46 protein-coding genes, 1 pseudogene and 1 riboswitch (1 of these 48 running past the window's edge) are annotated in these 57,671 nt (G+C 61.9%); of the genes and pseudogenes, 28 read left to right on the top strand and 19 right to left on the bottom strand.

What is annotated here, in order from left to right:
• From ACQ4WN_RS16510 to ACQ4WN_RS16530, 5 genes and pseudogenes are all read right to left on the bottom strand, one after another.
• Positions 1-210 (bottom strand): annotated as a pseudogene (locus ACQ4WN_RS16510) (IS1595 family transposase); the annotation flags it as partial.
• Positions 211-342: 132 nt separating this feature from the next.
• Positions 343-1,482: an OmpA family protein gene (locus ACQ4WN_RS16515; RefSeq protein ID WP_436552525.1), complete on the bottom strand. Its 1,140-nt coding sequence runs from the start codon at positions 1,480-1,482 to the stop codon at positions 343-345.
• Between the two features lie 13 nt (positions 1,483-1,495).
• Complete coding sequence (locus ACQ4WN_RS16520) at positions 1,496-3,013, bottom strand: ice-binding family protein (protein ID WP_436552526.1); 1,518 nt, start codon at positions 3,011-3,013, stop codon at positions 1,496-1,498.
• Between the two features lie 275 nt (positions 3,014-3,288).
• A complete protein-coding gene (locus ACQ4WN_RS16525) occupies positions 3,289-3,756 on the bottom strand; it encodes a DUF2147 domain-containing protein (RefSeq protein ID WP_436552527.1) in 468 nt (155 codons plus the stop codon).
• Positions 3,757-3,870: 114 nt separating this feature from the next.
• On the bottom strand, positions 3,871-6,690 hold the full coding sequence (locus ACQ4WN_RS16530; RefSeq protein ID WP_436552528.1) for a valine--tRNA ligase: 2,820 nt from the start codon (positions 6,688-6,690) through the stop codon (positions 3,871-3,873).
• Between the two features lie 490 nt (positions 6,691-7,180).
• Between ACQ4WN_RS16530 and ACQ4WN_RS16535 the strand changes: the two genes are divergently transcribed.
• Positions 7,181-8,236 (top strand): porin, encoded by a 1,056-nt coding sequence (locus ACQ4WN_RS16535; protein WP_436552529.1) that lies wholly within the window; start codon positions 7,181-7,183, stop codon positions 8,234-8,236.
• On the opposite strand, the gene ACQ4WN_RS16540 is transcribed toward ACQ4WN_RS16535, so the two are convergent.
• Positions 8,233-10,317, bottom strand: a complete 2,085-nt coding sequence (locus ACQ4WN_RS16540) for a putative bifunctional diguanylate cyclase/phosphodiesterase (RefSeq protein ID WP_436552530.1) — start codon at positions 10,315-10,317, stop codon at positions 8,233-8,235. The two genes, ACQ4WN_RS16535 and ACQ4WN_RS16540, sit on opposite strands and share 4 nt — an antisense overlap.
• A 238-nt stretch (positions 10,318-10,555) precedes the next feature.
• Between ACQ4WN_RS16540 and ACQ4WN_RS16545 the strand changes: the two genes are divergently transcribed.
• The 13 genes from ACQ4WN_RS16545 (at position 10,556) to ACQ4WN_RS16605 (ending at position 25,335) form a co-directional block, all read left to right on the top strand.
• A complete protein-coding gene (locus ACQ4WN_RS16545) occupies positions 10,556-11,296 on the top strand; it encodes a Crp/Fnr family transcriptional regulator (RefSeq protein WP_436552531.1) in 741 nt (246 codons plus the stop codon).
• 45 nt (positions 11,297-11,341) lie between these two features.
• Positions 11,342-13,585: a PAS domain S-box protein gene (locus ACQ4WN_RS16550; protein ID WP_436552532.1), complete on the top strand. Its 2,244-nt coding sequence runs from the start codon at positions 11,342-11,344 to the stop codon at positions 13,583-13,585.
• A 28-nt stretch (positions 13,586-13,613) separates the two neighbouring features.
• On the top strand, positions 13,614-14,420 hold the full coding sequence (locus ACQ4WN_RS16555) for a response regulator (RefSeq protein ID WP_096233817.1): 807 nt from the start codon (positions 13,614-13,616) through the stop codon (positions 14,418-14,420).
• Between the two features lie 38 nt (positions 14,421-14,458).
• Positions 14,459-14,713: a hypothetical protein gene (locus tag ACQ4WN_RS16560; RefSeq protein WP_436552533.1), complete on the top strand. Its 255-nt coding sequence runs from the start codon at positions 14,459-14,461 to the stop codon at positions 14,711-14,713.
• 84 nt (positions 14,714-14,797) lie between these two features.
• A riboswitch (TPP riboswitch) is annotated at positions 14,798-14,913 on the top strand.
• Between the two features lie 79 nt (positions 14,914-14,992).
• Positions 14,993-16,906 (top strand): phosphomethylpyrimidine synthase ThiC, encoded by a 1,914-nt coding sequence (thiC, locus tag ACQ4WN_RS16565; protein ID WP_436552534.1) that lies wholly within the window; start codon positions 14,993-14,995, stop codon positions 16,904-16,906.
• Positions 16,907-16,926: 20 nt separating this feature from the next.
• The gene (gene thiS, locus ACQ4WN_RS16570) at positions 16,927-17,130 is read left to right on the top strand and encodes a sulfur carrier protein ThiS (RefSeq protein ID WP_096238285.1); all 204 of its coding nucleotides are present in this window, start codon (positions 16,927-16,929) and stop codon (positions 17,128-17,130) included.
• Between the two features lie 143 nt (positions 17,131-17,273).
• Positions 17,274-18,068 (top strand): thiazole synthase, encoded by a 795-nt coding sequence (locus ACQ4WN_RS16575; RefSeq protein ID WP_436552535.1) that lies wholly within the window; start codon positions 17,274-17,276, stop codon positions 18,066-18,068.
• Between the two features lie 2 nt (positions 18,069-18,070).
• Positions 18,071-18,835: a bifunctional hydroxymethylpyrimidine kinase/phosphomethylpyrimidine kinase gene (gene thiD / locus ACQ4WN_RS16580; RefSeq protein WP_436552536.1), complete on the top strand. Its 765-nt coding sequence runs from the start codon at positions 18,071-18,073 to the stop codon at positions 18,833-18,835.
• 10 nt (positions 18,836-18,845) lie between these two features.
• The gene (gene thiE, locus ACQ4WN_RS16585; protein WP_436552537.1) at positions 18,846-19,457 is read left to right on the top strand and encodes a thiamine phosphate synthase; all 612 of its coding nucleotides are present in this window, start codon (positions 18,846-18,848) and stop codon (positions 19,455-19,457) included.
• A 1,229-nt stretch (positions 19,458-20,686) separates the two neighbouring features.
• The gene (gene ltrA, locus ACQ4WN_RS16590; protein WP_436552538.1) at positions 20,687-22,390 is read left to right on the top strand and encodes a group II intron reverse transcriptase/maturase; all 1,704 of its coding nucleotides are present in this window, start codon (positions 20,687-20,689) and stop codon (positions 22,388-22,390) included.
• Between the two features lie 116 nt (positions 22,391-22,506).
• Positions 22,507-23,139 carry an ANTAR domain-containing response regulator gene (locus tag ACQ4WN_RS16595; RefSeq protein ID WP_436552539.1) on the top strand — a complete coding sequence of 211 codons (633 nt, stop codon included), beginning with the start codon at positions 22,507-22,509 and terminating at the stop codon, positions 23,137-23,139.
• Positions 23,140-23,165: 26 nt separating this feature from the next.
• Positions 23,166-24,272, top strand: a complete 1,107-nt coding sequence (locus ACQ4WN_RS16600) for an S-(hydroxymethyl)glutathione dehydrogenase/class III alcohol dehydrogenase (RefSeq protein ID WP_034749160.1) — start codon at positions 23,166-23,168, stop codon at positions 24,270-24,272.
• A gap of 187 nt (positions 24,273-24,459) precedes the next feature.
• Entirely contained in the window at positions 24,460-25,335 is an 876-nt protein-coding gene (locus ACQ4WN_RS16605; protein ID WP_436552540.1) for a hypothetical protein, read from the top strand.
• On the opposite strand, the gene ACQ4WN_RS16610 is transcribed toward ACQ4WN_RS16605, so the two are convergent.
• A complete protein-coding gene (locus ACQ4WN_RS16610) occupies positions 25,332-25,607 on the bottom strand; it encodes a hypothetical protein (RefSeq protein WP_436552541.1) in 276 nt (91 codons plus the stop codon). The genes ACQ4WN_RS16605 and ACQ4WN_RS16610 overlap by 4 nt on opposite strands.
• A 109-nt stretch (positions 25,608-25,716) precedes the next feature.
• Between ACQ4WN_RS16610 and ACQ4WN_RS16615 the strand changes: the two genes are divergently transcribed.
• The gene (locus ACQ4WN_RS16615; protein WP_436552542.1) at positions 25,717-28,026 is read left to right on the top strand and encodes a UvrD-helicase domain-containing protein; all 2,310 of its coding nucleotides are present in this window, start codon (positions 25,717-25,719) and stop codon (positions 28,024-28,026) included.
• A 73-nt stretch (positions 28,027-28,099) separates the two neighbouring features.
• Here the strand turns inward: ACQ4WN_RS16615 and ACQ4WN_RS16620 are convergent, their stop codons facing one another.
• From ACQ4WN_RS16620 to ACQ4WN_RS16630, 3 genes are all read right to left on the bottom strand, one after another.
• The gene (locus tag ACQ4WN_RS16620; RefSeq protein ID WP_436552543.1) at positions 28,100-28,885 is read right to left on the bottom strand and encodes a BPSS1780 family membrane protein; all 786 of its coding nucleotides are present in this window, start codon (positions 28,883-28,885) and stop codon (positions 28,100-28,102) included.
• A gap of 2 nt (positions 28,886-28,887) precedes the next feature.
• Positions 28,888-29,844 carry a homoserine kinase gene (locus ACQ4WN_RS16625; RefSeq protein WP_436552544.1) on the bottom strand — a complete coding sequence of 319 codons (957 nt, stop codon included), beginning with the start codon at positions 29,842-29,844 and terminating at the stop codon, positions 28,888-28,890.
• Positions 29,845-29,927: 83 nt separating this feature from the next.
• Positions 29,928-30,323 carry a hypothetical protein gene (locus ACQ4WN_RS16630; RefSeq protein ID WP_436552545.1) on the bottom strand — a complete coding sequence of 132 codons (396 nt, stop codon included), beginning with the start codon at positions 30,321-30,323 and terminating at the stop codon, positions 29,928-29,930.
• Between the two features lie 303 nt (positions 30,324-30,626).
• On the opposite strand from ACQ4WN_RS16630, the gene polA reads away from it, so the two are divergent.
• The 4 genes from polA to ACQ4WN_RS16650 all read left to right on the top strand — a co-directional run bounded on the left by polA (position 30,627) and on the right by ACQ4WN_RS16650 (position 37,298).
• Positions 30,627-33,377, top strand: a complete 2,751-nt coding sequence (gene polA, locus ACQ4WN_RS16635; RefSeq protein WP_436552546.1) for a DNA polymerase I — start codon at positions 30,627-30,629, stop codon at positions 33,375-33,377.
• Between the two features lie 30 nt (positions 33,378-33,407).
• Positions 33,408-34,292, top strand: a complete 885-nt coding sequence (locus ACQ4WN_RS16640) for a dienelactone hydrolase family protein (RefSeq protein ID WP_436552547.1) — start codon at positions 33,408-33,410, stop codon at positions 34,290-34,292.
• 247 nt (positions 34,293-34,539) lie between these two features.
• Positions 34,540-35,298, top strand: a complete 759-nt coding sequence (locus ACQ4WN_RS16645) for a ZIP family metal transporter (RefSeq protein WP_071079461.1) — start codon at positions 34,540-34,542, stop codon at positions 35,296-35,298.
• 263 nt (positions 35,299-35,561) lie between these two features.
• Positions 35,562-37,298, top strand: coding sequence for an ABC-F family ATP-binding cassette domain-containing protein (locus tag ACQ4WN_RS16650; protein WP_436552548.1), 1,737 nt, complete (start codon positions 35,562-35,564; stop codon positions 37,296-37,298).
• Between the two features lie 40 nt (positions 37,299-37,338).
• Here ACQ4WN_RS16650 and ACQ4WN_RS16655 read toward each other — a convergent pair whose 3' ends face one another.
• Genes ACQ4WN_RS16655 through ACQ4WN_RS16665 form a run of 3 tightly spaced genes read right to left on the bottom strand, consistent with a single transcriptional unit; the run spans position 37,339 to position 40,283 of the window.
• Entirely contained in the window at positions 37,339-38,190 is an 852-nt protein-coding gene (locus ACQ4WN_RS16655) for a sulfurtransferase (RefSeq protein ID WP_436552549.1), read from the bottom strand.
• 13 nt (positions 38,191-38,203) lie between these two features.
• Positions 38,204-39,127: a DMT family transporter gene (locus ACQ4WN_RS16660; RefSeq protein WP_436552550.1), complete on the bottom strand. Its 924-nt coding sequence runs from the start codon at positions 39,125-39,127 to the stop codon at positions 38,204-38,206.
• 55 nt (positions 39,128-39,182) lie between these two features.
• Positions 39,183-40,283 carry an aromatic ring-hydroxylating oxygenase subunit alpha gene (locus ACQ4WN_RS16665; protein ID WP_436552551.1) on the bottom strand — a complete coding sequence of 367 codons (1,101 nt, stop codon included), beginning with the start codon at positions 40,281-40,283 and terminating at the stop codon, positions 39,183-39,185.
• A 405-nt stretch (positions 40,284-40,688) separates the two neighbouring features.
• On the opposite strand from ACQ4WN_RS16665, the gene ACQ4WN_RS16670 reads away from it, so the two are divergent.
• From ACQ4WN_RS16670 to ACQ4WN_RS16685, 4 genes are all read left to right on the top strand, one after another.
• Positions 40,689-40,940 carry an exodeoxyribonuclease VII small subunit gene (locus ACQ4WN_RS16670; RefSeq protein WP_010394784.1) on the top strand — a complete coding sequence of 84 codons (252 nt, stop codon included), beginning with the start codon at positions 40,689-40,691 and terminating at the stop codon, positions 40,938-40,940.
• Positions 40,937-41,848, top strand: coding sequence for a polyprenyl synthetase family protein (locus tag ACQ4WN_RS16675; protein WP_436552552.1), 912 nt, complete (start codon positions 40,937-40,939; stop codon positions 41,846-41,848). The genes ACQ4WN_RS16670 and ACQ4WN_RS16675 overlap by 4 nt, the downstream gene beginning before the upstream one ends.
• Positions 41,849-43,717, top strand: a complete 1,869-nt coding sequence (gene dxs, locus ACQ4WN_RS16680) for a 1-deoxy-D-xylulose-5-phosphate synthase (RefSeq protein ID WP_436552553.1) — start codon at positions 41,849-41,851, stop codon at positions 43,715-43,717.
• A 156-nt stretch (positions 43,718-43,873) separates the two neighbouring features.
• Positions 43,874-45,994: an FUSC family protein gene (locus tag ACQ4WN_RS16685; protein WP_436552554.1), complete on the top strand. Its 2,121-nt coding sequence runs from the start codon at positions 43,874-43,876 to the stop codon at positions 45,992-45,994.
• Positions 45,995-46,129: 135 nt separating this feature from the next.
• Here ACQ4WN_RS16685 and ACQ4WN_RS16690 read toward each other — a convergent pair whose 3' ends face one another.
• Entirely contained in the window at positions 46,130-46,684 is a 555-nt protein-coding gene (locus ACQ4WN_RS16690; protein ID WP_436552555.1) for a cob(I)yrinic acid a,c-diamide adenosyltransferase, read from the bottom strand.
• Positions 46,685-46,835: 151 nt separating this feature from the next.
• Here ACQ4WN_RS16690 and ACQ4WN_RS16695 point away from each other — a divergent pair, with 151 nt between their 5' ends.
• The 3 genes from ACQ4WN_RS16695 to glcF are packed head-to-tail and all read left to right on the top strand — an operon-like array spanning position 46,836 to position 50,648.
• Positions 46,836-48,326, top strand: a complete 1,491-nt coding sequence (locus ACQ4WN_RS16695) for an FAD-linked oxidase C-terminal domain-containing protein (protein ID WP_436552556.1) — start codon at positions 46,836-46,838, stop codon at positions 48,324-48,326.
• Positions 48,327-48,341: 15 nt separating this feature from the next.
• Positions 48,342-49,412, top strand: a complete 1,071-nt coding sequence (gene glcE / locus ACQ4WN_RS16700) for a glycolate oxidase subunit GlcE (RefSeq protein WP_436552557.1) — start codon at positions 48,342-48,344, stop codon at positions 49,410-49,412.
• Positions 49,413-49,418: 6 nt separating this feature from the next.
• Complete coding sequence (glcF, locus tag ACQ4WN_RS16705) at positions 49,419-50,648, top strand: glycolate oxidase subunit GlcF (RefSeq protein ID WP_436552558.1); 1,230 nt, start codon at positions 49,419-49,421, stop codon at positions 50,646-50,648.
• Here the strand turns inward: glcF and ACQ4WN_RS16710 are convergent.
• The 4 genes from ACQ4WN_RS16710 to ACQ4WN_RS16725 form a co-directional block, all read right to left on the bottom strand.
• Complete coding sequence (locus ACQ4WN_RS16710; RefSeq protein ID WP_436552559.1) at positions 50,641-52,740, bottom strand: putative bifunctional diguanylate cyclase/phosphodiesterase; 2,100 nt, start codon at positions 52,738-52,740, stop codon at positions 50,641-50,643. The two genes, glcF and ACQ4WN_RS16710, sit on opposite strands and share 8 nt — an antisense overlap.
• A 185-nt stretch (positions 52,741-52,925) precedes the next feature.
• A complete protein-coding gene (locus tag ACQ4WN_RS16715; protein ID WP_436552560.1) occupies positions 52,926-53,411 on the bottom strand; it encodes a glutathione peroxidase in 486 nt (161 codons plus the stop codon).
• Position 53,412: 1 nt separating this feature from the next.
• Positions 53,413-54,549 carry a PilT/PilU family type 4a pilus ATPase gene (locus ACQ4WN_RS16720; protein WP_436552561.1) on the bottom strand — a complete coding sequence of 379 codons (1,137 nt, stop codon included), beginning with the start codon at positions 54,547-54,549 and terminating at the stop codon, positions 53,413-53,415.
• Between the two features lie 4 nt (positions 54,550-54,553).
• A complete protein-coding gene (locus tag ACQ4WN_RS16725; protein ID WP_436552562.1) occupies positions 54,554-55,597 on the bottom strand; it encodes a type IV pilus twitching motility protein PilT in 1,044 nt (347 codons plus the stop codon).
• Between the two features lie 70 nt (positions 55,598-55,667).
• Between ACQ4WN_RS16725 and ACQ4WN_RS16730 the strand changes: the two genes are divergently transcribed.
• Positions 55,668-56,369, top strand: a complete 702-nt coding sequence (locus ACQ4WN_RS16730) for a YggS family pyridoxal phosphate-dependent enzyme (protein WP_436552563.1) — start codon at positions 55,668-55,670, stop codon at positions 56,367-56,369.
• A 29-nt stretch (positions 56,370-56,398) separates the two neighbouring features.
• The gene (gene proC / locus ACQ4WN_RS16735) at positions 56,399-57,229 is read left to right on the top strand and encodes a pyrroline-5-carboxylate reductase (RefSeq protein WP_436552564.1); all 831 of its coding nucleotides are present in this window, start codon (positions 56,399-56,401) and stop codon (positions 57,227-57,229) included.
• A 24-nt stretch (positions 57,230-57,253) separates the two neighbouring features.
• Here the strand turns inward: proC and ACQ4WN_RS16740 are convergent, their stop codons facing one another.
• Positions 57,254-57,671, bottom strand: the 3' portion of a protein-coding gene (locus ACQ4WN_RS16740; protein ID WP_436552565.1) for an anti-sigma factor. The gene runs 299 nt beyond the window's last position; only the last 418 of its 717 coding nucleotides appear in the window; its start codon lies off the right edge, out of view — the gene reads right to left on this strand; it ends in the stop codon at positions 57,254-57,256.

Consider the following 57,671-nt stretch of genomic DNA (forward strand, 5'->3'; position numbering starts at 1 on the left):
GCGCTGCAGTCCGTGCGCGTGGCCATGCCGGTGAGCATGGCTGCTGTTGCAGGCAGGACAGTGCAAGCGCTGCCGGGCCACGCTTTCGACGAGTGCCACGGCGGCGTCCTGCGGCGCGGCCCCGCGCAGCAGGGCGATGCTCGCCAGGCGCTGACGCTGGCTCAGTGCGGTGAACTGGGCGATGAAGGTTTTCCACTGGGCTGGCTGCATGGAAGACTCCCGTTTGTCTAATATCTACAGTCAGACAGCAGGGCCCCAGGAAAATTCTCGCAATTCCCCTACTTATCGGGGACAGAGCCTAAAAAAACCGGCGCAAGCCGGTTTTTTACGTGCGCATGCAACTTAGCGCATGACTTTTCTCGTGCCCACCACTTCCACCGTCACCCGGCGGTTCTTGGCGCGGCCGGCGGCACTCGTGTTGTCGGCCACGGGCTGCGTTTCTCCCTTGCCTTCCGTGTAGACGCGGCTCGTTTCCACGCCTTGCGCCACCAGGTAAGCCTTGACGGCTTCGGCGCGGCGCTGCGAGAGTTTCTGGTTGTAGGCGTTGGAACCGACGGCATCCGTATGACCGACCGTGACGATGACTTCCAGATCCATGCCCTTCAACTGGCCCAGCAATTGGTCCAGCGCTGCCTTGCCTTGCGGCTTGAGCGTGGATTGATCGAAATCAAACAGCGCTTCCGACGCAAACGATACTTTTTCCGCCACGGGTGCCGGTGCCGGGGCGGCCACGACGACGGGTGCCGGCATGGCGACGACAGGAGCGACTTCGGGCGCCGGTTGGTAGGCGGGCGTGGCGCTGGCCGGGCGGCCCAGCTTGTACACGAGGCTGACGGAATACAGGTCCGCATCGCCGCGGTTGCCGACGGCGTCGTTCAGGCGATAACGCTCGACTTCGCCGCGCAGGGCCAGCGCTTCGCTGAACTTGTATTCCAGGCCCAGGCCCAGCTTGGCGTTGAGCTTGCGCTCGCTGGCATGCGTATTCGTTGAGCCCAGCAGGCGGTTGCCGCTGAATTCCGTGTTGGTCTTGGTGTAATGCATGCCGACCCGGCCCAGCAAGGATAAACGTTGCGACAGCGGCAGCTGGCCCAGCAAGTCCAGGTTCACGCCGCGAAAACCCGCTTCGCCGTTGAGCACGCCATTGCCGCTGGTGGTGGAGCGGAAATCGAACTTGCCCAGGTCAAAGTAGCCGCCTTCCACCGCCAGGTATTGGTTAAGTTGCCGGCCGACAAACAATTTATAGCCGGTGTCGCGCTGGTCCTTGGTAAAACCGGTGACGCTTTCTCCGTTCGCGGACAGGCTGGCGCGCAGGCGCGGCTCGTCGATGGTGGCGCGCGACTGGCCCACGCCCGCACCGAGGTACCAGGCGCTGTTGGCCCAGTCCGGGTTGATGAAGGTGTTGTCCTGCGCCTGCGCCGCTTGCGCCGCCAGCATGGCGCCGGCCATCACGCTCAGGGCGCCCAGTGTGTGTGCAATAGTCATGGTCATGTCCCGATTATTTGGTGATCTGGTTGTTGCGCAGGGTCACGGCGGCAGCCGTCAGCACGCGGCCATTGAGCAGGGTCGTGTTGTCGCCCACCGTGATGGCAGCCGACTGGCCCAGGATATTGCCCTTGAAGACGCTGTTGGCGGCCAGGGTGGTGGGGCCGACAGGCAGCCAGCTGACGTTGTCGGCCGTGGCGCCATTGTTCAGGGCAACGATGGAGTTGACGGTCGAATCCAGGGTCAATGCCGTGCGGAAGATGTACACGCCGGGACCGTTCAGTGTCAGGGTGCCCGTGATGCTGATGGCGCCCGCATAGCAATACACGCCGGGGCCGAAGGTCTGGCCACCGAGGTCGATGCCGCCGGCAAAGCTGACATCGCAGGTCCGGCTATTGCCATCCGTGATCGCCGCTTGTAAATCTGTCATGGCGCCGGCCAGGATGGCGCCCGACTTGTAGTTGGTAAAGCCGGCCGCCTGGGTCGGATCCGTGGTTTGCGAAGGCGCACCGACGTCGCCCGTGATCAGGGTCGTGCCACCCGAATTATTCGTGATCGAGGTGCCTGCCAGCACGCCGAACGGTGCCGCGCGACCCAGAATGATCGGGTTCAGGACGGACGGGATGGCTACTGCCGTGACGGTCAACAGCGCGCTGCCCGACTGGCCGCCGGCCATGGCGGTGATGTTGCTGGTGCCGGTGGCGATGCCGGTGGCGACGCCTCTGCTCAGCACGCTGGCGTTGGCAACGGTGCCCGAGGTCCAGGTGGCGCCGCCCGTGATGATGGCGTTCGAGTTGTCCGAATACGTTGCGGTGGCAATGAATTGTTGCTGGGCACCGACAGCGATGCTGGCGGTGGCCGGCGTGACGGCGATGCTGATGATGGTGGCGGCAGGCACGGTGACGGTGGTGCTGGCCGTCTTGCCGTTGAAGCTGGCATTCATGACGCTGCTACCAAAGGCAGCGCCGGTGACCAGGCCGCCGCTGGCGACGGTGGCCGAGGCTGGCGTGGCGGAAACGAAGCTGCTGCCGCTCGTGACGTCGACTTTGCTGCCATCTGAAAACGTGGCAATGACGGCCAACTGGCGCGTCGCGGCGAGGGGCACGATGGGGTTTTGCGGCGTGAGGGCGATCGACAGCACGCTCGCTGGCATGACCGTCAGCATGGTGCTGGCGCTCTTGCCGCCGAATGCGGCAGTGATATTTGCGGTGCCGAGAGCAATGCCGGTACTCAAGCCCGTGGCGGCATTGACCGTGGCGCTGGCCGGCGTAGCGGTAGTCCAGCTTGCCTTGGCACTGACGTCTTGCGCGGAACCGTCACTATACGTGGCGATGGCCGTGAATTGCTGGCTGGCACCGATGGCGACCGTGGCCGAGGCGGGTGTAACAGCCAGGCTGGACAAGGTGGCAGCCGGCAAGCCGAGGATGGGATCGCGTCCCTGGTCGCCGCCGCCGCAACCGGCCAGAGCGGCCATGGCCAGCAAACCTGCCGCGACGAGCAGCGGGTTCAGATATCGTTTGAAGAGGTTCATGTGTTTCCTTTGTGCATGGCAGTCACTGCCGGGCATCCGCGGATGAGGTCATCCGGCAGAGCCATGCCGCCCGTCGCTACAGGGCGATGGCGTCACTGGCATGCACTATTTCATTTAGGAAACGGGAGGTATGTGCGCTGGCGCGCTTAGCTTCCCCGCATAGGGAAATACCTTGAAAGGAGAGGAATTCGGCCTGGAAAACAACAGTTATGGCGCAGGTGGACGTAAAAAAAGCCGGCGCAGGGCCGGCTTCGGTCGGGCAGGGCGTGCTCTGCTTATTCTTCGCGCACCCACGTCTGCGAGCGGCCAAACATCGGCACGCCGATATAGCCGCGCACTTGCAGCTTGGCGCCGCCTTCCGTCAGTTCGGCCTTGCTCTTGTAGGTCTTGCCATTGGCCGGGTCCGTGATTTCGCCGCCCGTCCATTCCTTGCCGTCATATTTCAAGCCGGACAGGATCACCAGGCCGATGATGGGCTGGTCCTTGTTGGCGCCCGTGCACTTGTCGCACTTGGGGTTTTGATCTTCATTCTGGGCGCGGAACAGCTTGTCGATCTTGCCTTGCAAGACGCCGTTGTTTTCCGTGATGACGACGAGCGATTTCGGCTTGCCGGTGGCGTCGTCGATGGTTTTCCACGTGCCCACGGGCGTGTGGTTATCGTCGCGCGCGGTAGCGCTGCCGGCGATGGCCAGGGCGGCCACCATGATGCTTGCTGTGACGCTTGCTTTGAATATGGTATGCATTGCTAGTCTCCAATGGTTTTTTTGATCGGGTCACGAACAGTTTATATACCAAGGCAAGACCAGCGGTACTGCGCGGCGTCACTGGGACGGCCGCGCAATCCTGCCAAACTTGCCTTATGCGCTGGCTAGTTTAGCAAACTGTTCGCGCAATTTTTCAATTGTGGCCGAAAAACTGAGCAAACGCTCGTTTTCTTGCGCAACGATGGCGGCCGGGGCGCGCGCGACAAAGCTTTCATTGCCTAATTTGCTATTCACTTTGGCAATTTCAGCTTCGATGCGGGCAATTTCCTTGCCCAGGCGCTCGCGTTCGGCTGCCACGTCGATTTCCACTTTCAGCATCAGCTTGGTGGTGCCGACGATGGCGACGGCTGCGGGCGAGTCCGGCAGCGCATCGACGATCTGCACTTCGGCCAGCTTGCCCAGCGACTGGATGTACGGCGCGTACGAGGCCAGTGCTGCTTTCTCGCTGGCATTGCCCGCTTCAACGATCAGCGGCACGCGCACGGAAGGCGAGATCTGCATTTCGCCGCGCAGGTTGCGCGTCGCGTCCGTCAAGGCTTTCAGCTGCTGCATCCATGCTTCCGCGCTTTCATCGATCTTGTCGGTGTTGGCGATCGGGTACGGCTGCATCATGATCGACGCGCCCTTGGGCTCGCCCTCGGCCTTCGGCAGCTTGCCGGCCAGCGGCGCAACGCTCTGCCACAGGGCTTCCGTAACGAACGGGATGATCGGATGGGCCAGGCGCAGCACCACTTCCAGCACGCGCAGCAAGGTGTGGCGGGTGGCGCGTTGCTGGCCTTCCGTGCCCTGTTGCACTTGGACTTTCGCCACTTCCAGGTACCAGTCGCAATACTCGTCCCAGACGAATTTGTAAATGGTGGCGGCGATGTTGTCGAAACGGAAGTCTTCGAAGCCCTTGGCCACGTCCAGTTCCGCCTTTTGCAACAGGGAAATAATCCACTTGTCCGCCTGCGACAAGTCGGCGTCATTCGGTGTGCAGTCTTTGCCTTCCGTATTCATCATGACGAAACGGGTGGCATTCCACATCTTGTTGCAGAAGTTGCGGTAGCCTTCGCAGCGGCCCAGGTCGAAATTGATGTTGCGGCCCAGGGACGCATAGCTGGCCATGGTGAAGCGCACGGCGTCCGTGCCGTAGGCCGAAATGCCTTCCGGGAATTCCTTGCGCGTTGCCTTGGTAATTTTTTCTGCGTCGCGCGGATTCATCAGGCCCGTGGTGCGCTTGACGATCAAGCCTTCCAGGTCGATGCCGTCGATCAGGTCGATCGGGTCCAGCGTGTTGCCCTTCGACTTGGACATTTTCTGTCCCGTCGAATCGCGCACCAGGCCGTGCACGTAGACGGTTTCAAACGGCACCTTGCCCGTGAAGTGCGCCGTCATCATGACCATGCGCGCGACCCAGAAGAAGATGATGTCGAAACCCGTCACCAGCACGGACGACGGCAGGAACGCCTTCATGTCCGGCGTTTCTTCAGGCCAACCCATGGTCGAAAACGGCACGAGAGCCGACGAGAACCACGTGTCGAGCACGTCGTCGTCGCGTTTCAACGGCCCCGTGCTGCCGGCGGCCAATGCCTTGGCTTGCGCCTCGGCTTCCGTCTTGGCAACGAAGATATTGCCCTTGTCGTCATACCAGGCGGGGATTTGATGGCCCCACCACAGCTGGCGCGAAATGCACCAATCCTGGATGTTGTTGAGCCACTGGTTGTAGGTGGTACTCCAGTTTTCCGGCACGAACTTGATTTCGCCATTGGCGACCTTGTCCAGTGCCGTTTCCGCGATCGACTTGCCTGGGAAGAAAGTGCCTTCCGGGGCCGGCTTGCTCATGGCGACAAACCATTGGTCCGTCAGCATCGGCTCGATGACGACGCCCGTGCGGTCGCCGCGCGGCACCATCAGTTTGTGCGGCTTGACTTGCTCGAGCAAGCCTTGCGCATCGAGGTCGGCGACGATCTGCTTGCGCGCGGCGAAGCGGTCCATGCCGCGGTAGGCTTCCGGTGCATCGTCGGTGATCTTCGCGTCCAGGGTCAAAATGACGATTTGCGCCAGTTTGTGGCGCTGGCCCACGGCGTAATCGTTCATGTCATGCGCTGGGGTAATCTTGACGCAGCCCGTGCCGAATTCCTTGTCGACGTATTCGTCGGCGATGATGGGGATTTCACGGTCGCTCAAAGGCAGTTTCAGCATCTTGCCCACCAGTGGCAGGTAGCGCTCGTCCGTCGGATCGACGGCCACGGCCACGTCGCCCAGCATGGTTTCAGGACGGGTGGTGGCTACCGTCAGGAAACCGCTGCCGTCGGCCAGCGGGTACTTGATGTACCACATGGAGCCGTCTTCTTCCTCGGACACCACTTCCAGGTCGGACACAGCCGTGCCCAGCACGGGGTCCCAGTTGACCAGACGCTTGCCGCGGTAGATCAGGCCTTGCTCGAACAGGCGCACGAAGACGTCGGTGACGACTTTCGAGCGTGGCTCGTCCATCGTGAAGTATTCGCGCTGCCAGTCGGCCGAAGCGCCCAGGCGGCGCATTTGCCCGGTGATGATGGAACCGGATTTTTCTTTCCATTCCCACACTTTTTCCACGAATTTCTCGCGGCCCAGGTCATGGCGCGAAATCTTTTGCGCGTCCAGCTGGCGTTGCACGACGATTTGCGTGGCGATGCCCGCGTGGTCGGTGCCGGGAATCCAGGCCGTGTTGTGGCCCAGCATGCGGTGGTAGCGCGTCAGGCCATCCATGATGGTCTGGTTGAACGCATGGCCCATGTGCAGGGTGCCGGTGACGTTCGGCGGCGGCAACTGGATGCTGAAGGAAGGTTTTCCCGCATCGAGGGTGGCGGTAAAGTAACCGCGCTGTTCCCACTCGGTGCGCCAGAATTGTTCAATGTCGGCGGGCTCGAAAGACTTGGCTAATTCCATGATTTGGCGTGTGATTGGCAAAAGGAACCATTATAGATGACGCGGCATCGCCCGCAGCGTGGCAACTGGCCTTTTTCAGTGTTTTGGCGGCTTTGCGGGCCGTTTTCCCGCAACAGAGCGGGGATAAACGCGCTGCAGATGTTATAATGCCGGCCTCGGCGCCTCCTGCCCCATCTTTGCGGACGGCGCCTGCAGACGCAGTTTTATCCGACTCCCGTCCGCGCCACAAGGCCAGCGCATCAGCGATGCCAGCCATTTCAGAGCGTCCCCTTCGGGCCGGGCGCCTGAGCCACGCGCACCGCCAGCGGTGCACCATTCACGGCGGAATCAAAGCGGCGCGTCCATTGCACGCCGCTGCCGTCACAGCTTAGCCAGGATATTTTGTCCGGCGCGTCGTCTTTTGATACGGCATCCCCCGCATGGCGCCTTGCCGCTTGTGGCCTTGCCGTGGCCGCCGCTTTCCTGGTTTCGCTTTTACAAGGAAATCATCATGAAAAAAATCGCCATCTTTGCCGGCCTTGCCACCACCCTGGGCGCCTTGCCTGCCGCTCACGCCCAGTCGTCCGTCACCCCGTCTTCCGTCACCCTGTATGGTTTGATGGATGCGGGCCTGGTGCAGGAAGGCGGCGTCAGCAAGCTCACCAGCGGTATCTCGGCCGGTTCGCGCCTGGGCTTGCGCGGCACGGAATCGCTGGGCAATGGCTGGCAAGCCGTGTTCACCCTGGAAGCCGGTGTCCTGAGCGACACGGGCCGCTCCGACCAGGCGGGCCAATTGTTCGGCCGCCAGGCTTTTGTCGGCATCGACAGCCCGCTGGGCATGCTGACCATGGGCCGCCAGTACACCCTGCAAAGCCAGGCGCTGACGGACGTGGCCGATCCGTTCGAGGGCGGCTTTGCCGGCGCGGCGACCAACCTGGCCGGCTATTCGGCCACGCGCATCGACAATACCGTACGCTACACCTCGCCCGAACTGCGCGGCGTCACCGCCACCGTCATGTATGGTTTTGGCGAACATACGGGTGTTGTGGCCGATCAACGTTCGCTGGGTCTGGCCCTCGGTTATGTCAACGGCCCCCTGACCCTGCGCCTGGCGCGCCAGAGCCGTGCCGGCGAGCCGGGCAAGGCCGACGTGAACAACACCATTTTGGCCGGTAACTACAACTTCGGCGTGGCCACCGCGTTTGCCGGCTATGGCCGCAACACGGGCGACGGCAGCACCATGTTCTTTGCGGAAAATCCGTATGGTGCGGCGCAGGCGCCAACCCGCTCAAGCGACAGCCGCGACGCCATCGTCGGCGTGTCCGTGCCGCTCGGCGCGACCACCTTGCTGGCCTCGTATGTGCGCAAGGATGACCGCGATGTGGCCAACCGCGATGCGCAGCAGGTGGCCATCGGCGCCACGTATGCCTTGTCCAAACGCAGCAAGGTGTATCTTGCCTACGCACACATCCGCAACCGCAACGACGCCGCCTACATGGTGGGCAATGCGACGGAAGTGGGTAGCGGCAACCGCGCCTTCAACGTCGGCCTGCGCCACGCGTTTTAAGCGGGCAGCATTTTTCTCTGCTGTAACAGTTCTTCGAAGGCGGGCGCGGCCAGCGGGCGGCTGAACAGGTAGCCCTGCATCTGGTCGCAGCCGTGCTGGCGCAGAAAGGCCAGTTGCTGGGCCGTTTCCACGCCTTCCGCGATCACTTTCAGGCGCAGGCTGTGCGCCAGCGAGATGATGGCGCGCACGATGGCCGCATCGTCGTCGCTGTGCGTGATGTCGCTGACGAAGGTTTGGTCGATTTTCAATACGTCGATGGGGAAGTGGCGCAGGTAGGCCAGGCTGGAATAGCCGGTGCCGAAGTCGTCGATGGACAGTTGCACGCCCAGCGCCTTCAGCTTGCTCATGATGGCCGTGGCTTGCTCCACGTTATGCATGACCATGCTTTCCGTCAATTCCAGTTCCAGATGGGCGGCGGCGAGGCCCGTCTCGGCCAGTGCCTGCGCCACCGCGTGCAGCAGATTTCTTTGCTTGAATTGCCGCGCCGACAGATTGACGGCGAGGCGCAGCGAACCGTGGCCGGCCAGTTGCCAGGCGCGCGTCTGGGCGCACGCCGTGTGCAGCACCCAGTCGCCGATGGCGATGATCAAGCCCATTTCCTCGGCCAGGCCGATGAAGCTGGCAGGCGGAATGCGCCCCAGTTGCGGATGTTGCCAGCGCAGCAGCGCTTCCATGCCCACCACCGTGCCGCTGGCCAAGTCCAGCTGGGGCTGGTATTCGAGGTGGAACTGCCCCCGCTCCAGGGCGTGGCGCAACTCGCTTTCCAGTCCCAGCCGCTCCAGAGTACCGGCATTCATGCTCGATGCATAGAATTGCCAGTGGCCCCGTCCCTGTTCCTTGGCGCGATACATGGCGATGTCGGCGTGCTTGATCAGTGTGTCGGCATTCTGGCCATCGTCGGGATACACGGCCACGCCCATGCAGCAGCTGAGAAAAAATTCATATTCACCCAGTTGCAGCGGCTGCGCCACGGCGTCCTGGATGCGCTGCAGGATGGCGGTGCCCGGTTCGCCACTGCCATGCTGGGGCAGCAGCAGCACGAATTCGTCGCCGCCCAGGCGCGCTACCGTGTCGACTTCGCGCGTGGCGTCGCGCAGGCGCTCGGCCACGTTTTTCAGCACAGTGTCGCCCGCATCGTGGCCCAGGGTATCGTTGACGAATTTAAAGCGGTCGAGGTCGATGAACACCACCCACAGGGGCAGGCCGCTGCGGCGCGTCACGGCCATCGCCAGTTCCAGCCGCTCGCGCAGCAGCAGGCGGTTGGCCAGGCCCGTCAGAATATCGTGCCGCGACTGGAATTCCAGCTCCTGTTCGAAGCGCATGACGGTGCTGATGTCGTATTGCGCTACGACAAAGTGGCTGACGGGGCCATCGCCATCTTCGCGCACGGGCGCGACGAACAGCTCGCTCCAGTAGCAGCTGCCATCCTTGCGGAAATTGCGCACGATGGCCTTGCCTTCGCGCTGTTCGCGCAGGGCCGCTGTAATCTCATGCGTGTCTTGGCGCCCTTGCTCGGGACCCTGCAAGTCTTCCAGGCGCTGGCCAATGACTTCGCCAGCCGCATAGCCGGTGATGCGCTCGAAGGCGGGATTGACGTATTCGATCAGGTAGCCCGGCGCGTCGGCGCTGCACAGGATGACGGCATTGGCCGACACTTCGATGATGCGTTCGCGCAAACGCAGCGACTTCTCAGTGTGCATGCGCGCAGCGATGTCTTCGGACAGGCGCAAATTGGCAAACTGCAGCGCCGCCGTGCGTTCGCCCGTGATGCGGGCAATCACCGAATTGCGCGACACGAGCTGAAACACATACGCCGTTGCCAGCAGGCTCGACAGCAGTCCGCCCAGCAGCACATACAGGGAGCCGCGATGGTTGGCGTCCAGGCGCATGCCGTTGGCAGGCAGCAGCGCGGCGCGCAGCGTGTGAGCGCTGGCGTGGTACTGCAGCAGCAGCCGGGTGCTTTCCGACTCGATCTGGCGCGCCGAGGCGTAGCACAGGGCCGTCAGGCACAGCCCGACCGCCAGCGTGATCAGGGCCGAGGTGGAAACGGAAATGGAGATGCGTCTGAAGAATGATTGCATGATGGCGTCCGGTAAGCAGCGCCGGCGCCGATCCGTGATCCGGCAGCCCTGGCAGTGACTGACTGTAGGGCGCGGGGCACGTGGCCGTCCGTTCGCTGCCGAACAGACGGCTATGCCGCCAAGAAATATAGTGGCTGCACTGTGCAGGCGCTGTGTTACGCTCCGGCATATGGCGGCCCTCGTTCGGACGTTTTTTATCTATCCCCTAGCTGACGACTGGAAACCAGGAAAACTGCCCATGTCGAGTCCGCATGCCCAGCTGCACAACCCGAATCAAAACCATTTGCTCGCCGCCATGCTCGACGCCGATTTCGCGCGCCTGGCCCCCCATCTGGAGCAAGTCTCCATGTTGCTCGGTGACGTGATCTACGATTCGGGCGACAAGCTGCAGCATGTGTATTTCCCCACCACCGCCATCGTTTCCATCCACTACCTGCTGGAAAACGGCGGCTCGTCGGAAATTGCCGGCGTGGGCAATGAAGGCGTGGTGGGCGTGTCGCTGTTTATGGGCGGCAACTCGACGCCGAGCCGCGCCGTCGTGCAGACGGGCGGCATCGGCTATCGCCTGAAGGCGCATTTGCTGATGGAAGAATTCGACCGCGCCGGTCCCGTCATGCGCTTGCTGCTGCGCTACACGCAAGCCCTGATCACGCAAATGTCGCAGACGGCCGTGTGCAACCGCCACCATACGGTGGAGCAGCAGCTGTGCCGCTGGCTGCTGCTGACCATGGACCGCCTGCCGAACCGCGAACTGACCATGACGCAGGAACTTATCGCCAACATGCTGGGCGTGCGCCGCGAAGGCGTGACGGAAGCGGCCGGGCGCTTGCAGCAGCGCGGCTTCATCAGTTACCGGCGCGGCCATATCTCCGTGCTGGACCGCGCCGGCCTCGAAGGCCACGTGTGCGAATGCTATGGCGTGGTCAAAAAGGAATTCGCTCGCCTGCTGTCGGACGTGCGCCAGCGCCAAGGTTCCTGATCACCGCATCCACTCTCTTATCGTTGTTACAGCCCAGGCTACCTCATGCAATCTGTTGAAAACATTCCTCCCCGCGCACCGTCGCGCTGGCCCATGGCGCTGGCGTTTTCATTCAGCGCCATCGTGCTGCTGGCTGTCGGCGTGCTGGCCTGGCGCGCGCCGTTCGAGACGGCGTGCGTCATCGATGCGCTGGTCTTCCTGCTGCTGATGCTGCTCGTGGCGCTGTACCGGCGCACGGCGTCGGCCAGCCTGCCGCGCCAGTTGCTCAAGGCGGGCGCCTTGCAGGATGCGATTTTCAATAGCGCCAATTTCTCGTGCATCGCCACCGATGCGCAGGGCGTGATCCAGATTTTCAATGTGGGCGCCGAACGCATGCTCGGCTATGCCGCCAGCGACGTGGTAGACAAGCTGACCCCGGCCGGTATTTCCGATGCGCAAGAAATCATCGCGCGCGCGGCCGCCCTCAGTGCCGAACTCGACACGGTCATCACGCCGGGTGTGGAAGCGCTGGTGTTCAAGGCCACGCGCGGCATCGAAGACATCTACGAATTGACGTATATCCGCAAGGATGGCAGCCGCTTCCCCGCCATGGTCTCCGTGACGGCCCTGCGCGACGTGCAGAGCAAGGTCATCGGTTACTTGCTGATCGGCACCGACAATACGGCCCGCAAGCAGGTCGAGGCGGAACAGGCGCTGCTGGACCAGCGCTTGCGCGAGCAGCAGTTCTATACGCGCTCGCTGATCGAATCGAATATCGACGCCCTGATGACGACGGACCCGCGCGGCATCATCAGCGACGTCAACCAGCAGATGGAAGCATTGACGGGCTGCACGCGCGACGAATTGATCGGCGCGCCGTGCAAGAATTACTTTACCGAGCCGGAGCGGGCCGAGGAAGCCATTGCGCGCGTGTTGCGAGACGGAAAATTGACCAATTACGAGCTGACAGCCCTGGCGCGCGACGGCAAGCAGACGGTGGTGTCGTACAACGCCTCGACTTTCCACGACCGCAAGCGCAAGCTGCAGGGCGTGTTTGCCGCCGCCCGCGACGTGACGGAACGCAAGCAGTTCGAACTAGCCTTGCAAGACACGAATATCGAAATGGAAAAGGCCCGCCAGGCGGCGGAAAAGGCGAACCTGGCGAAGTCCGAGTTTCTGTCGAGCATGAGCCATGAATTGCGCACGCCCCTGAATGCCGTGCTGGGCTTTGCCCAGCTGATGGCGTCCGAGACGCCGGCACCGAGCGTGCCGCAGCAGCGCTCGATCGACCAGATCCTCAAGGGCGGCTGGTATCTTTTGCGTTTGATCAATGAAATCCTCGACCTGGCCATGATCGAGTCGGGCAAGGTCACCATGTCGGAAGAGGCGATGTCCCTGCTCGACGTGCTGCAGGATTGCCAGGCGATGATTGCGCCGCAGGCGGAAAAGCGTGGCATCAGCATGCATTTCCCCCGCTGCGGCCAGGCCTTCTATGTACATGCCGACCGCACGCGCGTAAAGCAGGTGATGATCAATCTGCTGTCAAACGCCATCAAATACAACCAGAGCGGCGGCAGCGTGAAAGTCGATTGCCGCCAGCGCGGCGACAAAGTGCGCACCAGCGTCACCGACAGCGGCGCCGGCCTGAATGCCGAACAGATGAGTCAGCTGTTCCAGCCCTTCAACCGCCTGGGCCAGGAAAGCAGCACGGAAGAGGGCACGGGCATCGGCCTGGTCGTCACCAAGCAGTTGGTCGAACTGATGGGCGGTACCATCGGCGTCGATAGCACGGTGGGCCTGGGTACCACCTTCTGGGTGGAATTCAAGGCTTCGCGCGCGCCCGAACTGCATCTGGAGCCGGGCGAGGTCTTGCCTGTGGCGCAGGAAGATCAGGAAACCCAGCGCACCTTGCTGTACGTGGAAGACAATCCCGCCAACCTGGCACTGGTCGAGCAATTGATCGCCCGTCGCAGCGATTTGAAACTGCTGACGGCCGTCGATGCGCACCTGGGCATCGACCTGGCGCGCACGTATCAGCCGGACGTGATCTTGATGGATATCAACCTGCCCGGCATCAGCGGCTATGGCGCCCTGCACATCCTGCACGATGATCCGCTCACCAGCCACATCCCCGTCATGGCCCTGTCGGCCAACGCCGTGCCGCGCGACATCGAGAAAGGCCTGCAAGCGGGCTTCTTCCGCTACCTGACCAAGCCGATCAAAGTCGTCGAATTCATGGATGCGCTCGACGTGGCCCTGCACCATGCAGCCGCGCACGGCCTGGCCGACGACACTCACGCAGTACGCTAATTCAGCATTTATTTTTAGGAATACCGCCATGCTTCAAGCCACCGAGATCCTGAACGCCAGCATCCTCATCGTTGACGACCAGGAAGCCAACGTCATGCTGCTCGAACAGGTGCTGCGCAATGCCGGCTACACGCGCATCACGTCCACCATGGACCCGCAAGCCGTGCACGCGCTGCACCAGCAGCACCGCTACGACTTGATCCTGCTCGACTTGCAGATGCCGGAAATGGATGGCTTCGAAGTCATGGAAGGCTTGCGCGACATCGAGGCGGGCAGCTATCTGCCCGTGCTGGTAATCACTGCCCAGCCCGGCCACAAGCTGCGCGCGCTGCAAGCGGGCGCCAAGGACTTCGTCAGCAAGCCCTTCGACCTGGTGGAAGTCAAAACGCGCATCCACAACATGCTGGAAGTGCGTTTGCTGTACCAGAAGCTGGCCGAGTACAACAAGTCGCTGGAACAGATGGTGGAAGAGCGCACGGCGGAGTTGCGCGAAAGCGAAGCGCGCTTCCAGCGCTTCACGGAACTGTCGTCCGACTGGTACTGGGAACAGGATGCGCAGGGCAATCTGACGCGCTTTTCCGGCCCCGTGGCTGAAATGCTGGGCATCGGCAGCGAAGAAGAACCGCAACGCTGGAACGCCGCCGAGCGCGCTTTACTCGACGCCAAGATTGCCGCGCGTGAACCTTTCCTTGACTTCATCTACAGCCGCGCCAACCTCGATGGCAGCACGCAGTATCTGCAGGTCAGCGGCGAACCGATGTTCGACAATGGCAGCCGCTTCATCGGCTACCGCGGCATCGGCCTCGATGTCACGGAGCGTCATCGCAGTGCCTGATTTATACTTGCTGCCATCGATACTGACCAGGAAAAATCATGACTGACAAATCTCCCTCCTACTGGTTTCCCGCCAAGACCTATGGCTGGGGCTGGGGCTTGCCCATCACCTGGCAGGGCTGGCTGGTGTTCCTGGCCGCGCTGGTGCTGTTCGCCTGCGGCGCCTTCCTGTTTCCCCCGCAAACCATGCTGGTCGGCTACATCGTATATGAAGTGGCCATCGTTGCCGTGCTCATTTTCATCTGCCAGCTGAAGGGCGAACCGACCAGCTGGCGCTGGGGCAAGAAGAAGTAACACAGAAGCACAAAGACGATAGCTGCAAGAAATCATCTGGCCACGCGGCGTGAACCGCGTATAATTGGCTCGCTGCCGCAAGGCGGCAAACGCTAGGGGTCCTGCCTTTCGCTGTGGAAACACGGTGCAAGCGCGGGTGAGAAATACCCTCCGAACCTGATCTGGATAATGCCAGCGAAGGGAAGCTTTAGGATGAACGCACCTCGCCTTTCCGCGTGCGCAATTCCGAACCTCCTTAGCTGGCTCCAGGCTTAAAAATAGTCTAGCCAAGGAGCCAAAATGAACGCCAACCCGAAATTCCTCTCCGCCACCGCCATGGTCGACGAAGCCGCCATCGCGCCGCTGCCCAATTCGCGCAAGATTTACGTGCGAGGCAGCCGCCCCGATATCCGCGTGCCCATGCGCGAGATCAGCCAGTCAGACACGGAAGCGTCGTTCGGCGGCGAAAAGAATCCACCGATCTACGTGTACGACACGTCCGGCCCCTACACGGACCCGGACGTGAACATCGACATCCGCTCGGGCCTCGATACGCCGCGCCTGCCATGGATAGTCGAACGTGCCGACACGGAAGAATTGCCCGGCCCCACCTCCGACTACGGCATCGCCCGCCTGGCGGACCCGAAGCTGGCCGAACTGCGTTTCAATTTGCACCGCAAGCCGCGCCGCGCCAAGGCGGGCGCCAATGTGACACAGATGCACTATGCGCGGCGCGGCATCATCACGCCGGAAATGGAATTCGTCGCCATCCGCGAAAACATGCGTCGCGGAGAGTACTTGAAAGAGTTGCAAGCCTCCGGTCCCATGGGCGAACGCCTGGCCGAGCTGATGGGCCGCCAGCATCCGGGCCAGTCGTTCGGTGCCAGCATTCCTGCGGAAATCACGCCGGAATTCGTGCGCGAGGAAATCGCCCGCGGCCGCGCCATCATTCCCGCGAACATCAACCACCCGGAAGTCGAACCGATGATTATCGGTCGCAATTTCCTGGTGAAAATCAACGCCAACATCGGCAATTCCGCCGTCACCTCGTCTATAGGCGAGGAAGTGGAAAAGATGACCTGGGCCATCCGCTGGGGCGGCGACAATGTGATGGACTTGTCCACCGGCAAGCATATCCATGAAACGCGCGAATGGATCGTGCGCAACAGCCCCGTGCCCATCGGTACCGTACCTATTTACCAGGCGCTGGAAAAGGTCAATGGCAAGGCGGAAGACCTGACGTGGGAAATTTTCCGCGACACCCTGATCGAGCAGGCAGAGCAGGGCGTCGATTACTTCACCATCCACGCTGGCGTGCTGCTGCGCTACGTGCCGATGACGGCCAAGCGCCTGACGGGCATCGTTTCGCGCGGCGGCTCCATCATGGCGAAATGGTGTCTGGCGCACCACCAGGAATCGTTCCTGTACACGCATTTCGAAGACATCTGCGAAATCATGAAGGCATATGACGTGTCGTTCTCGCTGGGCGACGGCTTGCGCCCCGGCTCCATCTACGACGCTAACGATGAGGCGCAGCTGGGCGAACTGAAAACCCTGGGCGAACTGACGCAAGTAGCCTGGAAGCACGATGTGCAAGTGATGATCGAAGGCCCGGGCCACGTGCCCATGCAATTGATCAAGGAAAACATGGACTTGCAGCTGGAGCAGTGCGGCGAAGCGCCGTTCTATACGTTGGGGCCGTTGACCACCGACATCGCGCCTGGCTACGACCACATCACCTCGGGCATCGGCGCGGCCATGATCGGCTGGTATGGCACGGCCATGCTGTGCTACGTGACGCCGAAGGAACACCTGGGCCTGCCCAACAAGGCGGACGTCAAGGATGGCATCATCACTTACAAGATCGCGGCGCATGCGGCCGACCTGGCGAAAGGCCATCCGGGCGCGCAAATTCGCGACAATGCCCTGTCGAAAGCCCGCTTCGAATTCCGCTGGGACGACCAGTTCAACATCGGCCTCGACCCGGACAAGGCACGCGAATTCCACGATGAAACCCTGCCCAAGGATTCGGCCAAGGTGGCGCATTTCTGCTCCATGTGCGGCCCGCATTTCTGCTCGATGAAGATCACGCAGGAAGTGCGCGAATACGCGGCCGGCATGGGCATCGCGGAAGACAAGGCGCTCAAGCAGGGCATGGAAATCAAGGCCATCGAGTTCATCAAGAACGGCGCCGAGCTGTATCGCAAGGTCTGAAGGAGAGCGTGATGCCTGCATTGATATCCATCACGCTCAACGGCGCACCGCACCAGGTGCCGCCGGGGCAAACCCTGGATCAACTGATCGCCGCGCTGTCGCTGGAAAACCAGGCACTGGCGCTGGCCGTCAACCGCAACGTCGTGCCGCGCAAGGCGTGGCCGGGCAAGACCTTGCAAAGCCAGGACCAGGTAGAAATAGTGCGCGCCATCGGCGGCGGCTGAAAACGTCCAAGCAAACCTACTGCGCGTCGCGCTTTGCGGCCTGCGATGCTCACCGTGCTCAAGCACGGTTGCGCGTCTCGGCCACAAATCATCGCCGCTCGCTACGGTTTTCTTCGGACGTTTAAAAACTTAAGGAAAAGCACATGAATACCGCAACAAATAATGACTTGCTGACCATCGCAGGAAAACAGTACCAATCGCGCTTGCTGGTGGGCAGCGGCAAGTACAAGGATTTGCCGCAGACGCGTGAAGCGACGGACGCGGCCGAGGCGCAAATCATCACGGTGGCGATACGCCGCGTCAATATCGGGCAAGACCCGAACGCGCCCAGCCTGCTCGATTTCGTGCCGCCCGACCAGTACACGATTTTGCCGAACACGGCCGGCTGCTACAACGCGAAAGACGCCGTCTACACCTTGCAACTGGCGCGCGAGCTGCTGGGAGGCCGCAATCTGGTGAAACTGGAAGTGCTGGGCGATGAAAAGACCCTGTTTCCGCACATGCCGGAAACCCTGATCGCGGCCGAAGCGCTGGTCAAGGATGGCTTTGACGTGATGGTCTACTGCAGCGACGACCCCATCCAGGCGAAGATTCTGGAAGACATCGGCTGCGTGGCCGTCATGCCGCTGGCATCCCTGATCGGTTCGGGCATGGGCATCTTGAATCCGTGGAACTTGTCGCTGATCATCGACCAGGCGAAAGTGCCGGTGCTCGTCGATGCTGGCGTGGGCACGGCGTCGGATGCGGCCATTGCCATGGAGCTTGGCTGCGATGGCGTGCTGATGAACACGGCCATTGCCGGTGCGCGCGACCCCGTGCGCATGGCGCATGCGATGAAGCTGGCCGTGCGGGCCGGGCGTGTAGCGTTTCTGGCGGGACGCATGCCGCGTAAATTCGCCGCTTCGCCCTCGTCGCCGATGGCGGGCCGCCTGGCGTGACGATGCAACAGCGTCGTCCGGTTGTGCTGGTGTTTGCCGGCCTCGACCCGTCGGGCGGCGCCGGCCTGGCCGCCGATATTGTGGCGATTGCGGCGCAGGGCGCGCATGCCCTGCCCGTCATCACGGCGCTGACGGTGCAGGACAACGACCGCGTGTTTGCTGTCGAACCGGTGGCGCCGGACTTGCTGCGCCGCCAGGCGCAGGCGCTGATCGACAAGATGCTGATCAGCGCCGTGAAAATCGGCATCCCGGGCAGCGCCGCGAATGCGGCCGTCATTGCGCAACTGATCGCGCAATTGCGGCTGGCCCGCCCAAGCTTGCCCGTGGTGCTCGACCCCGTGCTGGCCAGCGGCCATGGCGACGTGCTCAGCACGGGTGATGCCGTGCTGGCGCTGGCGCCCTTGCTGGCGCTGACAACCGTGATCGTGCCGAACGGGCCGGAAGCGGCTGCCCTCGGTGGCGAAGAACACGTGCTTGCGCAAGGCTGCAAGCACGTGCTGGTGACGGGCGGGCATGGCGACGGTGAAGAAGTGCTCAACCGTTGGCTTGATGCCGGAGGCGGGGAGCAGGCATGGCGCTGGCCACGCCTGCCCGGCGCCTTCCACGGCAGCGGCTGCACTCTGGCCTCCGCCATCGCGGCACGGCTGGCATTGGGCCAGCCGCTGGCGGAAGCGCTGGCGCTGGCGCAAAGCTATTGCCATGCGGCCCTGGCCGGCGCATATGCGATTGCGCCAGGTCAGCTGATACCGCAACGATTCAATGACTAAGGAAAACATCATGCGTGGACTGTATCTGGTCACCCCCAACTGGGATGACACCGACCGCCTGCTCGACGTGAGCGAGCAAGCCTTGCAGGAAGGCGTGGCCCTGCTGCAATACCGCCACAAGAGTGCCGAGGCGGACCAGCGGCGCGAACAGGCGGGCGCCTTGCTGGTCCTGGCCCGCAAGTATGGCGTGCCTTTCATCATCAACGATTTTATCGAGCTGTGCGAAGAACTCGACGCCGATGGCGTGCACGTGGGTGGCACGGACGCCTCCGTCGCGCAGGTGCGTGCGCGCCTGGGCAAGGAGAAGATCGTCGGCGCTTCCTGCTATGGCGACATGGCCCTGGCACGCACGGCCGAGGCGGGCGGCGCCAGCTACGTGGCCTTCGGCGGTTTTTATCCTTCGCTGGTGAAAAAGTACCCGGTGAGCACGCCCCTCGATATCGTGCTGCAAGCCAAACGCGAGATCAGCTTGCCGTGCGTGGTGATCGGCGGCATGACGCCGGAAAACGCGGCACCGCTGGTGGCGCGCGGCACCGACATGGTGGCGGCCATCACTAGCGTCTATCAAGCGGACGATATAGATATTGCGGTGCAGCAATTCAATCAATTGTTTGCAGCATGAGCACGGGAATGGAAGGCTGATTTGGGTGAATAATCGGCATATAATAAGAGCATCAGTGCGACACGGTCGCAAAATCGTCGCTATGCGGCAATCATTAGAAGCAGGAGCGGGTTAGTATCCCTTTGAATTTAAAGGAAAATTCGCCCTAATTGATACAAACGTAATAGTCTGAGAAGCCGTAATTCCTAGTGTGGATACAAAGTGGGTTTTGTGTTCCAGTGGGTCAATTGTGTCTGCGAATCCAGTTCAACGGTTCGCTTACGTTGTTAAAATACGACAATAGAGTCCTTCCAAAGAAAAATGAGTCCTCTCATTCAGCATATCAAGCGGGTTGCAAAAGACGATGTTCGGACCTTCTTCGCGCCTTTCGTGGCGATGTATGGCTTTATCCGAAAAGAGTTGAAGCGGCCTCCAATACGGTAAGCTCGGACACTAACAGCAAGGTCTAACACCTCCGCTAGTATTTTAGTAGGTATCTCACTACTTACATCAATGAACTTCTAGAGCGACAAGCTCTTCGATATCTTGTCGTACCCAAATCTCCAAATACTTGGTGCTACGACCGGGCGCACGACCGCCCGTCACCTACTCGAACATGCGTCATCGGTAACGATGGGGTATGAAGCTTCGAAGACAATGTACCCCCAAAATTTCGGTGGCTAACCGCGTGAGCGTTTGGTCAGAGACTGCTAGCAGTAATGCGGTTTAGGGGCTAGGTGAGTGCTGCAAGAGTAATGTAATGTGAACCATCGTTTGAACCCTCGTAAATATTGATAGGCCAAAACTGCTGATAGGCCTAAACCAAAACGGTACGTGGTCGGATATCTCCGTTGATGTTGGGGATACGTCGTCATTTAAACCACCGGGGGAAAGATGGACTCTAAACAGCTAGTCGCGATGTAGCTGTCGCGTCGATATCGTTGGGAACGTGGTAAGCCCGATTTTCTGCCAAAAAATCAAAACAGCGAGAAATTGGCAAGTAAGCCGCAAGGCGAGCAGATGGGAAAGCGGGTATGGGAGGATGGAGAAAGCGAATGCCGGGTTTTAACGACTCGGATAGGGGTTCAGAATTTGCCCCAGCCTGAAAGGGCGCAGACTTCCATCTGGTGTAATAGTCGTTATAAAACAGTATTGTCTCCAAGTAGTCATTATTTTTCAATCACCCCGAAGGGATTCAGTTCACCCTTCGGGGAGAACTGCGCCTCTAGGGAAACTACCCGAGGTACAGCATGAAAGTAACCGTTAGTAGTCATACCGGTTCTGCGTCCTCGCATGCTCCGTCTGAATGGGCCGCCATCAACTGGCGGCTCGTTCAACGGAACGTGAGAGCCATGCAGTGTCGATTAACGAAGGCCGCACAGGAAGGTGACTGGCGCAGGGCAAAAGCTCTGCAAAGGTGGCTGACCCACTCGTTTAGCGCAAAAGCACTCGCAGTTAAACGGGTGACCGAAAATCAAGGTAAACGGACCGCAGGGGTGGATCAGCAATTATGGGATTCACCGCAGCAGAAATTTGCAGCAATTGCGAGATTGAAGAAGCAAGGCTACAGACCCTTGCCACTACGGAGGGTCTATATTCCCAAGTCAAATGGAACGATGCGCCCGTTGGGCATTCCAACCATGCGTGACAGGGCAATGCAAGCGCTTCATCTGCTAGCTCTTGATCCAATCTTGGAAACGTTGAGTGACCCGAATTCCTATGGGTTCAGGAAAAATCGTTCGACGGCCGACGCTATGTCGCAGATATTCCTCCAGACCTGCCGGAAAGTCTCGGCAACATGGGTATTGGACGCAGACATTGAGGGATTCTTCGATAATATCAATCACAACTGGATGATCGAGAATGTCCGCATGGACAAATCGATTTTAAAGAAGTGGTTGAAATCCGGAGTTGTTGACCGGCAGCAATTGATGGCAACCACAGCTGGAACACCACAGGGTGGCATTATCAGCCCTGCCCTTGCAAATTGGACACTGAACGGCCTCGAATCTGGACTTATGGCGCACCTTAGTGCGAAATTCGGAAAGACAAAGGCGGGAAGGCTAAAAGTCGGAGTAGTTCGATATGCGGACGATTTTGTCGTAACTGGCGCTTCGAAAGAACTGTTGGAGGACGAAATTAGGCCATGGATTGAAGGATTCCTCGCAGTCAGGGGTCTACGACTATCCGTAGCCAAGTCCAAGATCGTGCACATTGACGACGGCTTCGATTTCTTGGGGTGGAACTTCCGAAAATATTCCGGAAAACTGCTCATTAAGCCTAGTAAGAAGAACGTGAAAACGTTCTATGCCAAGCTTAGCAAGACGATCAGTGAAAACGTTGGGGCAAGGCAAGAGAATCTTATTCGACTGCTGAACCCCATGCTACGAGGTTGGGCGCAGTATCACAGCCCCGTGGTCGCGAAGGAGGCGTTTTCGGCAATGGAGTCGCTATTGTTCTGGCGGCTCCGTCGGTGGGCTGCACGCAGACATCCGATGAAAAGCAGTGATTGGATACGCCATAGGTACTGGCGCCCGATTGAGCTTAGAAGTCAGGTATTTGCAGCGGACGTTGTCACGAAAGAAGGCAGTAAGGGCGTATTGGAAATGTACTCTTTGCCGGGTACAGCCATCGTGCGTCACACGAAAATCAAAGGGGAGTACCATCCCTATGATCTGCAATGGGAAATGTATGGGGAAACCCTTCGCCAGGAACGTATGTTGAAAAACATGCAGTACCGGCGCGAGTGGGCGAGACTTTACCTTGACCAACGTGGCCTGTGCGCAATGTGTGGATACGAGATGGACATGGAAACCGGATGGCATGACCACCACATTGAATATCGGGTGGCAGGTGGCTCTGATGCCCTAGAAAATCGAGTACTATTGCACCCAAACTGCCATGCTCAAGTGCATAGCCAAAAACTAGAAGTTGTAAAGCCGGTTCCTGTATAGGAACTTTTATTATGCTTGAGCCGTGTGCGGTGAAAGTCGCACGCACGGTTCTTAGGGGGGAGAGTTTCCAGTAATGGGATTCTCCTACCCTACTCATTACCAAGGTCCCTTTAACCATGAGTCAGCCACCCGCCGCGAAACGCCTTATCCTGATCGTTGACGATGACCAACTCCTGTTGGAATTCCTCGGCGAAATCCTGCGCCATGCCGGCTATGAGACGGCCCTGGCCAATTCGGCCGAAGTGGCGCTGCAAATGGTCGCCCAGCGCGAGCCGGATCTGGCCTTGCTCGACATCCATATGCCGGGCATGTCCGGCCTGGAGCTGGCCAAGCGCCTGCATGGCGAGACGGGCGTGCCATTCATGTTCCTGTCGGGCAGCGGCGACAGCGAATCGGGCAAGCAGGCGGCCGCTTACGGCGCCGTCGGCTACGTGGTGAAACCTGTCGATGAAGGCCGCTTGATGCCCGCCTTCGAAGCGGGCCTGGCGCGCGCCGATGAAATCCGCCAGCTGCGTCGCACCGAGCTGAACCTGAATGCGGCGCTGGCCGCCGGCCGCGAAACCAGCCTGGCCGTCGGCTTGCTAATGGGCAAGTTCCAGACGGACCGCAACACGGCTTTCGAAGTGCTGCGCGACCACGCCCGCTCCAGCCGCCGCAAGATCAATGAAATCGCCAGCCAGCTGCTGCTGGCAGAGGAAACCCTGAACGGCTTGCACGGCGCATTCCTCAACCGCGCGAAAGCCAAGTAAGCGTTTCAACCATACACAGGACACACATGAAAACCAAAGCAGCGATTGCATGGAAGGCGGGCGCGCCTTTGACCATCGAAGAAGTCGACCTGGCGGGCCCGCGCGAGGGCGAGGTACTGGTCGAAATCAAGGCCACGGGCATTTGCCACACCGATTACTACACCCTGTCGGGCGCCGACCCGGAAGGCATCTTCCCGTCCATCCTCGGCCATGAAGGCGCCGGCATCGTCGTTGACGTGGGTCCGGGCGTGAAAAGCCTGAAAAAGGATGACCACGTCATCCCCCTGTACACGCCGGAATGCCGCCAGTGCAAGTTCTGCCTGTCGCAAAAAACCAATCTGTGCCAGTCGATCCGCTCGACTCAGGGACGTGGCCTGATGCCGGACGCGACCTCGCGCTTTTCCATCGACGGCAAACCCATCTTCCACTACATGGGCACGTCCACCTTCTCGAACTACATCGTCGTGCCGGAAATTGCGCTGGCGAAGATCCGCGAAGACGCGCCTTTCGATAAAGTCTGCTACATCGGTTGCGGCGTGACGACGGGCGTGGGCGCCGTGCTGTTTACGGCCAAGGTGGAGGCGGGCGCCAACGTGGTGGTGTTCGGCCTGGGCGGCATCGGTTTGAACGTCATCCAGGCAGCCAAGATGGTCGGCGCCGATAAAATCATCGGCGTGGATATCAACCCGGCGCGCCAGGCCATCGCGCGCAAGTTCGGCATGACGCATTTCGTCAACGCCAACGAAGTGGAAAACGTGGTCGACACCATCGTGCAGCTGACGGACGGCGGCGCCGACTACAGTTTTGAATGTATCGGCAATACCACCACCATGCGCCAGTCGCTTGAATGTTGCCACAAGGGCTGGGGCCAGTCCATCATCATCGGCGTGGCTGCTGCCGGCCAGGAAATCTCCACGCGTCCATTCCAGCTGGTGACGGGGCGCGTATGGAAGGGTTCCGCTTTCGGCGGCGCACGCGGACGCACGGACGTGCCGAAGATCGTCGACTGGTATATGGAAGGCAAGCTCAATATCGATGATTTGATCACGCATCGTTTGAAACTGGACGATATCAACCAGGGTTTCGACTTGATGAAGAGCGGCGAATCGATCCGCTCCGTCGTGTTGTACTGATAAACATACGCCGTACCACGGCGTTTTTGCGGAGGCTGCGGCCTCCGTTTTTTTCGTCCGTGCTTTGCCATTCATCGCGCAAGCTTGCCGTCCAGACCAGCCTTTGTGCCGCCCGTCGCACCGCGCTGGAGACGTGATTCATCCGCCGTTAAAGTCAACGTGCCACTACTTTTGCGACGAGGCAGCCATGTCCACTTCCTATCGTTTGATCCTCAGCCTGGCCGGTATCGTGCTTGGCGGCAGTGCGCTGGCCGTGCAGCCGCCCGAGCCGCCCGCACCGCCGGCCGCACCGGCCGCACCGCCGGCCGCACCGGCCGCACCCAGCAAGAAAATTACTATCTCCATGGGCAGCGGCGATGGCTATGCGCTCGTCGACAGCAGCGACGATAGCGTCACCATGGCAGGCACCGATGTCGATGGCCAGCAGATTAAACAGCTGCAGCGTTCGCTCAAGGGGCATTTCCTGTGGTTCCGTGAGCAGGGAAAGGGCTATGTGACGCAGGATGCTGCGCTGCTGGCCCGCGTGCGCGACGCCTGGAAGCCGTCGCAGCAGCTGGGCTTGCAGATGAGCGGTCTGGGCAAGCAGATGAGCGAGCATGGCAAGGCGATGGGCGAACTGGGCAGCAAGATGGGCGCCCATGGCGCAGCGCAGGCGAATGGCGGTACGCGCGATGCGCAGCAGCTGCAAACGCTGGGCCGCCAGCAGCAGGAACTGGGCCGCAAGATGGGCGAGGCGGCGCGCCGCCAGGCGCAAGCGGGCACGGAGACAGCGCGTCGTGCGGCAGGGCGCGAGGTGGAGCGCCTGCAGCAGCAGATGGAGGATGCGCAGGATGCCATGGAAGAGGTCAACGATCGCATTGCCACCAAGCAAGAGGTCGAAGCGGACAAGGTGGATGCGCTGTCGCGTCAGATGGATCAGCGCGGCAAGCCGATGGAAACCCTGGGCAAACAAATGGAAGCGCTGGGACGCCAGCAGGAAAAGGCATCGAAAGCAGCCGACAAGACCACGCGCCAGGTGATTGCCCAGGCGTTCAGCGAAGGCAAGGCCAGGCCGGTGCGCTAGGCAAGATTCCAGGCGGCGGCCACGGCGCGGTATTGCGCCGGCAACCGCTCCCTGGCCTCGTCCACGCTGGCATGCACGGCATCCTGCCGCGTTTCCCAGTGTACATCGCAGCTGAAGCGATAAACACGCGCCTCGTCTGCGTAGCGGCACACGGCCAGGCCGTGGATGGCGATGGGGGCGGCGCCATGCTCATCGGTGACGTGGCCGAACGGCAAGTCGGACCAGGCCCAGGCCAGTACGCGGGCGCCGTCGAGGTGAGTGGGGGGTGTCATGGGATACAGGCCGCTGTGTCGGGACGCCGATTGTAGCGCGCACATGGAAAACTGGCGCGACCGCTGGACAAATGCACAGTATTTTTAGCCATGCCGGTATAATCACGGCATGCAAAATCTTCTTCACAACCTCAATCCCGAACAATTGGCTGCCGTCACCTTGCCGGCCCAGCATGCGCTGATCCTGGCTGGCGCCGGTTCGGGCAAGACCCGCGTGCTGACCACCCGCATCGCGTGGCTGATCCAGACCCAGCAGGTATCGCCGCCCGGCATCCTGGCCGTGACCTTTACCAACAAGGCCGCCAAGGAAATGCTCACGCGCCTGTCGGCCATGCTGCCGATCAACACACGCGGCATGTGGATCGGCACCTTCCACGGCCTGTGCAACCGCTTGCTGCGCACGCACTACCGCGACGCCGCCTTGCCGCAGACCTTCCAGATCCTCGATTCGCAGGATCAGTTGTCGGTGATCAAGCGCTTGTTGAAGGCGAACAATATCGATGATGAAAAATTCCCGCCGAAGACGGTGATGTATTTCATCAACAACGCCAAGGACCAGGGCTTGCGCGCCACGGACGTGGAAGCGTACGACGCGCACGAGCGCAAGATGGTCGAGCTGTACCAGCTGTACGACGACCAGTGCCAGCGCGAAGGCGTGGTCGATTTTGCCGAATTGCTGCTGCGCACGTACGAATTGCTTAGCCGCAATCAACCGCTGCGTGAACATTACCAGGCGCGTTTCCGCCACATCCTCGTGGACGAGTTCCAGGATACGAATAACCTGCAATACAACTGGCTCAAGTTGCTGGCCGGCCACGGCAGCCGCGATGGCGGCGCCCTGTTTGCCGTGGGCGACGATGACCAGAGCATTTACGCGTTTCGCGGCGCGAATGTCGGCAACATGAGCGCCTTCGAGCACGAGTTCCAGGTCAAGAACTTGATCAAGCTGGAGCAGAACTATCGCTCGCACGGTCACATTCTCGACAGCGCTAACGTGTTGATTGCGAACAATAGCAAGCGCCTGGGCAAGAATCTGCGCACGGACGCGGGCCATGGCGAGCAGGTGCGCGTGTATGAAGCCAGTTCCGACTTGCAGGAAGCGCAGTGGATCATCGAAGAGGCGAAAAGCCTGATCGCCGATGGCGCCTCGCGCAGCGAAATCGCCATTTTGTACCGCTCGAACGCGCAGTCGCGCGTGATCGAACATGCGCTGTTTTCAGCCAGCATTCCGTACCACGTGTATGGCGGCCAGCGCTACTTCCAGCGCGCCGAGGTCAAGCACGCGATTGCCTATTTGCAATTGATGGACAATCCGCACAACGATTCGGCCTTCCTGCGCGTGGTCAATTTCCCTACGCGCGGCATCGGCATGCGTTCGATCGAGCAATTGCAGGCCGCTTCCGAGCAATATGGCATTTCGCTGTACGCATCCGTGCCGTATGTGGCCGGCAAGGCGGGCAGCGTGCTGGCCGGTTTCGTGAAACTGATCGAGGGCGTGCGTTTCGAAACGCAGCAGCTATCCTTGCCCGAAATGGTGCGCGTGGTACTGGAAGCGAGTACCTTGCTGCAGCATTATCAGAATGAAAAGGAAGGCGCCGACCGCATCGAGAATCTGGAGCAAATGGTCAGCGCGGCCAGCCAGTTCGCTTCCGAAGAAGGTTACGGCCAGGCAGCACCGGCGCACCTGGGGCCTGCCGCCCAGGCGCAGTCGGGCGCGCCCGTCGTCAACCAGGATGGCATCGAGATTCTGGACGCCGACGCGCCGTTGCCGGCCGTGATGTCGCCCCTCTCGGCCTTCCTCTCGCACGCGTCGCTGGAAGCGGGCGATAACCAGGCGCAGGCGGGCCAGGATGCCTTGCAGATGATGACGGTGCACTCGGCCAAGGGCCTGGAATTCGACAACGTCTTCATTACGGGGCTGGAAGAGGGCCTGTTCCCGCACGAAAGCAGTTCGAAGGAAGACAATGGCGTGGAAGAGGAACGCCGGCTGATGTATGTGGCGATCACACGCGCGCGCAAGCGGCTATATATGAGCTTCTCGCAGACGCGCATGCTGCATGGCCAGACGCGCTACAACATGAAGTCGCGCTTCTTCGACGAATTGCCGGAAGAATCGTTGAAATGGCTGTCGCCGAAGGTGCAGGCGAACTGGTTCGGCAACCGCAAGTCGGCCTGGGACGAGGCGCCCCGCGTGGCCAGCCTGGGTTCGGACAATGCGATTGCGCAAAAGATCGCACAAACAGCCACGGGCGGCGGCTGGCGCATCGGTGAATCGGTGGCGCACGCCAAGTTCGGCGAAGGCGTGATCGTCAACATCGAAGGCGGCGGTGGCAATGCGCGCGCGCAGATCAACTTCGGCCAGCATGGCATGAAGGTGCTGGACCTGGGCATCGCGAAACTGGAACGGCTGGGACGCTAAATGCCGGGGTCAGACCCCCGGCCATGTTAACGCCAAGCTTTGCGTTAGCGGTGTTGAGGGTCTGACCCCAGCTTTAATTTTTGTCCAGCGACACCGTCTTGCTCTCATCGACGGGCAGGCCGAAGATCTGGCGGTAGGCGGCGTAGAACGAGCAATGCATGATGATGGTGAGTATCATCGACAGCGGCATCATCAGCTGCATCATCAGCGGCGTGCGGCCAAAGATGACGGCCAGCAACTGGCTGGTGACAACGCTGATGGCAAACCAGGTGGCGGCGAAGACGATGAAGGCCGACAGCGAACGCCAGACGGCGAAAAAGCTGAAGAACAGCGATTTGCCCAGCCCGGTTTGTTTCCAGTAAATCAGCGGTGCGGCAAAGCAGAAGGCCATGGCGGCCGGCACGTACAGCATGATGGCCAGCAGGATGCCCAGGCCCAGGCGCGATTCGGGGATGGCGGTGCGCGCCGCCTCTTCCGTCAGTTGTCCCGTGACCAGTTGCCACAGCAAGCCATCGTCCACCAGAGTCGAGGCGCCGATGGCAACGATGGCCATCAGGATGTACAGCAAGCCCAGTCCGAACAGGGAAGGAAAGGCCGGCTTGCGGAAGCCCGAGATCAGCAGGCTGGGCAGGACGCGCTTGCCCTGGTCGATATTCAGGCAGCCTTGCACGAAGGCCACGGAAAACACGGGGACGAGGATGACGGGCAGCAACTGGCCGAGCAGGGGCACGATGCTGACGGCCAGCATGCAGAACATATAGCCGAGAAACAGCATCGACATGCCGCCAGGTTGCTTGCGAAACAGGGCGAAGCCCTGTTTTACCCATTGCCAACCTGTACTTGCAGGTAATTTTTCCATGTTTAAAACAGTTCCGGTGCAGGTGTGGCGATACGTTCGCGCAGAATGCGTTCGAAATGCGCCGGATCGTGCGGGGTCAGCATTTCCGCTTCGCGCGGCTGGTAATAATCGTACAGGCGCGACAGCCAGAAGCGCAGCGCAGCGGCGCGCAGCATTGCTTGCCATGCCGTCTGTTCTTCGTGCGTGAACGGGCGCACGGCCCGGTAAGCGTCGAGCAGGGCGCGCACGCGCACCGTGTCGAGCACGCCCGTGGCGAGGTCCACGCACCAGTCGTTGACGGTGACGGCCACATCGAACAGCCAGGTGTCGCAGCCGGCAAAGTAAAAGTCGAAAAAGCCCGTCAGTTGCTCACCGTCAAACATGACATTGTTGCGGAACAAGTCGGCATGCACGGGACCGCGCGGGATGGCTTTATAGGTATCGCAGGCAGCAAAGGCGTCCTGGAAATGGATTTCCGCGCGCAGCAGATGCGCCCTGGCATCATCGAGGTGGTGCAAGACCAGCGGCGTGGTGGCGTTCCACCACGCAAGGCCCCGCAGATTCGGCTGCTGCAAGGGGAAATCGCGCCCCGCCAGGTGCATCTTCGCCAGCATGGCGCCGACAGCTGCGCAATGCACGGCTTGTGGCGCCATTTGCGAGCTGCCGTCGAGTTTGCTGACGATGGCGGCCGGCTTGCCTTGCAAGGCCGTCACCAGTTCGCCGTCGGCATTGGCGATCGGCGCGGGCACCAGCACGCCCCGGTCCGCCAAATGACGCATCAGTTGCAGATAAAACGGCAATTGCTCGAAGCTGAGATTCTCAAAGATCGTCAGCACATACTCGCCGCGCTCCGTGCTCAGGAAGAAATTGCTGTTTTCGATGCCGGACGCGATGCCTTTGAGCGCCAGAGGTTTGCCGAGTGGAAACTGCGTGATCCACTGGCCGATATCGTCCAGGTGTAGCGCGGTAAAAACTGCCATGGGAAAGAGGGGAATGGTCTAAAAGGTCAAAAAAAGCCGGCTGCCCCGCAGGTGGCCGGGGCAGGGCAGAAGAGAGTGGCTGCTTACTTCGCTGCTGCAGGCGGTGCTGGGGCGTCCGCTGCCTCTTCATCGCGTTGTTTCTGTTTTTTCTTGCCCAGGTCGAATTCCAGTACTTTCCATTGCGGGCCGCGCAGGGCGTTGCCGTTGGCCTGGTCGGCGCCGGCGGCCGGTTTCATGTAATAGGTGCTGCCGCCCGTGGTGACTTTCACTTCGCTGGTGACGCCCGCTTCGCGTTTCTCGGTAATCTGCTGCTTGGCGGCAGCCGGTGTCACGGTGATGGGTGCTTCGCCCATTTCCTCGATACGTTCGAGCTGTGGCGGCGCTTCGCTCGGTTTGGCCGGCGTTTGGGCACTGGCAAAGGCCGAACATGCCAGCAGGGGCAGGGCGAGGAATGTCCAGAGTGTCGATGTACGCATCATGATGGGTTCGCTTCCATGTGTGGGACTGCAGCGCATGCAGTGGTGTAATGCCGTCAATTTATCTATAGGGCATTGTAACAAACTGGTAGGCAATGCTGCTTAACACGGCTGATTAAATGCGCGGAAATAGGCGCTGGCCGCCGGCCAGGCGGCCAGGCGGGGTACCCGCCGTGTCAAACTGCGCAAAAAACGCGGGCCGCGTCTCCGGTGGCCCGACCCTAAACTCTGCGATAATTGGGCGATATTTCACCCGTCTGCCGCTGTTTCCCCGGCTGGCGCGGCTCACCTTATTTTATTGGCATTATGCAAAACACCCTGCTGTTAGTCGACGGTTCCAGTTACCTTTATCGTGCCTTCCATGCGCTGCCCGACTTGCGCAGCCCGGACGGCTATCCCACGGGCGCCATGCACGGCATGGTCAATATGCTGCGTCGCCTGCGCGCCGATTACCCGGCTGCCTACATCGCCTGCGTGTTCGATGCGAAGGGTAAAACTTTCCGCGACGATATGTATCCCGAATACAAGGCCACGCGCGCCTCGATGCCGGACGACCTGCGCCTGCAGATCGAACCGATCCACGAAGCCGTGCGCGCCATGGGCTGGCCGATCTTGATGGTCGACGGCGTGGAAGCCGATGACGTGATTGGGACTTTGGCCGTGCAGGCGGCTGCCGCTGGCATGAACGTGGTGGTGTCGACGGGCGACAAGGACCTGGCGCAGCTGGTCAACAGCCAGGTGACCCTGATCAATACCATGAGCAATGAAAAGCTCGACGAAGCGGCCGTGCTGGCCAAGTTCGGCGTGCCGCCGAACCGCATCATCGATTATCTGTCGCTGATCGGCGATACCGTCGACAACGTGCCGGGCGTGTCGAAATGCGGTCCGAAAACGGCTGTCAAATGGCTGACCTTGTACGACAGCCTGGAAGGCGTGATGGAAAACGCGGCCAAGGTGGGCGGCGCCGTGGGTGAGCACCTGCGCACGGCCCTGCCATGGCTGCCGCAGGCGCGCGCCTTGATCACCGTCAAGACCGATTGCGATCTGTCCGGCCACATGACGACGATCGCCGACTCGCTGGTGGCGAAACACGAAGACAAGGAAGCGCTGCTGGCCTTCTTCAACCGCTACGGCTTCAAGGCGCTGCTGCGCGAACTGGGCGCGGCGCCACCGCCGATGTCGCCAGTCGGCGCACCGGTAGCCACGACGAATACCACGGGCGACATGTTTGCCGATGCCACACCAAAGGTGGAAGCCGTGTATGAAACCGTGCTGACGGACGAGCAGCTGGATAAATGGCTGGCCCTGATCGACGCGGCGCCCCTGACGGCCGTCGACACGGAAACCACCTCGCTGGAACCGATGACGGCGCAAATGGTCGGCATTTCCCTGTCCGTGGCCGAGCACGCCGCTTGCTACATCCCGCTGGCGCACGACTACGCGGGCGCGCCCGAGCAATTAACGCGCGAACATGTGCTGGCCAAATTGCGTCCGTGGCTGGAAGACGCCAAGAAGCCCAAGCTGGGCCAGAACCTGAAATATGACAGCCACATCTTCGCCAACCATGGCGTGATTCTGCGCGGTATCGCCCACGATACCCTGCTCGAATCGTATGTGTTCGAATCGCACAAGAAACACGACATGGACAGCCTGGCCCTGCGCCACCTGAACTACACGACGATCCCGTTCGAGGAGGTGTGTGGCAAGGGCGCCAAGCAGATCACCTTCAACCAGGTGGAAGTGGAGCAGGCGGCGAAATATGCGGCCGAGGATGCCGATGTGACCTTGCGTTTGCACAATGCCATGTGGGGTAACGTGGCGATCGATGAAAAGCTGACTTTTATCTATGAAAAGATCGAGATGCCGACGGCCGTGGTCTTGCAAAAGATTGAGCGCAACGGCGTGCTGATCGATGACGAGTTGCTCAACATCCAGTCGGCCGAGCTGGCCGTGAAAATCCTCGAACTGGAAAAGAAGGCGTATGAACTGGCCGAGCAGCCGTTTAATCTGGGTTCGCCCAAGCAGATCGGTGAAATCTTCTTTGAGAAGCTGAAACTGCCGGTGGTCAAGAAGACCCCGACGGGCGCGCCGTCGACCGATGAAGAAGTCTTGCAAAAGCTGGCCGAGGATTATCCGCTGCCCAAAGTGCTGCTGGAATACCGCGGCATGGCCAAGCTGAAGTCGACGTACACGGACAAATTGCCGAAGATGATCAACGTCACCACGGGCAGGGTGCACACGAACTATGCGCAAGCCGTGGCCGTGACGGGGCGCCTGGCGTCGAACGACCCGAACTTGCAGAATATCCCCATCCGCAGCGCGGAAGGCCGCCGCATCCGCGAAGCCTTCATTGCGCCACCGGGCAGTCAGATCGTCTCGGCCGACTATTCGCAAATCGAATTGCGCATCATGGCGCATATTTCGGGTGATGAAGCCATGCTGCGCGCGTTTGCCGACGGCATCGACATTCACCGCGCCACGGCGGCCGAGATCTTTGGCGTGCCGGCCGCGGAAGTGCAGAGCGAACAGCGCCGCTACGCCAAAGTCATCAACTTCGGTCTGATCTACGGCATGAGCGCGTTTGGCCTGGCCGGTAACCTGGGCGTGGACCGCACGGCCGCGCAAAGCTATATCGACCGTTACTTCGCGCGTTTTTCCGGCGTGAAACAGTACATGGAAGACACGCGCCAGCAAGCCAAGGCGCGCGGCTACGTGGAAACCGTGTTCGGCCGCCGTTTGTGGTTGCCTGAAATTAATTCACCGAACGGTCCGCGCCGTCAGGGCGCTGAACGGGCGGCGATTAACGCACCCATGCAAGGCACGGCAGCCGACTTGATCAAGCTGGCCATGATCGCCGTGCAAGGCTGGCTGGAAACGGATGGCTTGCAGACGAAGATGATCATGCAGGTGCACGATGAACTGGTGCTGGAAGTGCCGGATGCCGAGCTCGAATTGGTCAAGCGCAAGCTGCCGGAATTGATGGCCGGCGTTGCCGCGCTGAAAGTACCGCTGACGGCCGAAGTAGGGGTTGGAAAAAACTGGGACGAAGCGCACTAAATTTAAACGCAGCATTTTCAGGAGAGACGCATGAGCGACATGATCACCGATTGTGAAAGTTTGCTGGGCCAGAGCAGCTTGTCCGGGCCGGATGGCCGGCGTGGTTTCCTGAAGGTGGCGCTGGGGACGGGCTTTGCCGTGGCCGTGTTGCCCGTGGCGGCGCAAAACGTCATCAAGACCGATTCCGCCGGGCTCGTCGCGGCCAGCATGTCGGTGATGGTCGATGGCCAGGCCGTGCCCGTGTATGCGGCCCAGCCGGAAGGCAAGACGGGCTTGCCCGTGATCCTGGTCATTTCGGAAATCTTTGGCGTGCATGAACATATCGCCGACATGGCGCGCCGCTTCGCCAAGCAGGGTTATCTGGCATTGGCGCCCGATTTGTTCGTGCGCCAGGGCGATCCTACCAAGGTGGCCAGCATCGCGGAATTGATGAAAGGCATCATCGCCAAGACGCCGGACGCGCAAGTGATGGCGGACCTCGATGCTGTTGTTGCGTGGGCGAAGCAGAATGGCGGCGACACTAGCCGCCTGGGCATCACGGGCTTTTGCTGGGGCGGCCGCATCACCTGGCTGTACGCGGCGCACAATCCGGCCGTCAAGGCGGGCGTGGCCTGGTATGGCCGCCTGGTGGGCGAAGCGACTCCCTTGCAGCCGAGCAACCCCATCGATATCGCCGCCAGCTTGAAAGTCCCCGTGCTGGGCTTGTATGGCGGCAAGGATACGGGCATCACGCAGGAATCGATCGCCAGGATGAAGGACGCGCTGGCCAAGGGCGGCAACAAGTCGGAATTCGTCGTCTACCCCGATGCAGGCCACGCCTTCAACGCTGATTACCGCCCCAGTTATGTGGCCGCCGATGCGAAAGACGGCTATGCGCGCTGTCTGGCCTGGTTCAAGACACACGGCGTGGCGTGACGTCGCAACAGCAAAATACCTAAATTTTCCAGAAGTTGAACCGAAAGGCGTACCGGGCTGTAAAATGCCCGGTGCGCGTCAATGCAGTACAATTGCATCTTCATCGCGCTACGCTGCCGCCAGACGCGCAAAAAAATTAAATAATAGATAACAACGCATTCATCAGGCCAGACGCCAGCATCGCGGCGCCAGTGACCCGGCGCCATTTTGAGGTAAAAAAATCATCGATCCCGTCCTTATATCCATTTTGCTCGCGACTACGCTCGCGGGCGTGTTGAGCATTACTGCGGCGGCGATCTTTTCGTTTGCATTCCTGTCCAAGGTGGTCGAGCGCATGGTCAGCTTGTCCGTCGGCATCATGTTGTCGACGTCGCTGCTGCATGCCTTGCCCGAAGCGTTCGAGTCGCAGGCCGATCCGCGCAGCTTGTTCGCGACCTTGCTGGCGGGCTTGCTGGCCTTTTTCATGCTGGAAAAATTCGCCATCCTGCGCCATTCGCACCACCATGAAGGCGATGGCCACCACCATGCGCACGGCCACGACAAGCACGAGGCGGGCAAGGCTGGCTGGATGATCCTGGTCGGCGACGGCATGCACAACTTTACGGACGGCATTTTGATCGCCGCCGCCTTCCTGGCCGACCCGAAGCTGGGCCTGGTGACGGGCCTGGCCATCATCGCGCATGAAATCCCGCAGGAAATCGGCGACTTCATCGTGCTGCTCAATGCGGGCTTCTCGCGCCTGCGCGCCTACATCTTCAATCTGCTGTGCAGCCTGATGGCGGTAGCCGGTGGCTTGCTTGGCTATTTCACCCTGGACCGCGCCAGCAACCTGATTCCTTACGTGCTCGTGTTCGCTTCGTCCGGCTTCATCTATATCGCCTTGAGCGACCTGATGCCGCAGATGCAGCGCCGCGCCACCTTGCGCGAAACCATTCCGCAAGTGCTGTTGATCGCGCTGGGCGTGTGCATCGTGCTGTTCCTGACGCATAAGCGCCACGGCGGTTGATGCGCGGCGCTGCCGGGTGTAGTATTGCCTTTCTGACTAACTTGCACAGAAAGGAGGAAAATATAATGGAAGAAAACTTGTTGCTCGCCTTGTGGCGCGCACGCTCTTTAAGCGCATTTGCCAGCTCTTGCCCACGTTCTATCGCGCTGCGATAACCTGGCCAGAGCAAAGTTACCCTCCTGGACTAGTCCTTTCCTGGTACTCCGTTGTCGTTAGCGCTCCTGTTAACGCGGATGCTTGCATCCCGAACAAAGACAAGAGCCATGACTACCCTTATCTCTACCCAAGCTTTACAGCTGGATACCCACGACGGTTTCCTGTCCCATGAACTCGCCTTTACCTTGCGCCAGGGCGACCGCATCGGCCTGATCGGCCACAATGGTTGCGGCAAATCCACCTTGCTGGGCTTGCTCAGCGGCACGCGCGAAGCCACGTCCGGCACCATCCATGTCGCCCGTGCCTGCCGCTTGCAGCACGTGGAGCAGCACTTGCCGGCAGAACTTGCCAGCCTGAGCCTGTACGACGCCTTGCTGGCGCCCGTGCTGGAGCAGCCCGAGCTGCATTGGCGGGTCGACAGCCTGTTGGCCGAACTGGGCTTTGACCTTGAAACGGCGCAAGTGCCCGTGCATTCCTTGTCCGGCGGCCAGCACACGCGTCTGCTGCTGGGGCGCGCGCTGCTGCAGGAGCCGAACGTGCTGCTGCTGGACGAACCGAGCAATCACCTGGATTTGCCATCGCTGCTATGGCTGGAGCAATTCCTGTTGAGCTGGTGCGGCGCCTTCATTCTCGTCTCGCACGACCAGCGCCTGCTCGACAACGTGGCCACGCGCAGCTGGATATTGCGCGATAGCCGGCTGTACGATTTCGACTTGCCGTGCGGCCCCGCGCTGGCGGCGCTGGCCGAAGCCGATCTTGCCGCTGCCGCCCGCCATGCGGCCGAGCAGAAGGAAATCGACCGCCTGTCGGCCAGCAGTGCCCGCCTGGCCCTGTGGGGCCGCACCTATGACAATGAAGACCTGGCGCGCAAGGCCAAGACCATGCAGCGGCGCATCGACAAGTTGAAGGATGCGCAATCGTTCGTCAGCGATGGCGCGCCCTGGCGCTTGTGTTTGCGCGGCAAGGCGCTGGCGGCCGACCAGTTGCTGGCGCTGGACGAACTCGATGTGCGCGCCGTGCCGGCCTCTCCCGTGCTGTTCCAGGTCGGCCAACTGTGGCTGAAACCGGGCGACCGCATCGCCTTGCTGGGCGCCAACGGCAGCGGCAAGTCATCCTTGCTGCGCCTGTGCTGGCAAGCGGTACAGGCACAGGAGGAACGGGCGGACTTGCGCTACCACAAGGCGGCCAACATCGGTTATTACGACCAGTCGCTCAGGCAACTGGCCGATACGGCCGACCTGTCCGACGCCCTGTACCCGTTTGCCGTGCAAAACGAGGCGGCGCGCAGCCAGGTGGCGCGCAGGCAGGCCTTGATTGCGGCCGGTTTTCCGTATGCGCGCCATGGTCAGACGGTGGCCACCCTGAGCGGCGGCGAGCGGGCGCGCCTGTTGTTTCTGGGACTGTCCCTGGCCAGCTACCATTTGCTGCTGCTCGATGAACCAAGCAACCATCTGGACATGCAGGGCAAGGCGGAACTGGGGCAAGCGCTGCTCGGCTTTGCGGGCGGCTGCTTATTGGTGTCGCACGAACGCGACTTGATCGAGACGGCATGCAATCGCTTTTGGGTGGTGGCCGATGGCCATCTGGAAGAGTGGCCCGATGCCGCCAGCGCGTATGCCCGCCTGAGCGCGGAAGATGGGCAGGCGTTGACACCTGCTGCGCGCGTGGAGAATGCGTCTGCGGTACTGACGGACATCGACGTGCAGCTGGAGCGTTTGTGCGAACTCGAGCAATTGCTGGCCGAGGACCAGGCCCGCAAGCCGCGCCACCAGAAGCCGTCCAGCCAGCGGACGTGGCAGGCGGAAATGGAACGCTTGAATCAAGCGCTGGGGATAAGCTCGTAGTTATCCACCGGACATGAAAAGCGGACCGTGTCCGCTTTTTTTAGTTCCCCGTCGCCACCGGCCGCGCCGGATCGGCGCACCATTCGCTCCACGAGCCCGGGTACAGAGCCGCGCCAGGCAAGCCGGCCACTTCCAGTGCCAGTAAATTGTGGCAAGCCGTCACGCCGGAGCCGCACTGCAGGATAGTAGATTCAGCCGTGCTGATCAGGCCCGCGAATTCCTGCTCCAGTTCTTTAGCGGATTTGAAGCGGCCGTCCGCCTGCAAGTTATCCTTGAAGAAACGGTTCTTCGCGCCGGGGATATGGCCGCCCACTGGGTCGATGGTTTCGTTTTCGCCGCGATAGCGGTCGGGTGCGCGCGCGTCGAGGACGCTCAAGGCCTGGGTTTCCAGGTTGGCGACGAGGTCCTGCACGCTGACCGTGCGCGTCAGGCTGGCTTTTTCCGTGAGCGTGCCCGCTGCGCGGGGCGCCACGGGCGTGACCAGCGGCAAGCCTTGCGCCTGCCAGGCGGCCAGGCCGCCGTCCAGCACGGCGACGGCCGGATGGCCGACCCAGCGCAGCAGCCACCACAAACGGGCGGCGAACATGCCGCCCTGGCCGTCATAGGCGATGACTTGCGTGTCGTCGTTGATGCCCCAGCCGCGCAAGGTGGTCAGCAGGGCGTTACGGTCCGGCAAGGGATGCCGTCCCGTAAAGTCCGCGCCGCGCGCCGTCTTCGGGCCGGACAGGGCCGTGTCGATATCGGCAAACTGCGCATTCTGGATGTGGCCGGCGGCGAACGCATCGCTGCCGGCAGTGGGGTTGAGCAAGTCGTGGCGGCAATCGAGGATGACCCAGTTGCTGTCATTCAGGTGGCTGGCCAGTTCGTTGGCCTGGATCAAGGTGGTGTACATCAGGAACGCTCCTTTACACTTCGCTGGCGATGGGATCCGTGCGCGCGATGGCGGCGCCACGGGCCGTGTTGCGGGTATTGTAATAGGTTGCCGCGATACCGGAGGCGAGGATGATGCCGATGCCGGCCCAGCCATGCCAGTCGAACAGGTCGCCAAAGATCACCACGCCCCAGAAGCTGGAAAAGACGATTCCCGTGTATTGTAAATTAGCAACCACGAGAGTTTTGCCCAGGCGATAGGCGCGCGTCATGGCCATCTGCGCCATGGTGGCGCACAGGCCGATGGCGGCCAGCAAGCCGATGCCGTAGGCGCTCGTGTGCGCGTGCCAGACGACGGGGCCGCCGCCGGCGCTGGCCACATGGCCGATCACGCCGGCGAGGAAGTTGACGACCGAGAAATAAAACACGACCCGGTATTCGGGTTCGCCCAGCAAGCCCAGCTTGCGCACCTGCAAGTAGGCGAGGGCCGACAGCATGCCGGAAATCAAGGCCGTGACGGCGCCGCCCAACTGGTCCGTCTCGAACACGGGTTGCAGCAGCAGCGTCACGCCGACAAAGCTCATGGCAATGGCCGCCACCAGCGGCCACTCGACCTGTTTCATGCCTTTCCACCAGCCACCGGCCAGCAGGATCACGGCGATCCAGATGGGCGCCATGTAATTCAGGGTCATGGCGGTCGCCAGCGGCAAGATAGCAATGGCATAAAACCACAGCCACAGGGCGATCACGCCCACCACGCCGCGCCACAGATGCTGGCCCGGCATCGTCGTTTTAAAGCTGCCGCCCTGGTACAAAATCGTGCAGCTCATGACGGTCATGCCGATGATGCCGCGGTACATGACGATTTCGGAGGTCGAATACAAGTCCGACGCCAGTTTCACGCACACGCCCATGATGGCGAACATGAAACTGGCGAACAACATCCATAGCGATTGCATAAGTAATCCTGACGACGAAAATGAAAAAGGCCGCGCAATGCGGCCCTTGAGGGAATTACAGTTCGATATTATTGCGGTACCACTCGTGGAAGTGCTGCATGCCGTCTTCCATGGGCGATTGGTAAGGCCCCACTTCGTTTTCGCCACGCGCCATCAGGACTTTGCGGCCGGCATCCATGCGCTGGGCGATTTCATCGTCCTCGACGCAGGTTTCCATGTAGGCAGCCCGTTCCGCTTCGACGAAGTCGCGTTCGAATAACACGATTTCCTCGGGGTAATAGAACTCCACCACATTGCGCGTCTTTTGCGGGCCATCGGGCCACAGGGTAGAGACGATCAGCACGTGCGGATACCATTCGACCATGATGTTCGGATACAGGGTCAGCCAGATGGCGCCGTACGGTGGTGCTTCGCCGCCACGGAATTGCAGCACCTGCTCCTGCCATTTTTTATACGCAGGCGTACCGGCCTGCTGCAGGCCGCGGTGCACACCCACCGTTTGCACGCTGTAATCCTTGCCGAATTCCCAGCGCAGGTCGTCGCAGCTGACAAAGCTGCCCAGGCCCGGGTGGAACGGTTCCACGTGATAATCCTCGAGGTAGACTTCGATGAAAGTCTTCCAGTTGTAGTCGCACTCGTGGATTTCCACGTGGTCGAACATATAGCCGGAAAAATCGAGGTCTTTCGAGACGGACAAATCTTTCAATTTTTCCATCACGTTGTAGCCGTTTTGCTCGAACAGCAAGCCATTCCAGCTTTGCAACGGTGTTTTCGACAGGTTCAGGCACGGCGTCTCGGGAAAATGCGGCGCGCCGATCAATTCACCCTTGAGGTCGTAGGTCCAGCGGTGCAGCGGGCAGACGATATGGTTCGCATTGCCGCGGCCATTGAACATCAGCGCCTGCCGGTGGCGGCACACGTTGGACAGCACTTCGATGCCATTGGCGTTGCGCACGAGCATGCGCCCTTCGTTCTCAGACGCCAGGGTCGCAAAATCGCCGGTTTCCGGCACCATCAGCGCATGCCCGACATAGCGCGGGCCGGCTTGGAACAATTGCTGCATTTCACGCTGCAACAGCGTTTCGTCAAAATAGACGTGGACCGGAAGTTGCGCGTTTGAGCGCGCCAGCTTGGCGTGAGTAGCCAGATCGGACATCCCAACCCCCCATAAATGTACAACGGTCAGCAGTGCCCCAGGCCTATCCCTGGGCAACCGCTACAGAGAGAAAGAATCCGCAAAGACCTGAATTCAAATTTGTTGAAACGGTATTTCGGACAGAACCGGCGATTATAGCGCGTATCGGCCTCGGCATTGCCAAACCCTCCCGGTAAATACGCTATTAATGAGAAACATTGTCATTTACCGTGCAATTTCCGGCCGATGGGGGCGATTGCGCTAGAATTCACTGCCAAGCTGGTAACGTCTTCCCCGTTGAGCACGCCGATTGCGCTTTAGTTTTCACTTAATAGTGTGGTTTGTTCTAAAATAACGCTTCTATGCTGGCCGGGAGTCCCCGGCGTCTCCCTACATACCCCACGTGCCACGAAGAGATCTGAGTCTATGTCGAAGAAATTAACTGCCGCTGCCGCAGCGCCGGCCTCGTTTGAAGAGGCAATGGCGGAACTGGCGCAGCTGGTAACGCAAATGGAAGCGGGCCAGTTGCCGCTGGAAGCATCGGTCGCGGCGTACCAGCGCGGCTCGGAACTGGTCAAGTATTGCGCCACCCAGCTCGACAGTGTCGAAGCGCAGGTGAAAGTACTCGAAGGCGACATGTTGAAACCGTTCGTGGATGCCGGCGAGGCCGCCCTATGACGGCCAGCATGCAGCAAGACGGCGTGACCTTCGGCGACTGGATGCAATCGACCCAGTCCGGCGTGGAAGGCTGGCTCGACCAGTTTTTACCTTCGGCAGACGCGGTGCCGCACAAGCTGCACGCGGCCATGCGCTACGCGTTGCTGGGCGGCGGCAAGCGCGTGCGCCCGCTGCTGGTGATGGCAGCCGGCGAACTGTTTGATGCCGATCAAGATACCCTGGCGCGTGCCGCGTGCGCGCTGGAAATGATTCACGTGTATTCGCTCGTGCATGACGACATGCCGTGCATGGATGACGATGCCTTGCGCCGTGGCAAGCCCACCGTGCACATCGCCTACGATGAAGCGACGGCCCTGCTGGTGGGCGACGCGCTGCAATCGCAGGCGTTCATGCTGTTGGCCGACGGCGCGGCGATTCCGCCCGCGCGGCAAATGGCGATGCTCAAGCTGCTGGCGCACGCGTCTGGCTCGTTTGGCATGTGCGGCGGCCAGGCGATCGACCTCGACAGTGTCGGCCTGGCCTTGAGCCTGCCGCAGCTGGAACAGATGCATCAACTGAAAACGGGCGCCTTGCTGCGCGCGGCCGTGATCCTCGGTGCGCTGGCGGGCAAGGATTTGACGCCAGACGAGATGACGGCGCTGAACGCCTATGCGCGCGCCGTCGGCCTGGCGTTCCAGGTGGTCGACGACGTGCTCGACGCGACGGCCGATTCGGTCACTCTGGGCAAGACGGCAGGCAAGGATGCGGCGGCTAACAAGCCCACCTACGTATCGATACTGGGGCTGGAACCATCGAGAGCCCTGGCAGAACAATTGCGGTGCGACGCCCATGCGGCGCTGGCGCCATTCGGGGACAAGGCACGCCGCCTGCGCGAGCTGGCAGACCTGGTCGTGCAGCGGAAGGCATAAATGAAACTGTTAGAAACCATCAATGAACCAGCGCAAGTGCGCAAGCTGGCCCGCTCGCAACTGGTGCCGCTGGCCCAGGAACTGCGCAGTTTCCTGCTCGATTCCGTTTCCAAGACGGGTGGCCACCTGTCGTCCAACCTGGGCACGGTCGAGCTGACTGTCGCGCTGCACTACGTGTTCAACACGCCGCACGACCGCATCGTGTGGGACGTGGGCCACCAGACGTATACACACAAAATTTTGACGGGCCGGCGCGAGCGCATGCACACCTTGCGCCAGAAAGACGGCATTTCCGGCTTCCCGAAGCGCGACGAAAGCGAATACGACACGTTTGGCACGGCGCACTCTTCGACGTCGATCTCGGCCGCGCTGGGCATGGCGCAAGCCGCCAAGATCAAGGGCGACCCGCTGCATGCGATCGCCGTGATCGGCGACGGTTCGATGACGGCCGGCATGGCTTTCGAGGCGATGAACAATGCGGGCGTGCAGGAAGACGTCAACCTGCTGGTGATCTTGAACGACAACGATATGTCGATCTCGCCGCCCGTGGGCGCGCTGAACCGCCACCTGGCGCGGCTGATGTCGGGCCAGTTCTATGCGGCGGCGAAAAATGTCGGCAAGTCCGTCTTGCCCGGCCCCGTGCTGGAACTGGCGAAGCGCTTTGAAGAGCACGCCAAAGGCATGGTCGTGCCCGCCACCATGTTCGAGGAATTCGGTTTTAACTATATCGGCCCCATCGATGGTCACGACCTCGATTCGCTGATCCCGACCTTGCAAAATATCAAGCAATTGAAGGGCCCGCAATTCCTGCACGTGGTGACCAAGAAGGGCCAGGGCTACAAACTGGCCGAGGCGGAACCGATTCTTTACCACGGCACGGGCAAGTTCAACCCGGCCGAAGGCATCAAGCCAGCCACGGCGCCGGGCAAGATGACGTACACGGAAGTGTTCGGCAACTGGCTGTGCGACATGGCCGCGCACGACAAGCGCCTGGTGGGCATCACGCCGGCCATGCGCGAAGGCTCGGGCATGGTCAAGTTCGAACAGCAATTCCCCAACCGTTATTTTGACGTCGGCATTGCCGAGCAGCATTCCGTGACCTTCGGCGCGGGCCTGGCTTGCGAAGGTCTGAAACCCGTCGTGGCCATCTATTCCACCTTCCTGCAGCGCGCCTACGACCAGCTGATCCACGACGTGGCGCTGCAAAACCTGGACGTGACGTTCGCGCTGGACCGCGCCGGCCTGGTGGGCGCCGACGGCGCCACGCACGCTGGCAACTACGACATGGCGTTCCTGCGCTGCATCCCGAACATGGTCGTCATGGCCGCGTCCGATGAAAACGAATGCCGCCAAATGCTCACCACGGGCTACCACTACCCGGGCCCGGCCGCCATCCGCTATCCGCGCGGCGCTGGTGCCGGCGCGCCCATCGTGCCGGAACTGACCAGCATCGAGATCGGCAAGGGCGAGCTCAAGCGCCACGGCAAGCGCATCGCCATCCTGGCTTTCGGTTCCATGGTGGCACCTGGCGTGGCGGCCGGCGAGAAGCTCGACGCGACGGTGGCCAACATGCGCTTCGTCAAGCCGCTCGACGTGGCGCTGGTGAAACAGCTTGCCGCTGAGCATGATTACCTGGTGACGGTGGAAGAGGGCTGCATCATGGGCGGCGCCGGTTCGGCCGTGGCCGAGGCCCTGGCAGCCGAAGGCATTGTCAAGCCGATTCTGATGCTGGGCTTGCCGGACGTCTTCATCGACCATGGCGACCCTGTGCAACTGCTGAAAAGCGTGGGCCTCGATGCCACCGGCATCGCCGCGTCGATCGAGCAGCGCTTTGGCGGCAGCCAGCCGCGCCTGACCGCCGTCAGCTAAGTCGTTCACGCAAGACAGAAGCGGCACTGCGGTGCCGCTTTTTTTGCGCGCAGGAATTTTACGCTGCACTGCAACATTTTTCGCCCGGGAATGCTACGATGTCGCTTTGATACCTTCTCAAAGTCCACCTTGCATTTCAGGAAACTCCACCGCCGTTTGCGTGCACTGGCCGGCCGCTGGCTGACGGGCATGCACGCCTATACCGACAAGCTGGCGCAGCGCCGTCCCCTGTGGATGGTCACGCTGGCCATCGACGAAACGAATCTGTCCGAGGGGCTGCGGGCCGCCTGCGCCTCCAGCGCCATGTTGCTGCTGGGTCTGCTGTTCGACAACCCCGATTTTTCCTGGGCCGCCATCGGCGCCTTCTGGACCTGCCTGGCCGACGCGGCCGGCACGCGGCGCATGCGCTTCGTCTCGATGCTGGGCTTTGGCTTGCTGTCGACGGTCGCCGGCGGCCTGACGGCGCTGGCGGCCGGCCATGGCGTGGCGGCGGCGGCCATCGCCGTGCTGCTGTTTTCCTGGGCCGGCGCGCTGGCGCGCATCTGGGGCGCGGCCACGGGACAAGTGGCCATCCTGGCGGCCACGGCCTGCGTGGTGATGGTCACGCACCCGCTTGAGTCGATGACGCAGACGGCGCCTTTCCTGGGGCTGTACATGTTTGGCTGCCTGTTCGCCACCGTGCTCAGTTTTACCGTCTGGCGCATCCACCCGTTCGGCCCAAGCAGGCGCGTCATCCGCGCCGCGTATTCGCGCCTGGCCGGCATTGCGCGCGACAATGCGCGTTTCCTGGCGCAAGGCCCCGCGTTGCCGGACGCTGCCGCGCATGGCGCCAGCTACCGTTCGCAGGCGCGCGCCGCGCTGGAAGCTGCGCGCGTGGCGCTAGCCGCCGTGCCGCCCGCGCGCGCTGGCCGCAGCGCCCTGTACGACAACTTGCTGCTGGCGCTTAGCGACGCCGAGCGCATCTTCGCCTATCTGATCGCTGTCACGCATACGTGCGAGCGCGAGCAGCAGCGCCTGCGTCAGGACCCGCGCGCGCGGCGCAGCCTGGAAGTGATGGCCGTGCTGCTGCGCCGCCTGGGGCAGAGCGTACAGCGCCAGCCGGAAACGCCACCCCTGGCTCTGCAGCGCCGCCTGGCGGCGTGCGGACGGCGCCTGGAAGCGGCGCTGGGCGCCTTGCTGCCGCTGCGCCTGAACGTGGAATTCATGGAACTGGGCTTGCCGCGCGCGACGCAGTTGCCGTGGCGCGAAGCGGCTTTCCTGGCGCTGGGGCAGGCATGGCAAACGGCGAAAGTCAACGCCACGCCACAGTCGCTGAGCTGGCGCCACGCAGCGCGCGTGTCGCTGGCGACGACGGCCGGTTTCCTGCTGGTCGAGGCGCTACACATTCCGTTCGGCTACTGGGCCACCATGGCGACCTTGCTGATCTTGCAGCCATCCGTGTCGACCACCTGGCCGCGCGGTATCGAGCGCGTCGCGGGCAGCGTTCTGGGCGCCGTGCTGGCTGTGCTGATCGGCCTGGCCGTCCACACGCCGCTGGCAATCTCGCTGGTGGTGTTTCCTCTGATCGTCGCTACCATGGCCTTGCGCCGAGTCAGCTACAGCCTGCACGTGCTGTTCATGACGCCCGCCTTCGTGCTGGTGGCCGACTATGCGGCGCCGGCCAGCGAGATGGTGTATGCCGCCAGCCGTCTGGGCAACAATGTGCTCGGTTGCATGCTGGCCCTGCTGGCCACGTTTTTCCTGTGGCCGGACCGCGAGGCGGACGACCTCGATCAGCGCCTGGCGAAAGCCGTGTCGGCCAACCTGAAATACCTGCTGGCCGTGCTGGCGGCTGGCGGACGCTGGGATAGCGCCATCGCGCGCCTGCGCCGCGAGGCGGGCTTGGCCAGCAATAACGCGGAACAAGTGTTGCAACGCCTGCGCATCGAGCGCCGCCTGGACCGCAGCAGCGGCGTGGGCCTGGCGGCGCTGCGCACCTTGCCGCTGCTGCGCCGCGTGGCGGGCAGCACGGCGCGCATCAGTTTGAGTCCCCAGGCTGAGCCGGCGCCGCCCGAATTGCAACGCTGGATTGCCGAGGTCAGCGGGGAAATCGATACCTTGCTGCGCGGTGCGGCCGATGCCAGCACGCCTGGTCCGTGCGTTGCCCACAGCCTGACCCCGCTGCAAGCCGATGCCGTGGCCCAGGTGCAGTTGCTGCGCGGCTTGCTGCGCGAGCATGTTCAAGTCGAAGTTCAAGCGCAAGGGGTGCCGCAAAAATTGATGCAGGCCGCAGACTAGGGGCAGCCGTACGCTGTCCTGTGATGACTGCCATGACGCATTGTTCTCATTTAGCGCTGGCAGTATGGATATCGGGCAGGGCAGGGCAGCGTGGTGCGTGATGGGGCGGCGCTAAAGAATGCAGCGCTGGCGGCGTTAGCCGCGCGTGCGGTCATGCCGCCACAGCACGTCGCTGCCGCCGGCAAAGCGGTTCAGCACGCGCGACAGCACGAACAGCAAATCGGACAGGCGGTTCACGTACTGGCGCGGATGTGCGTGCAGGGTTTCCGCATTGGCCAGCGTGACGATGCTGCGCTCGGCGCGGCGGCACACGGTGCGACACACATGCGCCAGCGAGGCGGCGCGCGAACCGGCAGGCAAGATGAATTCACTCAGGGCCGGCAAGTCCGCATTGTATTTCGCCAGCAAATCATCAAGGCGCAGCACGTGCTCTTCCTTGATCAGCTGGTAGCCGGGGATACAGATTTCTCCACCCAGGTCGAACAGGTCGTGCTGGATGGCTACCAGCTCCTCGCGCAAGGCGTCGGGCATGGCTTCGCACAGCAGCAAGCCGATAGTGGAATTGAGTTCGTCCACATCGCCCATGGCGTGGATGCGCGCGCTGTCCTTGCTGGTGCGGCTGCCGTCGCCCAGGCCGGTGCTGCCATTGTCGCCCGTGCGCGTGGCGATTTTCGAAAGTCGGTTGCCCATGATGCGGATCCTGTCAAAGAAGAATGCGAGCAGCATACGACACTGTGCGCCGCCTGGCCGCAGATTTGGCTGCAAATCGGACAAAAAATGCGCTGCGTGCCACTTTTGTGCTTACAATCGTTGCACGCCCATGCCTTTTTGCCCCCATCTTATGCTCAATGCTGCCCCTGAATCCGGATTGACCGCCGCGCGCCAGCAAACCGTCGTCGCGGCCCTGCTGGCCGTGCTGCCGGCCCGCTGCGTGCTGTCCGACGCCGAAGATACGCGCCCGTATGAGTGCGACGGTCTGGCTGCCTACCGCCAGCTGCCGATGGTGGTCACCCTGCCAGACACGGAAGAACAGGTCATCGCCATCCTCGGCGTCTGCCGGGAACTGAAGGTGCCGATCGTGCCGCGCGGCGCCGGCACGGGCTTGTCGGGCGGCGCCTTGCCGATCGCCGACGGCGTGGTGCTGTCGACGGCACGCCTGAACCGCATCGTGCGCCTCGATGCCTACGCGCGCACGGCCGTGGTGCAGCCGGGCGTACGCAACCTGGCCATTTCCGAAGCGGCGGCGCCCTACGCCTTGTACTACGCGCCCGACCCGTCCTCGCAGATCGCCTGCAGCATCGGCGGCAACGTGGCGGAAAACTCGGGCGGCGTGCATTGCCTGAAATACGGCTTGACCGTGCACAATGTGCTGCGCGTGCGCGTTGTTACCATCGCTGGCGACGTGCTGGAACTGGGTGGCGAATGCCTGGACTCGCCCGGCCTCGACTTGCTGGCCGTCTTCATCGGCTCCGAAGGCATGCTGGGCATCGTCACGGAAGTGACGGTCAAGCTGATACCGAAACCTGCTACGGCGCGTGTCATCATGGCCTCGTTCGGCGACGTCGTCACGGGTGGCAATGCCGTGGCCAACGTGATCGCCGCCGGCATCATCCCGGCCGGCCTGGAAATGATGGACCAGACCTCCTCGCGCATGGTCGAACCGTTCGTCAAGGCCGGCTACGACACCGACGCGGCGGCCATTTTGCTGTGCGAGGCCGATGGCACGCACGAGGAGGTGGAAGAGGAAATCGCCCGCATGACGGCCGTGCTGGAAGGGGCGGGCGCCAGCGCCATCGCCGTCTCGCAGTCGGAAGCGGAGCGCATGAAGTTCTGGTCCGGCCGCAAGAACGCCTTTCCCGCGGCGGGACGCATCTCGCCCGACTACTACTGCATGGACGGCACCATCCCGCGAAAAAAACTGGCGGAAGTCCTGACGGGCATCGCCGGCATGGAAACGACGCATGGCTTGCGCTGCGCGAACGTGTTCCACGCGGGTGATGGCAATTTGCACCCGCTGATCCTGTTTGACGCCAACCAGCCCGGTGAATTCGAGCGCGCCGAAGCATTTGGCGCGGACATCCTGGCCCTGTGCGTGGCCGTGGGCGGCACCATCACGGGCGAACATGGCGTGGGCATGGAAAAGATCAATTCCATGTGCGTGCAATTTACGCGCGCCGAACTCGATGCCTTCTTCGCCGTCAAGCGCGCGTTTGATCCCCACACCTTGCTGAACCCGGACAAGGCGATACCCACCTTGAACCGCTGCGCCGAATTCGGCAAGATGCATGTGACGGCGGGACGCCTGCCGTTCGCCAACCTGCCCCGTTTTTAACCGCCGGAGACCCCCTTGCAAGCAATCGTGGAACAATTCAGGCAGACCATCCTGGCGGCCAGCGCGGCGGGCAAGCCCTTGCGCCTGCGCGGCGGCGGCACGAAAGACTGGTATGGCCAGCAGCTCGAAGGCGAGGTGCTCGACACGCGCGCGTATGCGGGCATCATCGACTATGAACCGACGGAACTGGTGATCACGGCCCGCTGCGGCACGCCGCTGGCGGACATCGAGGCGGCGCTGGCCGCGCGCAACCAGATGCTGGCCTTCGAGCCACCGCACTTCGGATCGAAAGCCACGGTGGGCGGCGTCGTCGCCAGTGCGCTGTCCGGGCCGCGCCGGGCCAGCGCGGGCGCGCTGCGTGATTTTGTGCTGGGCGCCGTGCTGATGGATGGTCATGGCGAATGCCTGGCGTTTGGCGGGCAGGTCATGAAGAACGTGGCCGGTTACGATGTCTCGCGCCTGCTGGCGGGTTCCATGGGCACTTTGGGCCTGATCCTGGAAGTGTCGCTGAAGGTGCTGCCCTTGCCGTTGCGCGAAGCGACGTTTCGCGTGGCGTGCGCGGAAATCGCGGCCTTGCGCCTGCTCAATGAATGGGCGGGCAAGCCGCTGCCGATCTCCGCCAGCTGCTGGCATGACGGCGTGCTGACGGTGCGCCTGTCCGGCGCCGAGGCAGCCGTGTCGGCGGCGCTGCGCACGCTGGGCGGCGAACTGCTGGCAGCCGATGACGCGGCCGCCTTCTGGCTGGCCGTGCGTGAGCAGACGCACGCTTTCTTTGCGGGCGCGGGTAGCCTGTGGCGCTTATCTCTGCCGCCGCACGCCACCGCCGTGATTTTAAAGGGGCGCCAGCTGATCGAGTGGGGCGGGGCACAGCGCTGGCTGAAGCTCGATGGCGACGCCGACGCCGACAGCGCCCGGCACATTCGCCAGGCGGTGGCTGCGCTTGGGGGCCACGCCACCCTGTTCCGCGGCGGCGACAAGGCCGTGGGCGTGTTCCACCCGCTGGCGCCGGCCGTGGCCACCATCCACCAGCGCCTGCGGCAGGCTTTCGACCCTGCCGGCATCTTCAACCCGCACAGAATGTATTGAGCGCGCATGCAAACCAATCTCGCTGATTTCATCAAGAATACGCCGGCAGGCGACGAAGCCGAAGCCATCCTGCGCGCCTGCGTGCACTGCGGCTTTTGCACGGCCACCTGTCCCACTTACCAGTTGCTGGGCGACGAACTCGATGGCCCGCGCGGACGCATTTACCTGATCAAGCAAGTGCTTGAAGGCGCACCCGTCACGGCCAAGACGCAGACGCACCTGGACCGCTGTCTGACCTGCCGCAACTGCGAGTCGACCTGTCCCTCGGGCGTGCAATACGGACGCCTGGTCGATATCGGCCGCAACGTCGTCGAGCAGCGCGTGCAGCGCCCCTTGCGCGAACGGGCCTGGCGTTTCGCCCTGAAGGAAGCCTTGCCGCGCCGCTGGCTGTTTACGCCCGTGTACAAGGCGGGACAGGCGCTGCGGCCCTTGCTGTCAAAAAGCTTGCAAGACAAGCTGCGCCCCGGCGCCGCTGCCGGTGTATGGCCTGCGCGCCAGCACGCGCGTACCATGCTGCTGCTCGACGGCTGCGTGCAGCCGGCCATGTCGCCGAACATCAACGCGGCCACGGCGCGCGTGCTCGATGCGCTGGGCGTGCAATTGATCGTGGCGCCGAAGGCCGGCTGCTGCGGCGCGCTGCGCCATCACCTGAACGACCAGGAAGCGGCGCTGGACGACATGCGCCGCAATATCGACGCATGGTGGCCGTATGTCGACAGCGCCGAAGCCATCGTCATGACGGCGTCCGGCTGCGGCGCCACGGTGAAGGAATATGGCCATCTGCTGGCACACGACGCCAACTATGCGGAGAAGGCGCGGCGCATCGCCGCACTGACGCGCGATTTGTCCGAGATCATGCCGGCGTTTGAAGCGGAGCTGGTGGCGCAGCTGAAGGGGCGCATACTGAAAAAAGTGGCGTATCACCCGCCCTGCACCCTGCAGCATGGCCAGCAAATCCGCGGCAAGGTGGAGCAGGTGCTGCGCGCCGTCGGCGTCGACGTACGCCTGTGCGCCGACAGCCATCTGTGCTGCGGTTCGGCGGGCACGTATTCGATCTTGCAGCCGGCCCTGTCGCAGCAGCTGCGCGACAACAAGGTGGCGAACCTGGAAGCATGCGAGCCCGATGAGATTGTGTCAGCCAATATCGGCTGCCTGAGCCACCTGCAATCGGGCACGCAGACGCCCGTGCGGCACTGGATCGAGTTGATCGATTCGGCTTTGACGCCCGTCAAATAGGTATCTCGCTGTACTGCGCCATGTGCCATTGGGGAGCCGGCACGAAGTTGGCTGCCCACTCCAGCACGGCGTCGGCCGGCATCGGGCGGGCGATGCCGTAGCCTTGCGCCAGGTCGCAGCCCAGCTGGATCAGGCGCGCGCCATGCTCGACGCTTTCCACGCCTTCGGCGATGACTGTCAGGGAAAATGAACGGGCCAGGCCGATGACGGCGCGCACCAGGTGCAAGTCGTCGTGGTCGTTGAGCATGTTGCGCACGAAGCTTTGGTCGATCTTGACGATATTCGCCGGCAGGCGCTTCAAATACGACATCGACGAGTAGCCGGTGCCGAAATCGTCGAGCGCGAACGTGATGCCCAGCGCCTGGCAGGCGCGGATGATGCGGCGCACGTCTTCGATGTCGTGCAGGGCTGACGATTCGAGGATTTCCAGTTCCAGCATGCTGGCGCACACGCCGGGAAATTCGCCGAGGATGGTTTCCAGGCGCGAGACGAAGTCGGGTCGCTGGAAGTGGCGTGCCGCGATATTCACGCTGACCACCCAGTGCTCGCCGCAAGCCACCCAGCGCTGCATCTGCCACAGGGCCTGGCGCAGCACCCATTCGCCGATGTCGATGATCAGGTCCGTCTGCTCCACCAGCGGCAGGAATTGCGCGGGCGCCAGCACGCCGCGGCGCGCATGCTGCCAGCGCAGTAACGCTTCCATGCCCACTACCGTGCCGGCGCGCATGTTCACCTTGGGCTGGTAGTACAGCCGTAGTTCGCCGTTGATCAGGGCCTGGCGCACTTCCGTACGCTGGTTGTGCTGGGTACGCACTTCTTCATCGAGATTGGTGTCGAAGAAGTGGTACTGGTTGCGCCCCGTCAATTTCGCCTGGTAGACGGCGTGGTCGGCATGACGCAGCAGGCTTTCCGTATTCAAGTCCTTGCCCGTATAGACGGCGATGCCGACGCTGGCCGTCATGTGCAGCGCCTGCTGGTCGCACTGGTAGGGGCGGCTCAGTTCCTGCATCAATTGAGTGACGTTCTGTTCGATGCTGGCGATGCTGGCCTGGCCGCACAGCAGCAAGACGAATTCATCGCCGCCCAGGCGCGCCGCGTAGTGGACCTGGCTTGTAAAACTGTGCAAGCGGCCCGCCACCTGCTTGATGATTTCATCGCCTGCCTCGGCGCCGTAGCGGTCGTTGATGGCCTGGAAGTGGTCGAGGTCGAACAGGCAGACGGCCAGCAGGCGCTGGCGTTCGCGCGCCAGAAACATTTCCTGTTCGAAGCGGGCGGCCAGCGCGGCGCGGTTGGGCAAGCCTGTCAGCACATCATTGTAGTTTTGCCATGACAGTTTTTGCAGCGCCTGCTGCATGTGCACGGTTTCGTTGAGCTGTTCGCCCAGCTGGTGCTGGCTGGTTTTCAGCGACGTCAGCAGCTCTTCGACATCGCCCGCCATGCTGTTGAACGAGTTCGACACCGCTTGCGCTTCGGGCGTGACGCCGGCTGCCAGGCGCACGGCGAAGTTGCCTTCGCGGAAACGATCGGTCGCGTGCACGAACCGCGCCAGCAGCCGGCGGTGCGACGCCAGGATCAAGCCCAGCAGGAGGAAGACCAGCGCGATATTAATGGTGCTGAGGATGGCCTGCTCGCGCACCCGGTGCCATACCTGCGCCAGGGGAAGTCCGGGCGTGTAGTGCAGGGAGAGGATGCCGTCGCCGCCGTCCGGCAGCGCCACCGTCAAGCGGCTGCGGATAGCTGTGATGCCGGCCAGGCGCGTGAACCAGGCGGGCACGCTGTCGGCCAGCGGTTTGTCGGCCAGCACTTCGACATGCCCGCCAGGGGTATCCCAGTGCGCGGAGGCGAGGCTGCGGTTCAGCGGCAGGGCGCTGCGCAGCACCTGGCGCACGCTGTCGTGTGTCGCGTGACTGTTCGTGTGCACGCTCAGCGGCAGCACGCTATTGGCCAGGAACAGGTCGAGTTGCCGGGCATCGCTCTGGTAGCGCGCGTTGGCCAGCGCCGTTTCTGTACCGAGCAGGGCGTGATAGCGGATAGCGGAAACGGCGAGTATGAGGAAGAAAATAGGAATGAATAGACGGGAATAAATGCCCATCCGCATCCATGAAGATATTATTTTCCCAAAGACTGGCATCGTTTTTTGATCGATATCTACGAATAATTATGTCAACATTATCACCGAAATTTGCTATTGGAAACACAATATTGATATCAAGCATGAAATAAATACAGATTGATTGATTTCAGCGTTTGTTGTTATAAATCATAAGTATCGCATTGCTATTCCTGTAGCAATTGCCGAATATCGGCCGCCAGGCTGGCCGGTTTGGTGGCCGTCGCGTAGCGGCGAAATACGCTGCCATCCCTGCGCACCAAAAACTTGGTGAAATTCCATTTGATCGTTTGCGTGCCCAATATGCCGGGTGCCGCCTGTTTTAATTGCGCAAACAGGGGATGGGCATGCGGGCCATTCACATCGACCTTGGCAAACAGGGGAAAGGTGACGCCGAAGTTTTTTTCGCAAAAGACGCCGATTTCTGCGTTGGCCCCCGGTTCCTGCTGGCGGAATTGATTGCAGGGAAAGCCCAGCACGACCAGGCCTTGCTCCTGATATTCGCGGTACAGCGCTTCCAGGCCCTGGTATTGCGGCGTGAAACCGCAGGCGCTGGCCGTGTTGACGATCAGCAGCACCTTGCCTTGGTATTGCGCCAGATCGACGGGCGTGCCGTCCAGCGCCTCGGCCTGAAAATCGTGGATGCTGCTCATGTCAGAGCAGTCCCAGTGTGGTGGCGTTTGCCGGCGCAGCTGCGGGTGCCGTCGTGCCCTTGAGTTTGATCGCCAGGCGCAGGTCGTTGACGGAGTCCGCGTTGCGCAGCGCATCTTCATGGCTGATGGCGCCCGCTTCGTGCAAGTCGAACAGGGCCTGGTCAAAGGTCTGCATGCCATGCTCGCGCGATTTCTTCATCAATTCCTTGATTTCGTGCACCTGGCCCTTGAAGATCAGCTCGCTCATCAGCGGCGAATTGAGCAGGATTTCCAGCGCCGCCTTGCGCCCGCCGCCCTCCTTGTTGGGGATCAATCGCTGCGAAATCATGCCCTTCAAATTGAGCGACAAATCCATCAGCAGCTGCTGGCGTCGCTCTTCGGGGAAGAAATTGATGATGCGGTCCAGCGCCTGATTGGCGTTGTTCGCGTGCAAGGTTGCCAGGCACAGATGGCCCGTCTCGGCAAACGCGATGGCGTGGTCCATGGTGTCGCGGTCACGGATTTCGCCGATCTGTATCACGTCGGGCGCCTGGCGCAGGGTGTTTTTCAGGGCCGTGGCCCAGTCGTCCGTATCGACGCCCACTTCGCGCTGGGTGACGATGCAGTTGCCGTGCGGATGGATGAATTCCACGGGGTCTTCGATGGTGATGATGTGGCCGTGGCTGTGTGCGTTGCGGTGGCCCACCATCGCCGCCAGGGTGGTCGACTTGCCGCAGCCCGTGGCGCCCACCATGATGACGAGGCCCCGCTTGCTCATCACGATGTCTTGCAGGATGGCGGGCAAGCCCAGCGCATCCAGGGTGGGGATGGCGGTATTGATCAGTCGCAAGACCATGCCTGCCTGGCCCATCTGCACGAAGGCGGACACGCGGAAGCGCCCCAGTCCCTCCGGGCTGATGGCAAAATTGGCTTCGCGGCTGGCGTCGAACTCGGCCGCCTGGCGCGCGTTCATGACAGCGCGTACGTAGCCGGCCGCCTGCTGCGCATCGAGCGCGGTGCCCGCCAGCGGCGTCAGCTTGCCATCGAGCTTGATGGCGGCAGGAAAGCCTGCCGTGATGAACAGGTCCGAGCCTCCCCGTGCGCGCATCTGCGCCAGCAGCGCGTGCATGGCGCCATAGTGTTCGTGCGTCGTCTGCATAGGTCTATCCGGGGAAATTTTCAGGCGATTTGGCGGCCGCGCGGGCCGCTTCTGCGGAAATCGTGCCGCGCCGCACCAGGTCGGAGAGGCACTGGTCCAGCGTCTGCATGCCCACATTGCTGCCCGTCTGGATGGCTGAATACATCTGCGCCACTTTCGCTTCGCGGATCAGGTTGCGCACGGCTGGCGTGGCCAGCATGATTTCATGCGCGGCCACGCGGCCGCTGCCATCCTTGGTTTTGAGCAAGTTTTGCGAAATGACGGCTTGCAGCGATTCGGACAGCATGGCGCGCACCATTTCCTTTTCCTCGGCGGGGAAGACGTCGATGATGCGGTCGATCGATTTTGCCGCCGACGACGTGTGCAGGGTGCCGAATACCAGGTGGCCCGTTTCGGCCGCCGTCAGCGCCAGGCGGATGGTTTCCAGGTCGCGCAATTCGCCCACCAGTATCACGTCCGGGTCTTCGCGCAGCGCCGAGCGCAGCGCATTGCTGAACGAATGCGTGTGTGAACCCACCTCGCGCTGGTTGATCAGGCATTTTTTTGGCTCATGCACGAATTCGATCGGGTCTTCGATGGTGAGAATATGGTGGTTCAGGCGTTCGTTGACGTGGTTCACCATGGCCGCCAGCGTGGTCGACTTGCCGGAACCGGTCGGGCCCGTCACCAGCACGAGGCCGCGCGGGCGCATGGCCAGCTCGCCGAAGATGCGTGGGGCATTGAGTTCATCCAGGGTCAGCACTTTCGAGGGAATCGTGCGCAGCACGGCCGAAGCGCCCCGTTCCTGGTTGTAGGCGTTGACGCGGAAGCGGGCCAGGCCGGGAATTTCGAATGAGAAATCGCATTCCAGCGCTTCTTCATAGACCTTGCGCTGGCTGTCGTTCATGATGTCGTAGATCATGCTGTGCACGTCCTTGTGCTCGAGCGGGGCCACGTTCAGGCGGCGCACGTCGCCATGGACGCGTATCATCGGCGGCAGGCCGGAAGACAGGTGCAGGTCGGAAGCCTTGTTGCTGACGGAGAAAGCGAGTAATTCGGAGATGTCCATTTATAATCCCTGTGCCTGCATTGATGGGCTGGCGCACTGTGCCGCCGCCCCTATACACTAGAAAATGATTATGTCCACAATCGAACAGAACTTGCAAGCCGTGCGCGAGAGTATTGCGCAGGCCGCCTCTGACGCGCAGCGCGCGCCGGCCGACGTGACCCTGCTGGCCGTCTCGAAGACCTTCGGCGTGGATGCCGTGCTGGCAGCCATGCGCGCGGGGCAGTCAGCGTTTGGCGAAAATTATCTGCAGGAAGCGCTCGACAAGATCGCCGCCGTCCAGCTTGCGCTGCCGCAAGGCGCACCCGTCTGGCATTTCATCGGTCCTATCCAGAGCAACAAGACGCGCCCCATCGCCGAACATTTCGACTGGGTGCACACGGTGGAACGGGAAAAGATCGCCGCGCGCCTGTCCGAACAGCGCCCTGCCGGCTTGCCGGACCTGAATATCTGTCTGCAAGTCAATATCAGCGGCGAGGCCAGCAAGAGCGGCGTGACGCCGGCTGAATTGCCGGCGCTGGCACGCGCCGTGGCGCAGCTGCCCCGCTTGCGCTTGCGCGGCCTGATGGCCATTCCCGAAGCGGAAACGGATGTCACCCTTCAGCGCCGTGCGTTTGCGCAATTGCGCGCACTGTACGAACAATTGAAGGCTGAAGGGCTGGCGCTCGATACCCTGTCGATGGGCATGTCGGCCGACTTGCGTGCCGCCGTGCTGGAAGGTGCCACCATCGTGCGCGTGGGCAGTGCCATCTTCGGTTCCCGGAATTACTCCTGATTATTCCTGAATTTTTTGAAAGTACAGCCATGACGACAGAATTGAATATCGCATTTGTGGGCGGCGGCAACATGGCCGCGGCGCTGATCGCCGGCCTGGCCGGCAAGTTGACCCTGGGCGGCAACATCCACGTGATCGACCCGCATGCGCCGGCGCTGGAAAAATTGCAGGCGCAATTCGGCGTCACGACGGCACCTTCCGCCGGCGAGGCGCTGCGTGGCGTGGACGTGATCGTGCTGGCAGTCAAACCGCAAAGCATGCGCGAAGTGGCGGCGCAGTTGCTACCCTTCCTCGACGGGGAGCGGGCGCCGCTGGTCCTGTCGATCGCCGCCGGCATCCGCGCGCAAGACCTGTCGCGCTGGCTCGGTGACTACCCTGCCATCGTGCGCTGCATGCCGAACACGCCGGCCCTGATCGGCATGGGCATCACGGGCATGGTGGCCAGCAGCGGTGTCAGCGAGGAACAGAAAAAGACGGCGGACGCCATCCTGCGCGCCGTCGGCCAGACCGTCTGGCTCGACGACGAGGCGAAGATCGACCCTGTCACGGCCGTGTCCGGCAGCGGTCCCGCCTACGTGTTTTACTTTATCGAAGCGATGCAGCAGGCGGCCACCGAACTGGGCTTGACGCCGGAGCAGGGCACGCAGCTGGCGATTGCCACCTTTACGGGCGCGGCGCAGCTGGCGGCGAACTCCAGCGAACCCGTGTCGCTGTTGCGCGAGCGCGTCACGTCGAAGGGTGGCACCACGTATGCGGCACTGACCAGTATGGAAGAGAGCGGCGTCAAGGCGGCCATCGTCAAGGGCATCAAGGCGGCCGCGCAGCGCGGGCGCGAGATGGGCGAGGAGTTAGGTAAATGAGTAGGTAAATAAGTGGGCAAGTAATCAGATCACCTTGACCGCGCGGCCTATGTAAAGCACCGGCCCCGTCGGCCTGCCCGTGGGCGAGCCCGTTGCCGGCTCCAGGGTGATTTCAAACAGTTGCTCCTGCTGCAGCGGCGGCAGCTTGTCCAATGTCAACTTGACGGATTGCCCCGGCTTGACCAGGCCCAGCGAGACGGGTGCGCCCCAGTCCTTGCCCTTGGTCCAGAATTGCAGGGCTTTTTGCTGCGGTACGGCGGTCGGGCCCAACGGGATCAGGCTCAGGTCGCGGTTCTTGCCGCCGCGTCCGCCCGCTTGCACGATCCAGCCCGGCGATTTATCCTGCGGCGCCACCAGCACCACCAGGTAGCCGGGCCCGCTTGGTGCTTGCAGTTGCACCGTGACCAGCACGGCCAGCGCTGCCGTGGCCACCAGGCCGCCG

The organism is Janthinobacterium pasteuri (assembly GCF_051380775.1).
GTDB lineage: Bacteria > Pseudomonadota > Gammaproteobacteria > Burkholderiales > Burkholderiaceae_D > Janthinobacterium.

Excerpts from the sequence above, each read along its gene's own strand:
- ACQ4WN_RS16550 (WP_436552532.1), top strand. The coding sequence starts at position 11,342 with ATGCAATCTGTTGAAAACATTCCTCCCCGCGCACCGTCGCGCTGGCCC.
- ACQ4WN_RS16665 (WP_436552551.1), bottom strand. The coding sequence starts at position 40,283 with ATGTCCGATCTGGCTACTCACGCCAAGCTGGCGCGCTCAAACGCGCAA.
- ACQ4WN_RS16555 (WP_096233817.1), top strand. The coding sequence starts at position 13,614 with ATGCTTCAAGCCACCGAGATCCTGAACGCCAGCATCCTCATCGTTGAC.
- ACQ4WN_RS16730 (WP_436552563.1), top strand. The coding sequence starts at position 55,668 with ATGTCCACAATCGAACAGAACTTGCAAGCCGTGCGCGAGAGTATTGCG.
- ACQ4WN_RS16545 (WP_436552531.1), top strand. The coding sequence starts at position 10,556 with ATGTCGAGTCCGCATGCCCAGCTGCACAACCCGAATCAAAACCATTTG.
- polA (WP_436552546.1), top strand. The coding sequence starts at position 30,627 with ATGCAAAACACCCTGCTGTTAGTCGACGGTTCCAGTTACCTTTATCGT.
- glcF (WP_436552558.1), top strand. The coding sequence starts at position 49,419 with ATGCAAACCAATCTCGCTGATTTCATCAAGAATACGCCGGCAGGCGAC.
- ACQ4WN_RS16670 (WP_010394784.1), top strand. The coding sequence starts at position 40,689 with ATGTCGAAGAAATTAACTGCCGCTGCCGCAGCGCCGGCCTCGTTTGAA.
- ACQ4WN_RS16575 (WP_436552535.1), top strand. The coding sequence starts at position 17,274 with ATGAATACCGCAACAAATAATGACTTGCTGACCATCGCAGGAAAACAG.
- ACQ4WN_RS16630 (WP_436552545.1), bottom strand. The coding sequence starts at position 30,323 with ATGATGCGTACATCGACACTCTGGACATTCCTCGCCCTGCCCCTGCTG.
- ACQ4WN_RS16600 (WP_034749160.1), top strand. The coding sequence starts at position 23,166 with ATGAAAACCAAAGCAGCGATTGCATGGAAGGCGGGCGCGCCTTTGACC.
- ACQ4WN_RS16690 (WP_436552555.1), bottom strand. The coding sequence starts at position 46,684 with ATGGGCAACCGACTTTCGAAAATCGCCACGCGCACGGGCGACAATGGC.
- ACQ4WN_RS16675 (WP_436552552.1), top strand. The coding sequence starts at position 40,937 with ATGACGGCCAGCATGCAGCAAGACGGCGTGACCTTCGGCGACTGGATG.
- ACQ4WN_RS16560 (WP_436552533.1), top strand. The coding sequence starts at position 14,459 with ATGACTGACAAATCTCCCTCCTACTGGTTTCCCGCCAAGACCTATGGC.
- ltrA (WP_436552538.1), top strand. The coding sequence starts at position 20,687 with ATGAAAGTAACCGTTAGTAGTCATACCGGTTCTGCGTCCTCGCATGCT.
- ACQ4WN_RS16535 (WP_436552529.1), top strand. The coding sequence starts at position 7,181 with ATGAAAAAAATCGCCATCTTTGCCGGCCTTGCCACCACCCTGGGCGCC.
- ACQ4WN_RS16615 (WP_436552542.1), top strand. The coding sequence starts at position 25,717 with ATGCAAAATCTTCTTCACAACCTCAATCCCGAACAATTGGCTGCCGTC.
- ACQ4WN_RS16715 (WP_436552560.1), bottom strand. The coding sequence starts at position 53,411 with ATGAGCAGCATCCACGATTTTCAGGCCGAGGCGCTGGACGGCACGCCC.
- ACQ4WN_RS16725 (WP_436552562.1), bottom strand. The coding sequence starts at position 55,597 with ATGGACATCTCCGAATTACTCGCTTTCTCCGTCAGCAACAAGGCTTCC.
- ACQ4WN_RS16695 (WP_436552556.1), top strand. The coding sequence starts at position 46,836 with ATGCTCAATGCTGCCCCTGAATCCGGATTGACCGCCGCGCGCCAGCAA.
- ACQ4WN_RS16710 (WP_436552559.1), bottom strand. The coding sequence starts at position 52,740 with ATGGGCATTTATTCCCGTCTATTCATTCCTATTTTCTTCCTCATACTC.
- ACQ4WN_RS16540 (WP_436552530.1), bottom strand. The coding sequence starts at position 10,317 with ATGCAATCATTCTTCAGACGCATCTCCATTTCCGTTTCCACCTCGGCC.
- ACQ4WN_RS16520 (WP_436552526.1), bottom strand. The coding sequence starts at position 3,013 with ATGAACCTCTTCAAACGATATCTGAACCCGCTGCTCGTCGCGGCAGGT.
- thiE (WP_436552537.1), top strand. The coding sequence starts at position 18,846 with ATGCGTGGACTGTATCTGGTCACCCCCAACTGGGATGACACCGACCGC.
- ACQ4WN_RS16530 (WP_436552528.1), bottom strand. The coding sequence starts at position 6,690 with ATGGAATTAGCCAAGTCTTTCGAGCCCGCCGACATTGAACAATTCTGG.
- ACQ4WN_RS16620 (WP_436552543.1), bottom strand. The coding sequence starts at position 28,885 with ATGGAAAAATTACCTGCAAGTACAGGTTGGCAATGGGTAAAACAGGGC.
- ACQ4WN_RS16720 (WP_436552561.1), bottom strand. The coding sequence starts at position 54,549 with ATGCAGACGACGCACGAACACTATGGCGCCATGCACGCGCTGCTGGCG.
- ACQ4WN_RS16660 (WP_436552550.1), bottom strand. The coding sequence starts at position 39,127 with ATGCAATCGCTATGGATGTTGTTCGCCAGTTTCATGTTCGCCATCATG.
- ACQ4WN_RS16595 (WP_436552539.1), top strand. The coding sequence starts at position 22,507 with ATGAGTCAGCCACCCGCCGCGAAACGCCTTATCCTGATCGTTGACGAT.
- ACQ4WN_RS16640 (WP_436552547.1), top strand. The coding sequence starts at position 33,408 with ATGAGCGACATGATCACCGATTGTGAAAGTTTGCTGGGCCAGAGCAGC.
- thiC (WP_436552534.1), top strand. The coding sequence starts at position 14,993 with ATGAACGCCAACCCGAAATTCCTCTCCGCCACCGCCATGGTCGACGAA.
- ACQ4WN_RS16525 (WP_436552527.1), bottom strand. The coding sequence starts at position 3,756 with ATGCATACCATATTCAAAGCAAGCGTCACAGCAAGCATCATGGTGGCC.
- ACQ4WN_RS16605 (WP_436552540.1), top strand. The coding sequence starts at position 24,460 with ATGTCCACTTCCTATCGTTTGATCCTCAGCCTGGCCGGTATCGTGCTT.
- proC (WP_436552564.1), top strand. The coding sequence starts at position 56,399 with ATGACGACAGAATTGAATATCGCATTTGTGGGCGGCGGCAACATGGCC.
- ACQ4WN_RS16650 (WP_436552548.1), top strand. The coding sequence starts at position 35,562 with ATGACTACCCTTATCTCTACCCAAGCTTTACAGCTGGATACCCACGAC.
- ACQ4WN_RS16610 (WP_436552541.1), bottom strand. The coding sequence starts at position 25,607 with ATGACACCCCCCACTCACCTCGACGGCGCCCGCGTACTGGCCTGGGCC.
- ACQ4WN_RS16625 (WP_436552544.1), bottom strand. The coding sequence starts at position 29,844 with ATGGCAGTTTTTACCGCGCTACACCTGGACGATATCGGCCAGTGGATC.
- ACQ4WN_RS16655 (WP_436552549.1), bottom strand. The coding sequence starts at position 38,190 with ATGTACACCACCTTGATCCAGGCCAACGAACTGGCCAGCCACCTGAAT.
- ACQ4WN_RS16515 (WP_436552525.1), bottom strand. The coding sequence starts at position 1,482 with ATGACTATTGCACACACACTGGGCGCCCTGAGCGTGATGGCCGGCGCC.
- dxs (WP_436552553.1), top strand. The coding sequence starts at position 41,849 with ATGAAACTGTTAGAAACCATCAATGAACCAGCGCAAGTGCGCAAGCTG.
- thiD (WP_436552536.1), top strand. The coding sequence starts at position 18,071 with ATGCAACAGCGTCGTCCGGTTGTGCTGGTGTTTGCCGGCCTCGACCCG.